The 55,676-nt window shown below is 71.8% G+C and carries 47 protein-coding genes and 1 tRNA gene (1 of these 48 running past the window's edge); 24 read left to right on the top strand and 24 right to left on the bottom strand.

Going from position 1 to position 55,676, the window contains the following annotated elements; genetic code table 11:
* The first annotated feature begins 124 nt into the window (after nt 1–124).
* Together KAK03_RS14805 and KAK03_RS14810 are read left to right on the top strand one after the other, a co-directional pair.
* Entirely contained in the window at nt 125–1,030 is a 906-nt protein-coding gene (locus tag KAK03_RS14805) for a GNAT family N-acetyltransferase (protein WP_210854733.1), read from the top strand.
* A gap of 67 nt (nt 1,031–1,097) precedes the next feature.
* Nucleotides 1,098–2,213, top strand: coding sequence for a DUF4056 domain-containing protein (locus tag KAK03_RS14810; protein ID WP_210854734.1), 1,116 nt, complete (start codon nt 1,098–1,100; stop codon nt 2,211–2,213).
* 72 nt (nt 2,214–2,285) lie between these two features.
* Here the strand turns inward: KAK03_RS14810 and KAK03_RS14815 are convergent, their stop codons facing one another.
* Complete coding sequence (locus KAK03_RS14815) at nt 2,286–3,587, bottom strand: glycerate kinase type-2 family protein (RefSeq protein ID WP_310738614.1); 1,302 nt, start codon at nt 3,585–3,587, stop codon at nt 2,286–2,288.
* Nucleotides 3,584–4,360: a hydroxypyruvate isomerase gene (hyi, locus tag KAK03_RS14820; RefSeq protein WP_210854735.1), complete on the bottom strand. Its 777-nt coding sequence runs from the start codon at nt 4,358–4,360 to the stop codon at nt 3,584–3,586. The genes KAK03_RS14815 and hyi overlap by 4 nt, the downstream gene beginning before the upstream one ends.
* A gap of 53 nt (nt 4,361–4,413) precedes the next feature.
* Between hyi and KAK03_RS14825 the strand changes: the two genes are divergently transcribed.
* From KAK03_RS14825 to kefC, 3 genes are read left to right on the top strand one after another with little or no spacing between them, the layout of a single operon-like run.
* Nucleotides 4,414–5,811 carry an 8-oxoguanine deaminase gene (locus tag KAK03_RS14825; protein ID WP_210854736.1) on the top strand — a complete coding sequence of 466 codons (1,398 nt, stop codon included), beginning with the start codon at nt 4,414–4,416 and terminating at the stop codon, nt 5,809–5,811.
* Nucleotides 5,808–6,434, top strand: coding sequence for a glutathione-regulated potassium-efflux system oxidoreductase KefF (gene kefF, locus KAK03_RS14830; protein WP_210854738.1), 627 nt, complete (start codon nt 5,808–5,810; stop codon nt 6,432–6,434). Before KAK03_RS14825 ends, kefF begins: the two co-directional genes overlap by 4 nt.
* Nucleotides 6,434–8,254, top strand: coding sequence for a glutathione-regulated potassium-efflux system protein KefC (gene kefC, locus KAK03_RS14835; protein WP_210854739.1), 1,821 nt, complete (start codon nt 6,434–6,436; stop codon nt 8,252–8,254). Before kefF ends, kefC begins: the two co-directional genes overlap by 1 nt.
* A 12-nt stretch (nt 8,255–8,266) precedes the next feature.
* Here the strand turns inward: kefC and KAK03_RS14840 are convergent, their stop codons facing one another.
* Nucleotides 8,267–8,632, bottom strand: coding sequence for a putative quinol monooxygenase (locus KAK03_RS14840; protein WP_210854741.1), 366 nt, complete (start codon nt 8,630–8,632; stop codon nt 8,267–8,269).
* A gap of 76 nt (nt 8,633–8,708) precedes the next feature.
* On the bottom strand, nt 8,709–9,389 hold the full coding sequence (locus KAK03_RS14845) for a hypothetical protein (protein ID WP_210854742.1): 681 nt from the start codon (nt 9,387–9,389) through the stop codon (nt 8,709–8,711).
* A gap of 58 nt (nt 9,390–9,447) precedes the next feature.
* Between KAK03_RS14845 and KAK03_RS14850 the strand changes: the two genes are divergently transcribed.
* Nucleotides 9,448–9,906 (top strand): hypothetical protein, encoded by a 459-nt coding sequence (locus KAK03_RS14850; RefSeq protein ID WP_210854744.1) that lies wholly within the window; start codon nt 9,448–9,450, stop codon nt 9,904–9,906.
* On the opposite strand, the gene KAK03_RS14855 is transcribed toward KAK03_RS14850, so the two are convergent.
* The gene (locus KAK03_RS14855) at nt 9,907–11,949 is read right to left on the bottom strand and encodes a sensor histidine kinase (RefSeq protein ID WP_210854745.1); all 2,043 of its coding nucleotides are present in this window, start codon (nt 11,947–11,949) and stop codon (nt 9,907–9,909) included.
* Nucleotides 11,946–12,638, bottom strand: a complete 693-nt coding sequence (locus KAK03_RS14860; RefSeq protein WP_210854747.1) for a response regulator transcription factor — start codon at nt 12,636–12,638, stop codon at nt 11,946–11,948. Before KAK03_RS14860 ends, KAK03_RS14855 begins: the two co-directional genes overlap by 4 nt.
* A 159-nt stretch (nt 12,639–12,797) precedes the next feature.
* Between KAK03_RS14860 and KAK03_RS14865 the strand changes: the two genes are divergently transcribed.
* From KAK03_RS14865 to lepB, 3 genes are all read left to right on the top strand, one after another.
* Nucleotides 12,798–14,081, top strand: a complete 1,284-nt coding sequence (locus tag KAK03_RS14865; protein WP_210854749.1) for an SPFH domain-containing protein — start codon at nt 12,798–12,800, stop codon at nt 14,079–14,081.
* 1 nt (nt 14,082) lies between these two features.
* A complete protein-coding gene (locus KAK03_RS14870; RefSeq protein ID WP_210854750.1) occupies nt 14,083–15,528 on the top strand; it encodes a hypothetical protein in 1,446 nt (481 codons plus the stop codon).
* Nucleotides 15,529–15,613: 85 nt separating this feature from the next.
* Nucleotides 15,614–16,282, top strand: a complete 669-nt coding sequence (lepB, locus tag KAK03_RS14875) for a signal peptidase I (protein ID WP_210854752.1) — start codon at nt 15,614–15,616, stop codon at nt 16,280–16,282.
* Here the strand turns inward: lepB and KAK03_RS14880 are convergent, their stop codons facing one another.
* On the bottom strand, nt 16,283–17,557 hold the full coding sequence (locus KAK03_RS14880) for a cyclic di-GMP phosphodiesterase (RefSeq protein WP_210854754.1): 1,275 nt from the start codon (nt 17,555–17,557) through the stop codon (nt 16,283–16,285).
* Between the two features lie 207 nt (nt 17,558–17,764).
* On the opposite strand from KAK03_RS14880, the gene KAK03_RS14885 reads away from it, so the two are divergent.
* Genes KAK03_RS14885 through KAK03_RS14900 form a run of 4 tightly spaced genes read left to right on the top strand, consistent with a single transcriptional unit; the run spans nt 17,765 to nt 21,433 of the window.
* Nucleotides 17,765–18,619, top strand: coding sequence for an AAA family ATPase (locus KAK03_RS14885; RefSeq protein ID WP_210854756.1), 855 nt, complete (start codon nt 17,765–17,767; stop codon nt 18,617–18,619).
* Nucleotides 18,616–18,834: a hypothetical protein gene (locus KAK03_RS14890; RefSeq protein WP_210854757.1), complete on the top strand. Its 219-nt coding sequence runs from the start codon at nt 18,616–18,618 to the stop codon at nt 18,832–18,834. Before KAK03_RS14885 ends, KAK03_RS14890 begins: the two co-directional genes overlap by 4 nt.
* On the top strand, nt 18,827–19,420 hold the full coding sequence (locus KAK03_RS14895; protein WP_210854758.1) for a GNAT family N-acetyltransferase: 594 nt from the start codon (nt 18,827–18,829) through the stop codon (nt 19,418–19,420). Before KAK03_RS14890 ends, KAK03_RS14895 begins: the two co-directional genes overlap by 8 nt.
* A 15-nt stretch (nt 19,421–19,435) precedes the next feature.
* Nucleotides 19,436–21,433: a S9 family peptidase gene (locus KAK03_RS14900; protein ID WP_210854760.1), complete on the top strand. Its 1,998-nt coding sequence runs from the start codon at nt 19,436–19,438 to the stop codon at nt 21,431–21,433.
* Between the two features lie 165 nt (nt 21,434–21,598).
* Here the strand turns inward: KAK03_RS14900 and KAK03_RS25430 are convergent, their stop codons facing one another.
* Nucleotides 21,599–22,801, bottom strand: a complete 1,203-nt coding sequence (locus KAK03_RS25430; RefSeq protein WP_210854762.1) for a GGDEF domain-containing protein — start codon at nt 22,799–22,801, stop codon at nt 21,599–21,601.
* 129 nt (nt 22,802–22,930) lie between these two features.
* Between KAK03_RS25430 and KAK03_RS14910 the strand changes: the two genes are divergently transcribed.
* From KAK03_RS14910 to KAK03_RS25435, 3 genes are read left to right on the top strand one after another with little or no spacing between them, the layout of a single operon-like run.
* A complete protein-coding gene (locus tag KAK03_RS14910; protein WP_210854763.1) occupies nt 22,931–24,100 on the top strand; it encodes a vWA domain-containing protein in 1,170 nt (389 codons plus the stop codon).
* Complete coding sequence (locus KAK03_RS14915; RefSeq protein ID WP_210854765.1) at nt 24,097–25,959, top strand: autotransporter assembly complex protein TamA; 1,863 nt, start codon at nt 24,097–24,099, stop codon at nt 25,957–25,959. The genes KAK03_RS14910 and KAK03_RS14915 overlap by 4 nt, the downstream gene beginning before the upstream one ends.
* Nucleotides 25,959–30,071, top strand: a complete 4,113-nt coding sequence (locus KAK03_RS25435; RefSeq protein ID WP_210854767.1) for a translocation/assembly module TamB domain-containing protein — start codon at nt 25,959–25,961, stop codon at nt 30,069–30,071. Before KAK03_RS14915 ends, KAK03_RS25435 begins: the two co-directional genes overlap by 1 nt.
* A 39-nt stretch (nt 30,072–30,110) precedes the next feature.
* Here the strand turns inward: KAK03_RS25435 and KAK03_RS14925 are convergent, their stop codons facing one another.
* Nucleotides 30,111–30,617 carry a YciI family protein gene (locus tag KAK03_RS14925; protein WP_210854769.1) on the bottom strand — a complete coding sequence of 169 codons (507 nt, stop codon included), beginning with the start codon at nt 30,615–30,617 and terminating at the stop codon, nt 30,111–30,113.
* Nucleotides 30,618–30,638: 21 nt separating this feature from the next.
* Nucleotides 30,639–30,806, bottom strand: a complete 168-nt coding sequence (locus tag KAK03_RS14930) for a hypothetical protein (RefSeq protein WP_210854771.1) — start codon at nt 30,804–30,806, stop codon at nt 30,639–30,641.
* Nucleotides 30,807–30,901: 95 nt separating this feature from the next.
* Here KAK03_RS14930 and KAK03_RS14935 point away from each other — a divergent pair.
* Nucleotides 30,902–30,976: transfer RNA gene (locus tag KAK03_RS14935), tRNA-Arg, on the top strand.
* A 60-nt stretch (nt 30,977–31,036) separates the two neighbouring features.
* Here KAK03_RS14935 and KAK03_RS14940 read toward each other — a convergent pair.
* Nucleotides 31,037–31,651, bottom strand: a complete 615-nt coding sequence (locus tag KAK03_RS14940; RefSeq protein WP_210854773.1) for a hypothetical protein — start codon at nt 31,649–31,651, stop codon at nt 31,037–31,039.
* 177 nt (nt 31,652–31,828) lie between these two features.
* On the opposite strand from KAK03_RS14940, the gene KAK03_RS14945 reads away from it, so the two are divergent.
* Genes KAK03_RS14945 through KAK03_RS14955 form a run of 3 tightly spaced genes read left to right on the top strand, consistent with a single transcriptional unit; the run spans nt 31,829 to nt 35,183 of the window.
* Entirely contained in the window at nt 31,829–32,779 is a 951-nt protein-coding gene (locus tag KAK03_RS14945) for a chromate resistance protein ChrB domain-containing protein (protein WP_210854775.1), read from the top strand.
* The gene (gene chrA / locus KAK03_RS14950) at nt 32,739–34,139 is read left to right on the top strand and encodes a chromate efflux transporter (protein WP_210854952.1); all 1,401 of its coding nucleotides are present in this window, start codon (nt 32,739–32,741) and stop codon (nt 34,137–34,139) included. Before KAK03_RS14945 ends, chrA begins: the two co-directional genes overlap by 41 nt.
* 15 nt (nt 34,140–34,154) lie before the next feature.
* Nucleotides 34,155–35,183, top strand: coding sequence for a Cj0069 family protein (locus tag KAK03_RS14955; protein WP_210854777.1), 1,029 nt, complete (start codon nt 34,155–34,157; stop codon nt 35,181–35,183).
* 174 nt (nt 35,184–35,357) lie between these two features.
* On the opposite strand, the gene KAK03_RS14960 is transcribed toward KAK03_RS14955, so the two are convergent.
* Nucleotides 35,358–35,966 carry a response regulator transcription factor gene (locus KAK03_RS14960; protein ID WP_210854779.1) on the bottom strand — a complete coding sequence of 203 codons (609 nt, stop codon included), beginning with the start codon at nt 35,964–35,966 and terminating at the stop codon, nt 35,358–35,360.
* A 150-nt stretch (nt 35,967–36,116) separates the two neighbouring features.
* Between KAK03_RS14960 and KAK03_RS14965 the strand changes: the two genes are divergently transcribed.
* The 4 genes from KAK03_RS14965 (at nt 36,117) to KAK03_RS14980 (ending at nt 40,726) form a co-directional block, all read left to right on the top strand.
* Complete coding sequence (locus tag KAK03_RS14965) at nt 36,117–36,911, top strand: hypothetical protein (protein ID WP_210854781.1); 795 nt, start codon at nt 36,117–36,119, stop codon at nt 36,909–36,911.
* A gap of 132 nt (nt 36,912–37,043) precedes the next feature.
* The gene (locus KAK03_RS14970; RefSeq protein ID WP_210854783.1) at nt 37,044–39,395 is read left to right on the top strand and encodes a hybrid sensor histidine kinase/response regulator; all 2,352 of its coding nucleotides are present in this window, start codon (nt 37,044–37,046) and stop codon (nt 39,393–39,395) included.
* 121 nt (nt 39,396–39,516) lie between these two features.
* Nucleotides 39,517–39,996: a VOC family protein gene (locus KAK03_RS14975; protein WP_210854785.1), complete on the top strand. Its 480-nt coding sequence runs from the start codon at nt 39,517–39,519 to the stop codon at nt 39,994–39,996.
* Between the two features lie 91 nt (nt 39,997–40,087).
* Complete coding sequence (locus KAK03_RS14980) at nt 40,088–40,726, top strand: PEP-CTERM sorting domain-containing protein (protein WP_210854787.1); 639 nt, start codon at nt 40,088–40,090, stop codon at nt 40,724–40,726.
* A gap of 42 nt (nt 40,727–40,768) precedes the next feature.
* Here KAK03_RS14980 and KAK03_RS14985 read toward each other — a convergent pair whose 3' ends face one another.
* The 12 genes from KAK03_RS14985 to KAK03_RS15040 all read right to left on the bottom strand — a co-directional run.
* Nucleotides 40,769–42,691, bottom strand: a complete 1,923-nt coding sequence (locus KAK03_RS14985; RefSeq protein ID WP_210854789.1) for a GGDEF domain-containing protein — start codon at nt 42,689–42,691, stop codon at nt 40,769–40,771.
* A gap of 176 nt (nt 42,692–42,867) precedes the next feature.
* Nucleotides 42,868–43,830, bottom strand: coding sequence for a hypothetical protein (locus KAK03_RS14990; protein ID WP_210854791.1), 963 nt, complete (start codon nt 43,828–43,830; stop codon nt 42,868–42,870).
* A gap of 221 nt (nt 43,831–44,051) precedes the next feature.
* Nucleotides 44,052–45,275: a cell division protein FtsZ gene (gene ftsZ, locus KAK03_RS14995; protein ID WP_210854793.1), complete on the bottom strand. Its 1,224-nt coding sequence runs from the start codon at nt 45,273–45,275 to the stop codon at nt 44,052–44,054.
* Between the two features lie 103 nt (nt 45,276–45,378).
* Nucleotides 45,379–46,608: a cell division protein FtsA gene (gene ftsA / locus KAK03_RS15000; protein ID WP_210800742.1), complete on the bottom strand. Its 1,230-nt coding sequence runs from the start codon at nt 46,606–46,608 to the stop codon at nt 45,379–45,381.
* Between the two features lie 8 nt (nt 46,609–46,616).
* Nucleotides 46,617–47,393, bottom strand: a complete 777-nt coding sequence (locus KAK03_RS15005) for a cell division protein FtsQ/DivIB (RefSeq protein ID WP_210854794.1) — start codon at nt 47,391–47,393, stop codon at nt 46,617–46,619.
* 6 nt (nt 47,394–47,399) lie between these two features.
* Nucleotides 47,400–48,377: a D-alanine--D-alanine ligase gene (locus KAK03_RS15010; RefSeq protein ID WP_210854795.1), complete on the bottom strand. Its 978-nt coding sequence runs from the start codon at nt 48,375–48,377 to the stop codon at nt 47,400–47,402.
* A complete protein-coding gene (gene murC / locus KAK03_RS15015; protein ID WP_210854797.1) occupies nt 48,374–49,786 on the bottom strand; it encodes a UDP-N-acetylmuramate--L-alanine ligase in 1,413 nt (470 codons plus the stop codon). Before murC ends, KAK03_RS15010 begins: the two co-directional genes overlap by 4 nt.
* Nucleotides 49,783–50,835: an undecaprenyldiphospho-muramoylpentapeptide beta-N-acetylglucosaminyltransferase gene (murG, locus tag KAK03_RS15020; protein WP_210854954.1), complete on the bottom strand. Its 1,053-nt coding sequence runs from the start codon at nt 50,833–50,835 to the stop codon at nt 49,783–49,785. Before murG ends, murC begins: the two co-directional genes overlap by 4 nt.
* Nucleotides 50,836–50,852: 17 nt before the next feature.
* Entirely contained in the window at nt 50,853–52,130 is a 1,278-nt protein-coding gene (ftsW, locus tag KAK03_RS15025) for a putative lipid II flippase FtsW (RefSeq protein WP_210854798.1), read from the bottom strand.
* Nucleotides 52,127–53,890 (bottom strand): UDP-N-acetylmuramoyl-L-alanine--D-glutamate ligase, encoded by a 1,764-nt coding sequence (murD, locus tag KAK03_RS15030; RefSeq protein WP_375140985.1) that lies wholly within the window; start codon nt 53,888–53,890, stop codon nt 52,127–52,129. Before murD ends, ftsW begins: the two co-directional genes overlap by 4 nt.
* A 2-nt stretch (nt 53,891–53,892) precedes the next feature.
* Entirely contained in the window at nt 53,893–55,074 is a 1,182-nt protein-coding gene (gene mraY / locus KAK03_RS15035) for a phospho-N-acetylmuramoyl-pentapeptide-transferase (RefSeq protein WP_210854800.1), read from the bottom strand.
* Nucleotides 55,065–55,676, bottom strand: partial view of a UDP-N-acetylmuramoyl-tripeptide--D-alanyl-D-alanine ligase gene (locus KAK03_RS15040; protein ID WP_375140986.1) — the 3' portion only. Its footprint extends 771 nt past the window's final position; only the last 612 of its 1,383 coding nucleotides appear in the window; its start codon lies beyond the right edge, outside the window; the stop codon is at nt 55,065–55,067. Before KAK03_RS15040 ends, mraY begins: the two co-directional genes overlap by 10 nt.

Consider the following 55,676-nt stretch of genomic DNA (forward strand, 5'->3'; position numbering starts at 1 on the left):
CTTCATGGACCCTATCGTCTCAGGGCTTCACGTCGGTGCCAAGCAGGGCGTGGGGCGATTTATGCAGACCTTCCTTAAGCCTGCGGTCGCCCCCCAACTCTCGGGAGCGCCGCACAATCGGGCGATGACTGCTGCGTATTCCGTCACGATCCGCCGCCTGGGCCCCGAGGACGCAGCCGCGCACCGCGCGCTGATGCTGGGCGCCTACCAGCGCGAGCCCGAGGCCTTCACCTCCAGCGTGGCCGAGCGCGAACACCTGCCGCTGGACTGGTGGGCGCGCCGGCTGGGGCCAGCCGGCAGCGACGAGCAGGTCTGGGGCGCGTTCATCGGCGAGCGGCTGGTCGGCGCCGCCGGCCTGTCGCGCGAGCCACGCGAGCGCACCGCCCACCGCGGCTTCGTGTTCGGCGTGGCGGTCGAGCCCGACCACCGGCGCCAGGGCATCGCACGCCGCCTGGTGCGCACGCTGATGGCCGATGCCCGGACCTGGCCCGGCTTGCGCCTGCTGGAGCTGACCGTCAGCGATGGCAACGCCAGCGCCAGGCGGGTATACGAGGACTGCGGCTTCATCGCCTGGGGCTGCGAGCCGCGTGCGCTGGCGCTGGACGACGGCCGCGAGATCGGCAAATGGCACATGCAGTGGATGCTGCCCGCGCCAGGACGCCGTTTCGCCTTCGCCGACAGCGAGGTCGCCGCGGTCGAGCCGACCACCGGCGGCTGGCGGCTGCGCTTCTCGGCCGCGCAGGTGGCCGAGCAGCGCGACGGTGTCTGGCAGGCCGGCCACCTGGCCCCGGTCGTGCTGGTGCTGCAGACCGCCGCGCCGCCGCCCGCGCTGCTGGGCCGCCTGGCTGAGGGCCGCCTCATCGACGCCCAGGGCCGGGCCTGGCGCGAACTGCCGCTGCCCCAGGCCCTGGAGGGTGCGCTGCGGCTGGAGCTGCAGCCGGCGCGCGGCGAGGCGGTGGTGATCGACGCCCGATCGCTGCGACTGGGCGCACCGCCGCGGGCACGCTGGCGTGAGTCGCTGGCCTGCTGAAACCTCGAGCCGTGAGACCGCCCCTGCCCCTGCCACTGGAGCGCGCCGTACCCACCAGGCGGCAGCCATGAGGGCCGGCACCCGGCGGTCCGCCGACCGCGCCCGGTGGCGCCGGCTGGTCGTGCTGACAGTGGCCCTGACCGCCGGGCCGGGGTTGGCGCTTCCCCCCGAGCGCGACGACATGCCGTCGCGTCGCTTCGGCCAGCTGCCCACGCCCTACGTCATGCCGCTGCTGCGCAACCGCATCATCGAGCGTGCCGATCTGGGCCGCCACGACTGGCGCAGCCACGCCGACGAGAACGACGGCCTGGTCTACACCTGCGCGGCCGGCTTCCTCGACATCGACCACCTGCGCGACGCCGCCGACTGGACCGGCCACCTGTATCGCCTGCTGCGCCGCGAGATCGACCGCGGCGCTACCGCCCTGGATGCTGCGGGCTCCGACGGCTCGACCCGCCTGTCGCTGCGCTGGCGGCGGCCCGTGGCCACCGAGGCAGGGCTGGACAACGCGCGCGTGGCAAGCATGGCCTCGCAGCTGGTCTGGTGGATGCTCACCTGGCACGAGGTGCTGACCTGGCTGGGGCAGGAGACGCTGCCGCCCGTCTCCGAGCGCGCCTCGGCCTTCAGCTACGAAGACGGTGTCTCGCACCTGGTCGGGCTGCAGGTGGCCCAGCGCGCACTGCGCCGGCCCGAGCCGTGGGACGTGGCGGTGACACGCGAGCTCGACACCACACTGACCGAACTGGGTGCGGTCGATCGCGACAGCACCTTCGCCGCGCTCGAGCGGGTGCGTGACCGCTGGTGGAACAGCCACCGTGCCTGGCCGAGCAACGGCTTCGTGATGCGGCGCCACCTGGACTCCGGGCTCGACGGCCCGATCAGCGGCTGGCAGGTGGACGGACTCCCGGCCTGCGACGGCGCGCCCGCGCGGCCCTGGACGCTGGACGTGCTGGCCACGCCCGGCTGGCAGGTGCAGGCCTGGCTGACCTCGGACTGGGGCCCGCTGCGCGAACGCCTGGCCTGGCCGGCCGGGGCCGGTGCCGACGCCCAGCAGATGCGCATCGAGCTGCCGGCCGGCATGCGCGCGGTGCTCGACACCATCAGCGCCCAGGTGCTGCGCGAACTGGGCCCCAACGCCGACCGCCCCACCGACCCGGCGGCGGCCGGCAGCGCCCCGCGCTGAGTCTGGCTGGGCGGCTCGCCTGCCCTTTCCTGCGCGCCGCGGCGTCCTCATCCAACGGCGCTGCGACCTGCCCTAAGCCACCCAGATCGCCCGGAAGTCGTTGACGTTGGTGTGCGTGGGCCCGGTCACGACCAGGTCGTCCAGCGCCTCGAAGAAGCGGTAGGCGTCGTTGCGCGCCAGGTGGTCGGCCGCAGACAGGCCAGCCGCCACGGCGCGGGCCAGCGTGTCGGGGGTGACGATGGCGCCGGCGTTGGCCTCGACGCCATCGATGCCGTCGGTATCGGCCGCCAGCGCCCACACGCCGGCCTGCCCCTGCAGACCCAGCGCGCAACCGAGCAGGAACTCGGTGGCGCGGCCGCCGCGGCCCCTGGCCTGGCCCGGCGCGCGCGGCCGCACCGTGACGGTGGTTTCACCGCCCGACAGGATCACGCAGGGCCGCGCGAACGGCTGGCCGCGCTGCGCCACCGCGCGCGCCAGCGCGGCGTGCACGCCGCCCACCACCTGCGATTCGCCCTCGATCGCATCGGACAGGATATGCGCCGGCAGGCCCATCGCCCGCGCCGCCGCCGCGGCCGCTTCCAGGCTGGCCTGTGGCGTGGCAATGACCTGGACCTGCTGGCGCGCGAAGCAGGCATCACCCGGCTTGGGCGTCTCGAAGGCACCGCTGCGCAGGCCGGCGCGCGCCGCGGGCGGCAGCGGGATGCCCCAGCGTTCACACACCGCCAGCGCGTCGGCGCAGCGGCTGGGATCGGGCACCGTGGGGCCGCTGGCGATGATGGCCGGGTCGTCGCCCGGCACATCGGAGATCAGCAGCGTCACCACCTGCGCGGGCGCGCAGCGCGCAGCCAACTGGCCGCCCTTGATCGCCGAGCAGTGCTTGCGCACCGTGTTCATCGCCTCGATCGGCGCGCCGCTCTCCAGCAACGCACGGTTCAGCGCCTGCTTGTCGGCCAGCGTCAGGCCGACCTGCGGCATCGTCAGCAGTGCGGAGCCGCCGCCCGAGATCAGGCACAGCACCAGATCGTCCGCGCCCAGACCCTGGGCCAGGGCAGCAATGCGTGCGCTGGCAGCCACGCCGGCCTCGTCGGGTACGGGGTGCGCGGCTTCGACGATCTCGATCCGGCCGGCGCCGGGCTGGTAGGCCGGCGGCGTGTGGCCATAGCGGGTGACGACCAGGCCAGTCATCGGAGCGTCGGCAGGCCACAGCGCCTCGACCGCCAGCGCCATCGCCCCGGCCGCCTTGCCGGCGCCCAGCACCACGGTGCGCCCGCGTGGTGGTGGCGGCAGGCGCCCCGGCAGCACCACCGCCGGCTGGGCGCGGGCCACCGCGGCGTCGAACAGCGCGCGCAGCGCGGTGCGTGGATCGGGGCTCACCGCGGCGCCCCCAGCCAGGCCAGCGTGTCCTCGGTGCACGCCGAGGGGAGGTACTCGGCGCCGACCCAGCCGGCATAGCCCAGCCGGTCCAGTTCGGCGAACAGAAAAGCGAAGTTCAACTCGCCGGTGCCCGGCTCATGGCGGCCCGGGTTGTCGGCGAACTGCACGTGGCCGATGCGCGGCAGCAGCCGGCGCAGCGTGGCCGCCAGGTCGCCCTCCATGCGCTGCATGTGGTACAGGTCGAACTGGATGAAGGCGTTGGCGCAGCCGGCTTCGTCGAGCAGCGCGGCCGCCTGCGCGCTGGTGTTCAGCCAGAAGCCCGGCACATCGCGGGTGTTGATCGGCTCGATCATCAGCATCAGGCCGTGCGCGGCCAGCGCGTCGGCGGCGAAGCGCAGGTTGTCGATGAACAGCGCGCGCGTCTGCGCCTCGGTCTGGCCGGCACCGGCGCGGCCGGCCAGCAGGTTCAGGCGCGGTGCGCCCAGCGCCTGGGCATAGTCGATGGCGCGCGGCACGCCGGCGCGGAACTCGGCCTGGCGCGTGGCGTCGCAGGCCAGGCCGCGGTCGCCCGCCGCCCAGTCGCCGGCCGGCAGGTTGTGCAGCACGGCGGTGACGCCAGCCGCATCCAGGCTGCGCCGCAGCGCCTGCGCCGGCCAGTCGTAGGGGAACTGGAACTCGACCGCCCGGAAGCCCGCCGCCGCGGCGCGCGCGAAGCGCTCCGGGAACGGCACCTCGGTGAACAGCATCGAGCAGTTGGCGGCGAAACGGGGCATGGCGCGTGCAACACTTGGGGACCCCGCCGACGATAGCAGCCCTGCCCGCCCAGATGACCGACCCCACCCTGCTGATCCGCGACGCCGACGTGGTCGCGACGATGGACGACGAGCGCCGCGAGCTGCCGCGCGCCAGTGTGCTGATCCGCGGCCGCGCGATCGAGGCGATCGGCCCCGCCGACACCCTGCCACGCGAGGCCGACGAGGTGATCGACGCCCGCGGCCATGTGGTGATCCCGGGCCTGGTCAACACCCACCACCACATGTACCAGTCGCTCACGCGGGCGATCCCGGCGGCGCAGGACGCCGAGCTGTTCGGCTGGCTGCGAACGCTCTACCCGATCTGGGCCGGCCTGACGCCCGAGATGGCGCGCGTCAGCGCCCAGGTGGCGATGGCCGAGCTGCTGCTCTCGGGCTGCACCACCAGCAGCGACCACCTCTACCTGTACCCCAACGGCGTGCGGCTGGACGACACGATCGAGGCCGCGGCCAGCATCGGCCTGCGCTTCCATCCCACGCGCGGCAGCATGAGCGTGGGCGAGAGCGCCGGCGGCCTGCCGCCCGACCACCTGGTCGAGCGCGAGGACGCGATCCTGCGCGACACCCGCCGCGTCATCGAGGCCTTCCACGACCCCTCGCGTCATTCGATGCTGCGGGTGGGCGTGGCGCCCTGCTCGCCCTTCAGCGTCAGCCCCGGCCTGATGCGCGACGCCGCCGCACTGGCCCGCGCCACCGGCACGCGCCTGCACACCCACCTGGCCGAGAACGACCACGACCTGGCCTACAGCCGCGAGAAGTTCGGCCAGACCCCCACCGAATACGCCGAGAGCCTGGGCTGGCTGGGCCACGATGTCTGGCACGCCCACTGCGTCAAGCTCGATGCCCACGGCATCGCCCGCTTCGCCGCCACCGGCACCGGTGTGGCCCACTGCCCCTGCAGCAACATGCGCCTGGCCTCGGGCATCGCGCCGGTGCAGCGCCTGCGCAGCGCCGGCGTGCCGGTGGGCCTGGGCGTGGACGGCAGCGCCAGCAACGACGCCGCCCACCTGTTGAACGAGGCGCGGCAGGCCATGCTGCTGGGCCGCGTGGGGCGCTCGCTCGACGCTTTCGGATGTGACCACGGGCCCGCGGAATTCACCGCCCGCGACGCGCTGGAGATCGCCACCCGCGGCGGCGCGCGCGTGCTGGGCCGCGACGACATCGGCCACCTGGCGCCGGGCATGTCGGCCGATCTGGCGCTGTTCGACACCCGCACGCTGGGCTTCGCCGGCGGCGCGGTGCACGACCCGGTGGGCGCGCTGCTGCTGTGCGCCTCGGCCAGCACCGCGTTCACCGTGGTCAACGGCCGGGTGGTCGTGCGTGAAGGCCGTCTGGCCACGCTGGAACTGGAGCCGCTGCTGGAGCGGCACAACGCACTGGCGAGGCAACTGGCCGAAGGAGGCCGCCGATGAGCACGCCCTCGATCCTGGTGCTGGTGGCCCATCCGGCGCTGCAGCACTCGCAGGTCAACCGGCCGCTGATGGACGCCGCCCGCGCGGTGCCCGGCGTGCAGGTGCGCGACCTGTACGCGCTCTACCCCGACTACGCGATCGACGTGGCGGCCGAACAGGCCGCGGCGGCGGCGGCCGACCTGATCGTCTGGCAGCACCCGCTGCAGTGGTACTCGATGCCGCCGCTGATGAAGCTGTGGCTGGACGAGGTGTTGGCCTACGGCTGGGCCTACGGCCACGCCGAGGGCCGCAGCACCCGCGCACTGCAGGGCAAGGACCTGTGGCTGGTGCTGAGCACCGGCGGCACCGAGGCCGCCTACCACCCGCAGGGCTACAACCGCTACTTCCTGGATGCCTTCCTGCCGCCCTATGAGCAGACCGCCGCGCTGTGCGGCCTGCGCTTCCTGCCGCCGATGGTGCAGCATGGTGCGCACCAGCTGTCGGCCCAGGCGCTGCAGGCCCATGCGCAGACCTACGCCAGCCGCCTGCGCGACTACCCCGACTGGCCCGAGATCGCCGAGATGAGCGAGTGCCCCGAGTGCCAGGTGCCGCTGCGCGACCGGCCCGCCCAGGAGAACCGCTGATGAACTCGCAGTGGCTGCATGCCGCGCTGATCTACCTGACCGCCGCGGTGCTCTTCGTGCCGCTGGCCAAGCGCTTCGGCCTGGGTTCGATCATCGGCTACCTGGGGGCCGGTGTGGCCATCGGGCCGTTCGGCCTGGGGGTGGTGAAGGACCCCGAATCCATCCTGCACGCCGCCGAGTTCGGCGTGGTGCTGATGATGTTCCTGATCGGCCTGGAGCTGGAGCCGCCGCGGCTGTGGGCGCTGCGCCGGCCGATCTTCGGCTGGGGCACGACCCAGCTGCTGGGCTGCGCGCTGGTGCTGGGCGGTGCCGGCTGGGCGCTGGGCGCGCCGTGGACGATGGCCGTGATCGCCGGCCTGGCGCTGGCGCTGTCGTCCACCGCGGTGTCGCTGCAGATCATGCAGGAGCGCCACCTGCTGCCCACCACGGGCGGCCAGGCCGGCTTCGCGATCCTGCTGCTGCAGGATGTGGCGGCCATCCCCATCCTGGCGCTGATCCCGCTGCTGGGCCAGGGGGCGGCCGGCACCGGCCACCCGGCCTGGGAGGCGCTGAAGGCGGTGGGCGTGATCGCGGCGATCATCCTGGGCGGTCGGCTGCTGCTGCGCCATGCGCTGCGCTGGGTGGCGCGCAGCCGTTCGCCGGAGATCTTCACCGCCGCGGCACTGGGCCTGGTGGTGGGCATTGCCAGCCTGATGGAGGCCGCCGGCCTGTCGATGGCGCTGGGCGCCTTCCTGGGCGGCGTGCTGCTGGCCGAGAGCGAGTACAAGCGCGAGCTGGAGACCGACGTCGAGCCCTTCAAGGGCCTGCTGCTGGGCCTGTTCTTCATGGCCGTGGGCATGTCGATGGACTTTGCCGCGCTGTGGGCCGACCGCTGGCTGGTGCTGGGCCTGCTGCTGGGCTTCCTGGCGCTGAAGGCCGCCGTGATCTGGGCCCTGGCCACGGCCGTGGAGGTGCCGCTGGCCGAGCGCCCGGTGCTGACGCTGCTGCTGGCCCAGGGCGGCGAGTTCGCCTTCGTGGTGTTCCAGCAGGCCGAAGGCGCCGGCGTGATCGGCACGCGCCACGGCGCGCTGCTGGTGGGCACGGTGGCGCTGTCGATGCTGGTGACACCGCTGCTGCTGGTGCTGATCGATCGCCTGGTGCTGCCCCGCTTCGCCCGCGGCACCGGCGATTCACCGCATGCGCTGGCCGAGCCGCAGGACGCACCGGTGATCATCGCCGGCTTCGGCCGCTACGGACAGGTGATCGGCCGCCTGCTGTACGCCAACGGCATCCGCCCCACCGTGCTGGACCACTCTGCCGAGCAGGTCGAGTTCCTGCGCAAGTTCGGCTTCCGGGTGCACTATGGCGATGCCACCCGGCTGGACCTGCTGCGCCTGGCCGGCGCCGAGCAGGCGCGGGTGCTGGTGATCGCGATCGACGATGTCGAGCAGAGCATCGCGCTGGCCGAGGCCGCCCGCCAGCACTTCCCCCAGCTGACGCTGGTGGCCCGGGCACGCAACGTGCAGCACTACTACGCGCTGCGCGACCGGGGTGTGGACATGATCGACCGCGAGACCATGGACTCGGCGCTGTTCAGCGCCCGCCGCGTGCTGGAGCAACTGGGCTGGCTGCCCCACCAGGCCCGCCAGCTGGCCATGCGCTACCGCCAGCACCTGGTGGAGCAGATCGAGCGCACGTACCCCCACCACCGCGACGAGCAGGCGCTGGTGTCGATGGCCAAACAGGGCCGGCAGCAGCTCGAAGAGCTGTTCGCCCAGGAGCGCGAGGCGCTGGCGCAGCGCCAGCGCGCGCCGGGCTGGGACCCGGACGGGCCGCGCTGAGACGCCCGCGCCTCAGGCGCGCCGGATGCCCTCGTCCAGCACGAAGAACTGCGGGTTCAGCGCCGCCATCGGCCCGCGCAGCTTGTCCAGTTCAGCCGCCGGACCATGCACTTCCAGCCGCTGGATGCTGGCGATCTTCAGCGCCTCGCCCAGCAGCTCACCCACGTTGTCCAGGTGGGCCAGCACCGCGGCGGCGTCCACATAGCCTTCACGGCAGTGGGCGGTGTTGCCGCTGTAGGAGAAGGCGTAGTGCAGACAGCCCGGCTCGGTGCGCGTCTTCTCGACGAAGCGCGGCCCGAGGGCCTGGAAGTCGTTGAGCCGCCCCTCCTGGACGGTGAAATACGGGACCAGGGTGCAGCAGGTATCGCGCTGGAACATGGTGTCTCCTGTCGGTGTCCGGGTCGAAGCGCCCAGCGCCGATTCTGCGCCTGCGCCGGCGCTTGCGCGAGCATCGTCAGCGCGGCAGCAGGGCCTTGGCCGCGTCGATGCGCAGCGCCAGCGGCACCGCCGGATCGTTCATCACCTGCAGCAGGAAGGCCCGCGGGTCGGTCGCGGCGGTGACCGCCGTGACCGCCGTGACCGCTGTGGCCGCGGGCTGGGCCACTGGCTGCAGCGGCGCCAGCCGATCGGGCGCCACGCTGCCCAGGCCGGCCAGCAGCGTGGCCTGGCCGTCGTCGCCGGGCGGCACGTCCAGCCAGGGCGTCTGGGCGAACAGCGGCGCCAGGTCAGGCGCCACGAAGGCCGACCAGCGGTCCTCGCCAGGCAGCGCAGCCCCTGGTCGCGGCGCGGCCTGACCGTCGCGCGGCCAGCCGCCCACCCGGGCGGCCTGGGGCGCCGGCAGGAAGCGCTCGCGCAGCGTGGCCAGCAGGGCCTGCGCGGTGGCGGCGTCCACCGGCTCGGCCAGCGAGAACCACAGCTGCAGCGCGTCGCCCGACACCGCGATCGCCGGCGCCGGCCAGCCCAGCGTGTCCTGCACACCGCGCCACAGCGTGCCCATGGCCGCCCAGTCGGCCGGGGCGGGCCAGTCCAGCACCAGCGCGCGGGTGCGGCCGTGGGGGTCGATCAGTGCGCCGGTGGTGTCGGCCGAGAACAGGCGCGTGAACTCGGCATCCCGTCGGGTCATCGGAGCGTTCATGGCGCAAGATTGTCGCAATACCGGGCCACGCAGGCACGCGATTCGCTAAGCTCAGCCCATGACCCTCACCGCCTATGTACTGATCGGCAGCCCGCGCACCCGCAAGTCCACGCTGCTGCGCTGCCTGACCGGCTGCTACAGCCGCAATCTGCGCGACATCGAACTGACCAGCGGCCAGACCGTGCGCCTGTATGCCCGCGTCTCGGCGCTGCAGGACACGCGCACCCCGCCGCAGGACTTCATCGCCGAGGTGCAGCGCCAGCGCTGCACCCACACCGCGTTCATCCTGTCACCGCAGGGCAGCCCGCTGGACCCGCAGGGCCTGCCCGACGCCCAGGCCTACCTGGAGGCCTTCGGCCGCGCCGGCTGGCGCATCGAGAAGATCGCCGTGCTGGGCGCCGACCCCATCAAGCCGCAGGTCCCGACCCGCGGCGCCGTGGCGCGCTTCCCCAATGTGCTGCACCAGCCGGTCAATGCCAGCGCCGCGCTGCTGCGCCAGCATTTCGGCTGGCGCTGATCAGGCCAGCGGCAGGCTCAGCACGAAGCTGACGCCGTCCGCCTCGTTGCGGGCCACGATGGTGCCGCCCATCTTGGCCATCCAGGTGCGGGCGACGAACAGGCCCTGGCCCCGGCTGCCCGAATCGGCCGGCGCATCCGACACGCCGTACTCGAAGATGCGCTCGAGCTGGGCCGGCTCGATCTGCGGTCCCTGGTTGTGCAGGCGCAGTTCCGCCCGCTGCCCGGCACGCTGCAGTTGCATCGTGATCGGTGTGCCCGGCCGGCGGTGGCGCGCGGCATTGCGCAGCACGTGGGTGACCACGTCCTCCAGCGCGTAGTCATCGCCCTGCACCGCCAGCGGACCACCGGGTCCTTCGTAAGCCACCGCGTCGATGCCGGCATGCGGCGCGTTCTCGGCCACCTGGCGCAGAAACTGGTCCAGGTCCAGGGCGCTGAGGCCCAGCGCGGTGGCCTGGAAGGCCTCGGTCGGCGAGGCCTGGCCGTACAGCACGCGCACCGCCTGCTGCATGCGCTGGATGTAGCGGTGGCTGGGATCGGCCGGATCGCCGTGCAGCGCCAGCAGCGACTGCAGCGGCGACAGGATCTCGTGACCGACCGCATGCCACTGGTCCTTTTCCTGCCGGGCGCGGATGTGCTCGCGGTGCACATCCTCGTTGACGCGCTGCATCAAGTCGGCCAGCGTGCCTGCCAGCACCCCCAGCTCGTCGCTGCCGCGCAGCTCGGCCACGTCGAGGCGGATCTCGCCGCCCTCCTTGACGTCGCGACGCACCGCCGCGGCACGCCGGGTCAGCAGCGTGATGCGGCGGATCACCCGCAGCTCGATCGCCGCCCAGGTCAGGCCGATGGCCAGCAGCAGCGCGCCCACGAACCAGGCGGTGCGGGTGGCGACGCGGCCCAGGGCGCGATCCACCCCGCGGCGATCGCCCGTCAGCTGCAATTCATAGCGGCCGGTGGGTGTCGTCACGGTGTCGCTGGCCTGCAGCGGCGCCGGGTTGTCCTGCACCGGCAGGGCGCGAATCAGCCGCTCCAGCAGCGGTGACAGCGGCTGCGCGAGGTCCTCCGGCCCACTGAGCAGCGCCACCTCGGTGGCACGGCCCGGCCCCAGACGCCGCACCCGCAGTGATTCACCCGGCTGCAGCAGCCGCGCCAGCTCGGCCAGCGTGAAGGGCGGTGTGGCGCCGGGCTGGTCGGAATCGAACAGCGGCGCCGCGGCGTCATCGCCCGGGCCGAGCAGGCGCAGGTGCACCTCGATGCGGTCCAGGTCGGCCGGCGGCCAGACCGGTCGGCCGCGCGCGGCCTGCAGGTCCTCGCGGAACAGCTCCACCGGCAGGCGCAGCGAGTAGTAGCTGCGCCGCAGGCAGTCGTCGGCGCTGCCGCCATCGATGCAGCGCGCGTCCTGCCACAGCCAGCCGCGGAAGTCGCGCTGCGGGCGGTCGGCGACGGTGCCGGCCTCGACCGCGAAGCCGGTCAGCTTGCCGCGCCCGGCACCGGCCCCGGCATCGGCCGGCAGCTCGTAGGGCGCCAGCCAGCGCCACTCGCGGCCGCGCATCGCCACCCGCACCTGGGCGCGGTGGGCGTGGCTGAAGTCGGTGTCGCCGGGGGCGCGCGCCGCCAGCGGGCCCAGCGGCAGCTGCCCCACCAGGTACAGGAAGCCGCCGGCCGCCGGGTTGGAGCCCACCGCCGCGCACAGCTGCACCGCATCGGCGTACTGCAGCGCGCAGCCGGCCATCTCCACCGCCTGCTGGGCCTTGGCGCGGTCGTCAAAGTCGATCGCGCCGAAGGGCAGCACCAGCGGCCGCAGCGGCGGCCCGGGCCGTGCCTCGGGGTTCATCAGGGCCAGCTGGCCGGTGGGGTGGCGCAGCCGCGCCCCGATCTGCGCCAGCGTCTGGTCCACGCCGTCGCGCCGGCTGCGCCAGGCCCGCTCCTTTTCCTCGGCCAGCAGCGTCAGCGCCAGTCCCAGCACGGCCAGCGCCAGCAGCGCGAAGGCGGCGCGGAAGAAGAAGCGCAACCGCAGCGGGATGCGCGGGCGCAGGCGGATCATCCCCAGCGGAACCCGCGCATCGGGATATTGGCGATGCCGTCGAAGGCGGGATCGATCTCGCGCAGGGCATCACGGATGGTGCTGACGTGCTTGCGGATGTTGTCGCGGTTGCGACCGCTCTTGACCACCTGGTAGAGCTCGTCGTAGCTGACCACCTCGCCCTTGCGCGCCAGCAGCGCGGCCAGGATGCGCTGGGCCGTCAGCGGCAGGTTGACCTTCTGGCCGCGCCAGATCGCGGCGCCCTGGCGAAGCGGGTCGATCAGCACCGCGTCGGGGTCGGCCGCCGCCGCTGCAGCGGCGGGCGTGCGGTCACGCGTGGCGCGCAGGATGTCCAGGAAGGTCTCGACGAAGTCAGCCTCCTCGAAGGTGGATTTCTGCAGGTAGTCCCAGGCGTCCAGCGCCTTCATGATGCTGCGGTAGATGGCCGCCGGCATGGCCGAGACCACCAGCACCGGCGTGCCCGCGTGGCGCTTGTTGATCGCATTGATCAGCGCGACGCCGGCATTGCGCTCGCGGCCCAGTTCGATGTCGAGCAGCACCAGGTCGTAGCGCTCGCGGGCCAGCGCGGCGTCGGCGCTGTCGCGGTCGAACCAGCAATCGATCTGCGCATCCGGGCGGGCGCCGGCGATCCAGCCGCAGAGCTGGCGGCTGGTGGGGGGATCGTCCTCGATGACGGCGATGCGGACCATGCGGCTGATTATCCCGGTGCCCTGCGGCCGGCGGTGTGAAGCTTTCTTCCGGGCAACGGAGCAAAGACGCCCCGGCGGTGCCTGTTGCCTTCCGGGCGGGCTGCGAAGAATGGCTTCCAGGCCGTCAGGACACGGCCACCCACCCAAGGAAGCCTGCACATGGACACCCCCCGCACCACCCGTTTTCCCCGCCTGAACCGCCTGGCCGGCGCCATCGGCCAGGGCCTGACCCGAGGCTGGCAGCACAGCCTCGCAATGGGCCGGCACGCCACCCAAGGCCTGCTGGGCGGGCGAGCCTGGTGGCTGGGCGGCGCGGTGCTGGCCGGCACGGCCTGGCTGCTGGTGCAGCACCCGCCGCTGCAGCCGATCCCGCGCGGCGAGGTCGGCCTGCGCACGAATGCGCTGACCGGTGGCATCACCGAACTGCGCGAGGGCAGCGCCGTGGTGCTGCCCGGCCTGCACCAGCTGCGTCTGTACCCGCTGCGCGACGCGATCTACCACCCCGGCGGCAGTGCCCGCGCGGACGGTCCGGCGCCCTTCCAGAGCATCGAGGGTCTGTCGCTGGGCGTCGACATCGCGGTGCGCTACGCGCCGGACCCGGCCCAACTGGTCAGCGCCTCCACCCGGTGGCCGGAGGACATCGGCGCCGGCCTGGTCCAGCCGGCGGTGCAGGGCGTGGTCTACAAGAGCTTCTCGCGCTACACGGTGCGCGAGATCTTCTCGACCAAGCGCGCGCAGATCCAGGCCGAGATCGAGGCCGAGCTGAAGCCCCGTCTGGCCGCTGAAGGCATCCTGCTGCGCAGCGTCCAGCTTGGACAGGTGGACCTGCCAGCTGACTACAAGCGCGGCATGGACGCGCTGCTGTCGGCCGAGCTGGCCACCGAGCAGATGCGCTACACGCTGGCGCTGAAGGAAAGGCAGGTCGAGCAGACCGCGCTGGAAGCCCAGGCCGCCAAGGTGCGCCGCGAGAAGGACGCCGAAGCGGCGGCGCGCGAGCAGGTCATCGCGGCCCAGGCCCAGGAGGAGGCCATGCGGCATGTGCTGCCCTTCAAGCAGAAGCAGATCGAGCAGCGTGCGCTGGAGGCCGAGGCCGAGAAGACCGCCCGCATCAAGGGCGCCGAGGCCAGCGCCCAGGCGCGCCGCATCGAGAGCCAGGGCGAGGCCGACTCGCGCCAGAAGCTGGCCGACGCAGAGGCCTACCGCCTGCAGAAGGTGGGCCAGATCAATGCCGAACAGATGGCCCGCGAGGGCGCGCTGCTCAGCCGCCACCCGCTGCTGATCCAGAAGACCATGGCCGACAAGCTCAGCGACAAGGTGCAGGTCATCATCGCGCCGCCGCCCGCCAACGGCGACTTCATCGGCGCCGCGCTGCTGGGCGGCCCGAAGAGCGTGGCCACCGCCGCGGCCGACACGGCGGCCGACAACGCCGACGAGGTGCACTGAGATGCCTGCCACCACCCTGGCGGCCGCCACGCTGGCCGCGCTGGCCCTGGTCGGCCCGGACGGCGCCGCGCTGCGTGCCAGCCCGCACGACAACGCCGCCCTGCATGCACAGCTGACACCCGGCGACACGCTGGAGCTGCGCGGCGAACGCCTGGACCACTGGCAGGTCTGGGACCACCGGCGCGAGCGCGGCGGCTTCGTCAAGCGCAGCCAGCTGCGCGTCATCGGCAGTGGTCCGCAGGACGCACCCGGCCTGCTGGCCGTGCTGCGCTTCCTGCGCGACCAGCCGGGCGCCGAGTCGCTGGCCATCGGCTACGCGGCGGCCTATCTGCAGGCGGTGCCGGCGCGCGAACTGGGCAGCGAGCCGTTCGAGCTGATCGGCACCCTGGCCGAGCGCCTGGCCCGACGGGCCAGCGCGGCCGGCGCCAGCGACCCTCGCCTGGCCGCCCAGCTCGACGCGGTCGCCGCCTATGGCGTGCGCCTGCAGGGGATGGAGCGCGACGGCCGCATGCGCCTGTGCTACGACGGTGCGGCCTGGCGTCAGGTGCTGGCCATGCCGCAAGCCGGCCCGGAAGCACGCGGCCGCGCCGTGCTGGGCCTGAGCCGTCCGGAATGCATCGATCCCGCCCTGCCGGTGGTGGAGCAGGACGCCCAGCTGCGCCAGCACGCCACGCTGCTGGGCAGCCTGCCCGACAGCGCCGTCGCCACCCTGCCCACCGAGCTGCGCCAGCGGCTGCAGATGCGCCGCGCCGCCGTGTGGTCGGCGCTGGCCTTCCAGCAGGCACGCCGGGGCGAGGACATGCGGTCCGCCGGCGAACAGGCGGGCGCCGCGCTGGCCGCGGTGGACAAGGCCCAGTTGCCCGACGAGGACCAGGCCGACTACACCGAAGCCGCCGTGCGGGTTGGCGCCAGCCGCTGGGCCGCCCAGGCACCGATCGCGACGCCGGCCAGCAGCCACGCGCGCTTCATCACCCGACCTGGCCGTCCCGGCGAGACCTGCGTGCTGCTCATCGATGCAGCGCATGCCGAGGCCGATCCCCTGCTGCGCCGCTGCACCTGGGGCGTGGCCTGGGCCGCTTCGGCGGCCAGCCACCCCCGGGGCGAGGCAGCGACCATCGCCGTGCAACCGCTGGCCACCTGGCGCGAGCTGTGGCTGGCCCGGCGCACCGCGCAAGGCTGGACGCTGGAGGTGCTGCCACCGGTGGCCGGCAACCCGCTGGGGGAGGACCTGGGCTATGTCGAAGCCGCCGGCTGGACGGCGGAGCCGACGCCCCGTCTGCTGCTGGCCCGCGAAGCCCGCACCGACGGCCGCTGGCAACGCCGCTTCGAGGTGGTGCAGACCGCCGATCTGAGCGTGGAGCGGCAGGCCTCGACGCCGGACCTGCTGCTGGCCTTCAAGCGCTGGGCCGATCCGGTCTGGCGGCGCGACAGCGTGGCGCTGCGCTGAGCCCCCCAAAGCCAGGTCTGCAAGGTCCGGAACTTCGGCCGGCCCCGGCGGTCGCACTGCTCATCACCCCTCAAGGAGCCGCTGGATGCGCACCTGGCTGAAGAACAACCGTGGCTTTCTCGCCCTGCTGCTGGGCATGGGCCTGCTGCGCACCGCCGTGGCCGACTGGAACCCGGTGCCCTCGGGCTCGATGCGGCCCACCATCCTGGAGGGCGACGTGGTGCTGGTCGACCGCCTGGCCTACGACCTGAAGCTGCCACTGACCCATGTGGTGCTGGCCCGCCTGGGCGAGCCGCAGCGCGGCGACATCGTCACCTTCGATTCACCGCGCGACGGCACGCGCCTGATCAAGCGCCTGGTGGCCCTGCCGGGCGACCAGGTCGAGGTGCGCGCCGGGCGCCTGCTGATCAATGGCACCGAGCAGGCCTACAGCGCGCCGCACGAGGTGGCGGAGCCGGTGGCACCGGGCGTGATCTGGCCGGCGCTGCGCGCGCGCGAAGACCTGGCCGGCCACCAGCACGCGGTGCAGTTCCTGGGTGGCGCGGGTCATGGCCGCGATTTCGGGCCGGTGACGCTGGCCGCCGACCACTACTTCATGATGGGCGACAACCGCGACAACAGCGAGGATTCGCGCTTCATCGGCAGCGTGCCGCGCGAGCTGCTGATCGGCCGCGCCACGCGCACGCTGGTGTCGGCCGACATCCTGGGCCGCTGGTCGCCGCGCTTCGAGCGCTTTGTCGCGCCGCTGGAGTGATCAGCGGCGCGCCGGCAGCGCGTCGCCCGCCCACAGCTCGTCCAGGTGCTTGAAGCCCCAGGTGGCGGGGTTCTCGCGTGCCTCGATGCGGTCGGTCGATGACGACAGGTCCAGCACCTGCGGCGCCATCGGCATCTGCGACTTGGTCGAGAAGAAGACCTTGACGAAGGGCGCCGTCAGCGCGCTGGGGTTCTGCTCGATCACCACCGCCAGCCGGCCCGATTTCAGACGCACCAGCGAGCCCACCGGGTAGATGCCCAGGCTCTTGACGAAGGCGGCGAAGATCGCCGGGTCGAAATGGCCCTTCCACGAGGCCATCTTGGCGATGGATTCGGCCGGGTCCCAGCCGGCCTTGTAGGGCCGGTTGGAGGTGATCGCGTCATAGACATCGCAGACCGCGCCCATGCGGGCCAGGCGGCTGATCTGCTCGGCCGGCAGGCGGTGCGGGTAGCCGGTGCCGTCCATGCGCTCGTGGTGGTGCAGGCACACGTCCAGCGCTCCCTCGCCCACGCTGCCCGATTCGGACAGCATCTCCCAGCCGCGCTCGGGGTGCGACTTCATGATGCCGAACTCCTCGTCGGTCAGCTTGCCGGGCTTGTTCAGCACCTCCAGCGGCATCGCCGCCTTGCCCAGGTCGTGCAGCAGTCCGGCGAAGCCGGCCTCGCGGCACTCGGCCTCGTTCAGGCCCAGCTCGCGGCCCAGGGCCACCATCAGCGCGCACACCGCCACCGAGTGCATGTAGGTGTAGTCATCGGCGGTCTTCAGGCGCGCCAGGCTCACCAGCGCGCCCGGATTGCGGAACACCGAGCTCGAGATCTCCTCGACCAGCGGCAGGCACTGCTCGGCGTCGATCGCCTTGCCCAGCCGGGCCTCGTTGAACATCGAGGTGACCTGGGCCCTGCTCTGGCGGTAGAGCGCGGCGGCCTGGCTGAGCTCTTCGCGCAGGCTGCGCGTGGCTGGCGGCGCTGGCGGCTCGGCGGGCGCCGCACGCGCCGCGGCGCTGGCCGCCGGCATGGGCGAACCGCTCGGCGCAGGGCTCGCCACGGGCGCCGCGCGCCGGGGGACGGGTCGGTCATCGCCCGCCTCGGCCACATCCAGGCCCTTGTCGGGGTCGATCCAGACCTCGGTGATCGCGCTGTTCTGCAGCTTCAGCAGGTCTTCCCGGTCGCGGATGACGAACTTGGTCTTCCAGAACGGGTGGTCGATCCACGCCCCCTCCAGCGCATGCAGGTGCATGCCCAGGCGGACTTGGGAAACGGGGATCTTCTTCAGCATGGCGTGGGTGGGGTGCCCCTTCGGCACGCGAGGCTGCGCGCACCGGTTGGGATCGGTCACCACTGTGCCAGCGCGCCGAGGCCGGAAAGGGGGGAAAACAGGCCCGATTACCCGCGCAATTGCCCGCCCGATTGGTCCGGGCAACCCTGGTGGCGCGTGGCGTGGATGCCACGCATATACTGAACCGTTCACCCCTGTCAGCCGCCCATGAAATTCCAAGGCACCGAGAACTACGTCGCCACCGATGACCTGATGCTGGCGGTCAACGCCGCGATCACGCTCAAGCGCCCGTTGCTGGTCAAGGGCGAGCCCGGCACCGGCAAGACCATGCTGGCCGAGGAGGCCGCCCGCGCGCTGGGCCTGCCGCTGCTGGAGTGGCACATCAAGAGCACCACCAAGGCCCACCAGGGCCTGTACGAGTACGACGCGGTGAGTCGCCTGCGCGACAGCCAACTGTCCGATGCCGAGAGCGCCGAAAAGGTGCGCGACATCCGCAACTACATCGTCAAGGGCACGCTGTGGCAGGCCTTTGAATCGGACACGCCAGTGGCGCTGCTGATCGACGAGATCGACAAGGCCGACATCGAGTTTCCGAACGACCTGCTGCGCGAGATCGACCGCATGGAGTTCCACTGCTACGAGACGCGCCAGACGATCCGCGCCAAGCACCGGCCGCTGGTCTTCATCACCTCGAACAACGAGAAGGAGCTGCCCGACGCCTTCCTGCGCCGCTGCTTCTTCCACTACATCAAGTTCCCCGATGCCGACACGATGAAGAAGATCGTGGCGGTGCACTTCCCCGGCCTGAAGCAGGAGCTGCTGGCCGCGGCGATGAAGAGCTTCTACGACGTGCGCAACCTGCCCGGCCTGAAGAAGAAGCCCAGCACCAGCGAGCTGATCGACTGGCTCAAGCTGCTGGTGGCCGAGGACATCCCGGCCGAGGTGCTGCGCAGCGGCGACGAGAAGGTGGTGCTGCCGCCGCTGGTGGGCGCGCTGCTGAAGAACGAGCAGGACGTGACGCTGTTCGAGAAGCTGGTCTTCATGCAGTCGAGGAACCGTTGAGCCCCTGGGTCGAGGGCGTCTCCGACGCGGTGGGTTTCGTCGGCGGCGCGCTGGCCGGTTTCTGGCTGGGCCGCGGGCTGGGCTGGGACCTGTTCGCCCAGGGCTATGGCGGCGAGAGCATCGGCGCCATCGTGCTGGTCGGCCTGGGTGGCGGCCTGGGCCTGCAGGGCGCGCGCGCCTGGCGCCGCGCCCAGTCGGGAGACCGGGATGAGTGAACTGCTGCAGCCGGTGACCCTGCGCGGCCAGCACGCCAGCCTGGTGCCGCTGGACGCCACCCATGCGCCCGCCTTGGCCGAGGCCGTGCGCGAGGGCGAGCTGTGGCGGCTCTGGTACACCGCCGTGCCGCGCCCCGAGGCCGTGGCCGCCGAGATCGAGCGCCGCCTGGGCCTGCACGCCGCCGGCAGCATGCTGCCCTTCGCGGTGCTGGATGCGCAGGGCGTGCCGGCGGGCATGACCACCTACATGAACATCGACCGCGTGCACCGCCGGGTCGAGATCGGCAGCACCTGGTATGCGCAGCGGGTGCAGCGCACCGCGCTGAACACCGAGTGCAAGCGGATGCTGCTGGCGCACGCCTTTGACACGCTGGACTGCATCGCGGTGGAGTTCCGCACCCACCGGCTGAACACCCAGAGCCGCCGAGCGATCGAGCGCCTGGGCGCCCAGCTCGACGGCATGCTGCGTGCCCACCAACGCACCGCCGACGGCAGCCTGCGCGACACCGCCGTCTACAGCATCACCGCGGCCGAATGGCCGACCATCCGGCAGCACCTGGACCACCAGCTGAGCCGGCCCCGCTGAGGAGACCCACCCATCATGCCGCGCCACAAGCCCTTCACGATCGACGATCTCTGGCGCCTGGCGAGGATCGGTGCGCCCAGCCTGTCCCCCGACGGCGCCCAGGCGGTGGCCGCGGTCACCCGGCCCGACATGGCCGCCAACCGGACGCCGACCGCACTGTGGCTGTTCTCCACGCTGGGCGGTCGCCCGCGCGAGCTGACCCGCTGCGGCGACAAGGACGGCGCGCCGCGCTTCTCGCCGCAGGGCGACCTGGTCGGCTTCGTCGCCCGTCGCGAGCAGGAGGGCGCCAAGGACAGCGAGCCGCAGTTCTACGTGATCCCGCCCGACGGCGGCGAGGCCCGCCGCGTCGGCAGCGTGGCCACCGGCGTCGGCGGCTTCAAGTGGTTCCCCGATGGCCGGCGCATCGCCTTCGTCTCGTGGGTGCGGCCGGGCCTGAAGGGCGCGGCGGCCCAGGCCAAGGCGCACCTGGCCTTCACCGAGCGCAAGGAAACCGGCATCGACAGCGACGCCGAGATCGTGCGCTTCTGGGACCACATGATCCCGATGGACCGCGTGCCGCATCTGCTGGTGCTGGACCTGGACACCGGACGCACCACCGATCTGTTCGAAGGCACGCCCTATGAGCTGACCCGCTTCGAGCCCGACGAGCTGTGTTTCGACATCGCTCCGGACGGCCAGAGCCTGGTCTTCGCCTGGGACCCGGACCCGGCCAAGCGCACCGACAGCCGACCGGCGATCGTCGAGCTGCGCCTGCGCAGCCGGCGCTTCCAGACGCTGGCGCAGGACGCCGAGTGGGGCTTCACCAAGCCCGCCTACGCGCCCGACGGCGAGGCCGTGGCCTTCCTGGCCTGCCATCGCGGCCAGAAGCACACGATGCCGCAGCAGCTGGGCCTGTGGCGCCGCGAGGACGGCGCCTGGGAGGTGCCCAGCGCCACCTGGGACCACGAGGTGCAGGCGCCGCTGCACTGGGAGGACGACGGCCAGGCCCTGCTGTTCACCGCCGAGCAGCGCGGCCGCCAGCACCTGTGGCGCTTCGACCTGCCCGACCGCCGCGCCGAGGTGGTGGTCGAGGGCGGCTGGGTGCTGGCCTTCGACAAGGCCGCCGGCACCCTGGTCACGCTGGCCGACTGCGCCGATCACCCCGCCCGACTGCAGGCCCACCTGCCCGGCGACGAGCCACGCCGCATGGAGCACCTCAACGACCGCGCGCTGGCCGCCTTCGAGCTGGGCCGCACCGAGGAGGTCTGGATCACCGGCGCACTGGGCGATGCGGTGCAGGTGTGGCTGCACTACCCGCCCGGCTTCGACCCGAAGAAGAAGCACCCGGTGCTGCACACCATCCATGGCGGGCCGCACACCGCGCCCGGCGACAACTGGCACTGGCGCTGGAACAACAAGGTCTTCGCGGCGCAGGGCTATGTGGTGGCCAGCGTCAACTACCACGGCTCCAGCAGCTTCGGCCATGCCTTCAAGGACTCGATCTCGCACCGCTGGGGCGAGCTGGAGCTGCAGGACATCGAGGCCGCCACCGACTGGCTGCTGGCCAGGCGCTGGGTGGACAAGCGCCGTGTCTTCGCCAGCGGCGGCAGCTACGGCGGCTACATGGTGGCCTGGATGAACGGCCACTGCGCCCCGGGCCGCTACGCCGCCTACGTGTGCCATGCCGGCTGCTACGACTGGACGGCGATGTTCGCCGACGACTGCTGGCCCTGGACCGGCGACGAGATGGGCGCCTGGTACTGGGAGGACCCGGCCAAGATCGCCTCGCAGAGCCCACATGCCTTTGCCAGCGGCTTCAGCACGCCCACCCTGGTGGTGCACGGCGCGCTGGACTACCGCGTGCCCGATGCCCAGGGCTTTGCCTACTACAACACCCTCAAGGCGCGCGGCGTGCCGGCCCGCATGCTGTGGTTCCCGGACGAGAACCACTGGGTGCTCAAGCCGCGCAACAGCCGGCAGTGGCACCAGGCCTTCTTCGACTGGCTGGCGCGCTACGACCGGGTGAAGGCCTGAGGCGACGCTGAACACGTCGCCGCGGATGGGCGCGCCCTGGTTCGGGATGGGCTGCCAGGCGCACACCACAGCCATAGCCCGGGCTATGGCGAGGATGTGCAACGCCGCAGACCGCCCGAAGCAGGGATGCGCACGCCGCGAGGGACGTGTTCAGCGTTGCCTTAATCAGGCCAGCACCAGGCTGACCGGCCGACGGTCGATCTGCACCCGGTTGCCGCCGCCGGCCTTGGCCGAGCTGAGCGCCTCGTCGGCGCGCAGCTGCAGGGCCGAGAAGGACAGCTGCAGGGCCAGATCGGCCGGCTGCACCGCCACGCCGACGCTGATGGTCAGGGGCACGCGCTCCTCGCCCACGCGCAGGTTCAGACCGGCCACGGCCTGGCGCAGGCGCTCGGCGGCCTCGGTGGCGCCATCGGCGTCGGTGTCGGAGAGCAGCACGCCGAACTGGTCGGCACCCAGGCGGGCCACCACATCGGTGGCGCGGGCGGTCTCTTCCAGGCAGCGGGCCAACTGCTGCAGCAACTCGTCGCCCTGGGCATTGCCGTAGCGCTGGTTGAGGTGGCGAAAGCCGTCGATGTCGATCACCGCCATGGCGGTGGCGCAGGGATGGCGCTGCATGCGCACGCGCTCGGCCTGCAGCGCCAGCATCCAGGCGCGGCGGTTGAGCAGGCGGGTCAGCGGGTCCTGGCTGGCCACCTCGCGCAGACGGCGCACCAGGCGCATGATCACCAGGTACAGCAGCATCAGCTGGGTGGTGCCGAACACCAGCAAGGCGGTCAGCAGCAGGCCGGTGCCGGCCGAGCTGGGCTGCGACAGGTCGAGCATCGGCGACTGCGGCGGCACCACCAGCGCCGCCGCGGCGCGGCCCATCAGCGCCGCCCCCAGCAGCAGCATCGGCAGGCTGATCGTCAGGGCGCCGGCCCAGCTGTGCTCGCGGGTCAGGCCGCGCACCAGTTCGATGCCACCGCGCAGCAGCACCCAGCCAATCGCCGACGACAAGGTCAGCGCCCGCACCCACTGCTCGCCCGGCTCCATGCCGATCAGCAGCATCGCCAGCACCGCCACGGCCAGCAGCAGCGCCTGCTCCAGGTCGGCCGTGTCGCCGCGCAGGAACAGCGCATTGCCACGGCGCAGCAGCATGCAGCCCACCAGCACCAGCAGGTTGCGCGCTGGCAGGCTCAGCGCCAGCGGCACGTCCAGGCCGGGCATGAACAGCACCGAGCCCAGGCCGATGCACAGGCACGGCCCCATCCAGTGCAGCGCGGCCGAGCGCGACAGGCTCAGCGTGGCCGCACCCACCCACCAGCCCGCGCCGCACAGCGCAGCCTGGACGGCCAGGACAGCCAGCAGGGTGTTGTTGACGTTGTTCACGGCCCGGACCTCCCCGGTGTCTCTGCGCGCATTATGGGCACAAGCCGGCAACGCTGTCCCCCTGGTCGCCCCTGGACGGTCCGGATTCGGCACAATCGGCCTCTGACGCCGTCGTGGCGCACCGACACCATGCTGATCGATTTCTTCTACACGCTGCGTTCCGCCAAGCTGCCGGTGTCGGTCAAGGAGTACCTGACGCTGCTCGAGGCGCTCAAGGCCGGCGTGATCGGCCCGTCGGTGAACGACTTCTACTACCTGTCGCGCACCACCCTGGTGAAGGACGAGGCCCACTACGACAAGTTCGACCGCGCCTTCGGGGCCTACTTCAAGGGCGTGGAGCTGCTCACCGACTTCGGCAAGGAGATCCCGCTGGAGTGGCTGCGCAAGGTCCTGGAGAACGAGCTGACGCCCGAGCAGAAGGCCGCCATCGAGAAGATGGGCTGGGACGAGCTGATGGAGACGCTGAAGAAGCGCCTCGAGGAACAGCAGGGCCGCCACGAGGGCGGCAGCAAGTGGATCGGCACCGGCGGCACCAGCCCCTTCGGCCACGGTGGCTACAACCCCCAGGGCGTGCGCATCGGCGGCCCGGGCAAGAACCGCAGCGCGGTCAAGGTGTGGGACCAGCGCGCCTACGCCGACTACGACGACACCAAGGAGCTGGGCACGCGCAACATCAAGGTGGCCCTGCGCCGCCTGCGCCGCTTCGCCCGCGAGGGCTCCGAGCTCGAGCTGGACCTCGACGACACCATCCACAGCACCGCCGCCAACGCCGGTCTGCTGGACATCAAGATGGTGCCCGAGCGGCACAACAAGGTGAAGGTGCTGCTGCTGATGGATGTGGGCGGCACGATGGACGAGCACATCCACCGTGTGGAGGAGCTCTTCTCGGCCGCACGCAGCGAGTTCAAGCACCTCGAGTTCTACTACTTCCACAACTGCGTCTACGACTTCATGTGGAAGAACAACCGCCGGCGCTACACCGAGAAGAGCGCCACCTGGGACATCATCCGCAAGTACAACAAGGACTGGCGCCTGATCTTCGTGGGCGACGCGACGATGAGCCCCTACGAGATCCTGCAGCCCGGCGGCAGCGTCGAGTACAACAACGAGGAGCCCGGCGCCGAATGGCTGCAGCGGCTCACCCACGCCTTCCCCAAGTTCGCCTGGATCAACCCCGAGCCGCAAGGCGTCTGGCAGTACCGGCAGAGCATCGCGATCGTGCAGCAGCTGGTGAGCCAGCGCATGTTCCCGCTGACGCTGCAGGGCCTGGAAGGGGCGATGCGACTGCTCAGCAAATGAGCCGACGCGCGCGGCTGGCCGCAGCGCTGTGGGCGCTGGCGGCGGCACCCTGGGTGGCGCTGGCCCAGCCTGCCGCGCCGGACGCCACGGCCTCGGCCCCTGACGCCACGCAGCCAGCGGCCGATACGGCAGTCAGCGGTGGCAAAGTCCCCCGGCTGCGCATCGAGGCCCCGGGCGCGGTGCGCGAGCTGCTGGAGAAGCACCTGGACCTGGCCCGCGCGATCGCCCAGCCCGACGCCGCCAGCTTCAGCGACCTGGAATGGTCGCGCCTGATCGGCAGCGCCCCCGCACAGGCCCGCCAGCTGGTGCAGCCGCTGGGCCTGTTCCGGGCCCAGGCCGAGGTGCAGCGCGCCGACGACGGCACGCTGACGCTGCGCATCACGCCAGGTGAGGCGGCGCAGGTGAGCCGTCTGACCTTCGAGTGGACGGGCGAGCTGGTCGAGCGCGCCGAGCGGGGCGACAGCGACGCGCGCACGCTGCAGCAGGGCCTGAGCCAGCGCTGGCCGCTGGCGCCGGGCAGCACCTTCACCAACACCGCCTGGAGCGAGGCCAAGAACGCGGTGATCGCCAGCCTGCGGGCCCAGGGCTATGCCGCTGCCAGCTGGGCCGGCACGGCCGCCGAGGTCGACGCCGAGCTGACCGGCGTGCGCCTGTTCCTGGTGGCCGACAGCGGCCCGCTGTTCCGCGCCGGCGTGATCGCGGTCAGCGGCCTGACGCACCAGCAGCCCGAGCGCGCCCGCGCGCTGGCCCCCTTCGACACCGGCGCCGCGCTGACCGAGCAGCGCCTGCTGGACTACCAGACCACGCTGCTGAAGACCGGCCTGTACGAAAGCGTCAATGTGGGCTTCGACCCTGACCCCTCGCAGGCCGGCGCCGCCACCGTCAATGTGCAACTGCACGAGGCGCCGCGTCAGGCCGCCACCGTGGGCGTGGGCTACAGCGCCAACACCGGCCCGCGGATCTCGCTGGAGCATGTGCAGCGCCGGCTGTTCGATCGCGACCTGTCGCTGCGCAACAAGCTGCTGTGGGGCGCGTCGGAACAGAGCTGGGACGGCGAGCTCTCCACCCACCCCGACCGCGACTATCGCCGCTGGGTGCTGGGCGGCACGCTGGACCGCACCGTGGGCGACACCGACACCGTGCTGCTGCAGCGCCTGCGCGTGGGCCGCTCCACCGACCGCGGTGGCATCGAGCGTTTCGTCCATGTCGATGCCGACCGCAGCCGCGAGTGCGCCAGCGGCCTGGCCGCCGGCACCTGCCAGACGCTGTCGGCGCTGTCGCTGCAGGCCGACTGGACGATGCGCCGCGTCGACAACGCCCTGCTGCCCACCCGCGGCTACACCGTGCAGCTGGGCCTGGGTCTCGGCGCGGCCGATGGCAGCGACAGCGCCCGCGGCAGCTTCGGCCGCGTGCAGGCCCGCGCCACCGGCTACTGGCCGATCGGCCAGAGCTGGTACAGCCAGCTGCGCCTGGAGGCCGGCCAGGTGCTGATGCGAGACGACGTGCAGGTGCCCGATGCGCTGCGCTTTCGCGCCGGTGGCGACGAATCCGTGCGCGGCTACGCCTGGCGCAGCCTGGCGCCCACGCGCGCCGACGGCAGCCTGACCGGCGGCCGCGTGCTGGCCACCGCCAGCGCCGAGATCGCGCGGCCGGTGTCGGCCGCGCTGCCCTCGGTGTGGTGGGCCGCGTTCGTTGATGCCGGTCGGGCCAGCGACAGCTGGCGCGGCTTCTCACCGGCGCTGGGCTATGGCCTGGGCGTGCGCTGGCGCAGCCCCGTGGGGCCGCTGAAGCTGGACCTGGCCTATGGCCAGGAGGTGCGCAGCGCGCGCCTGCACCTGAGCGTGGGCATCGCCTTCTGATGGACGCGCCCGCCGCCCCCGCCCCGCCCGGTCGGCGCTGGCCCGCCGCGCTGCTGGCGCTGGGGCTGGTGGCGGCCGCCACCGTCGGCGCCGGCGGCTGGCTGCTGCGCACCGAGGCCGGCGCCGCCTGGGCGCTGGGCCAGGTGCCCGGGCTGCGCGTCGACGGGCTGCAGGGCACGCTGAGCGGACCGGACCTGAGCGCCCGCGCGCTGCACTGGCAAGGCAGCGCCGGTCAGCTGGACCTGGGCGCCTGGCAGCTGCGGGGCCTGCGCTGGCAGTGGCGCCCCACGGATGGCGCCTGGCTGGGCCTGCAGGCCGAGGCACTGCAGGCCGACAGCGTCCAGTGGCGCAGCGCGCCGTCGTCCGGCCCCACGCCCGTGCCGGACAGCCTGGTGCTGCCGCTGGTGCTGGACCTGGCGCGCTGGCAGATCGGCCGACTGCAGATCGACCAGGCCGAAGCCCTGCAGGCCCTGGCCGGCAGCGGGCACGCCGGCCCCACCGAACACCGGCTGACGCTCACCCAGGCCCAGACCCGCCAGGCCGGCTTCAGCGGCACGCTGCAGCTGGGCGCCCACGCGCCGCTGCCGCTGCAGGCCCAGCTGCAGGCACGCAGTCTGGACGGCGCCGCCACCCCCTGGCAGGCCACACTGCAGGCCGAGGGCCCGCTGGCCGAACTGCGGGCGCGCGCCACGCTGCGCGGCGAGGCCCCGGCGGGCCAGAACGCACCGTCGCTGGATGCCGAGGCCCGGCTCCAACCCTTCAGCGCCTGGCCGCTGGGCGCGCTGCAACTGCGCAGCCAGGCGCTGGACCTGTCCGCCCTGCAGGCCGGCTGGCCGCGCACCGCGCTGGACGCCAGCGTCTCGCTGGCCGCCCGCCAGACCGGTCAACCCACGGCCTGGGAAGGCCGCATCGACAACGCCGCTGCCGGCCCCTGGGATAGCGCCCGCCTGCCGCTGGCCCGCCTGCAGTGGCAGGCCCGCTGGCACTGGGCCGATGCCGGCGCGATGCTGCCGCGCGGCCTGACGCTCGAGCGCCTGCAGGCCACGCTGCCCGATGGCGGCCAGGCCGACGCCACACTCGACTGGCAGGCCGACACCCTGACGCTGGACGCCCGGCTGCGCGCCCTGCACCCCGAGGCACTGGACCGTCGCCTGCGCGCCAGCACCTGGAGCGGTCCGCTGACAGGGCGGCTCAGCGGTCTGCCGTCCCTGGACGATTGGCTGGCCGGCCGTGCGGCGCTGCAGCCCGATGCGCTGCGCGGCCAGTTGACGGCGGATTGGCAGGGCCGGCTCGCCGGCGCGCCGACGGCGCAGGACCTGGGACTGGCGCTGGACCTGCGGGCCGATGCCCGCCAGCTGCAGCTGGCGCGCGCCGAGCTGAAGGCCGGCGAGGCCCGCGCCACGCTGAGCGGCCAGGCCGTCCCGGAAGGCAGCGGCCGCTGGCAGCTGCAGCTGCAAGGCGGCCTGCAGCAACTGGACCCCACGCTGTGGTGGCCGTTGGCCGCCGACAGCCCCTGGCGCCGCGGCCCGCACCGGCTGCAGGGTCAGTGGCAGGCGCAAGGCCGGCTGGACACCGCCCGCCTGGCCGGGTCGGCGGTGAGCGCCTGGCCCCAGGCCTGGCTGGGGCGGCTCAGCGCCGAGCTGCAGCCCAGCCTGCTGGCCGGCGTGCCGCTGCAGGGCCAGCTGACCTGGGAGCGTCAGGCCCGCAGCGAGGGCAGCGCCCAGCTGGAGCTGGCCGGCAACCGCCTGCAGGCCCGCTGGCAGGGCGACACCGACGCGTTGGGGGGCGAGCTGCGCCTGGACGCCCCCGCGCTGGCCGCGGCCGCGCCGCTGCTGCGCCTGATCGAACCTGCGTGGGCACCCACCGGCGGCCGGCTGCAGGCCACCGCCAGCCGCGCGCCTGGCCAGCGCGCCTGGCAGGCCGAGGGGCAGGCCGACGCCGTGCAACTGCCCGGCCTGCAACTCACCCAGGGCCAGGCCCGCCTGGTCTGGCCGGGCGGGTCCGACGGCCCGCTGCTGCTGGACGCCCAACTGCGCGGTCTGGTGGCCGGCGCCCTGCAGCTGGACCAGGCCCAGGCCCGCGTGGAGGGCCGCCTGGCCGAGCACCGCCTGAGCCTGACTGCCAGCGGCCCGGCCCGGCCCGGCGAGCTGCTCGCGCAGGCACTGGGCACGCCGGGCGGCAACGGCACCGAGCTGCGGCTGGCCGGCCAGGGCCGCTGGCAGACCGACGGCGACCGCTGGGCCGGCCACTGGCACGCCACTCTGGCGGAACTGCGCTTGCGTGCCCGGGGCACCGGCAACGCCGCCGGCAGCGACTGGTTGTCCGGCAGCGGCCTGCAGGCCGAACTGCAGCTGGATGCCCAGGCCCACCCGCTGCGCGCCACGCTGCAGCCCGGCGAGCTGGTGCTGCCCGAAACCCGCCTGCGCTGGCGCCAGGCCGAGGCCCGCTGGCGCCCCGGCGTGGCCGCGCCCGCACTGGCGCTGGACGCGCAGATCGAGCCCTTCGCGCTGGCCCCGCTGCTGGCCCGCGCCCAGCCCGAGCTGGGCTGGCGCGGCGACCTGCGCCTGGGCGGCTCGGTGCAGATCCGGCGTGAGGACCGCTTTGACGCCGAACTGGTCTTCGAGCGCCTGGGCGGCGACCTGGCCATGGTGGACGACGCGCGCGACCCGCGCAGCCGCGTGCAGCCACTGGCCCTGAGTGACCTGCGCCTGGCGCTGTCGGCGCACGACGGCACCTGGCACTTCACCCAGGCCCTGGCTGGGCGTGCGCTGGGCGAGATGGCCGGCGTGGCCACGCTGCAGACCCGCCCCGAGCTGGCCTGGCCCCACGCCGATGCGCCGCTCAACGGCGTGCTGCAGCTGCGCGTGGCCAACCTGGGCGCCTGGGGCGCCTGGGTGCCGCCGGGCTGGCGCCTGGGCGGCGCGCTGGCGGTGACCGCCGGCTTCGGTGGCCGCTTCGGCGCTCCCGAGGTCACCGGCCGCCTCAGCGGCGAACGCCTGGAGGCACGCCATGCGCTGATGGGCGTGCAGCTGAGCGACGGCCAGGTCGACATGCGCCTGGACGGCGAGCGCGCCCACATCGAGCAGTTCAGCTTCCGCGGCGGCGAGGGCCGCGTCACGCTGCAGGGCGAGGCCCGCCTGGGCGCTCGCCCCGAGCTGCGCCTGCAAGCCCTGGCCGAGCGCTTCCAGGTGCTGGGCCGCATCGACCGCCGCCTGGTCACCAGCGGCCAGGCCACGCTGAACCTGAGCCCCGAGCGCTGGCTGCTGGACGGCGCCCTGACGGTGGACGAAGGCCTGGTCGATGTGAGCCAGGGCGACGCCCCCGGCCTGGACAGCGACGTCGTCTTCGCCAGCGCCCGCCCGGCCAGCACCGACACCGCCAGCAACGGCCGCAGCCTGCGGCCCATGCAGCTCAAGGCCAGGCTCGACCTGGGCGAGCGCCTGCGCATCAAGGGCCGCGGCATCGACGGCACGCTGCGCGGCGAGCTGCTGGCCAGCGTGGCCAACCAGAAGCTGTCGATCAACGGCAGCGTGCGGCTGGACGACGGCCACTACGTGGCCTACGGCCAGAACCTGGACATCGAACGTGGCGTGCTCAGCTTCAACGGCCCGGTGGAAGACCCGCGGCTGGACATCTTCGCGGTGCGCCCCAACCTGGACGTGAAGGTGGGCGTGCAGGTCACCGGCAGCGCGCTCAACCCGCGCGTGCGCCTGGCCAGCGAGCCCGAGATGAGCGACGCCTACAAGCTGAGCTGGCTGGTGCTGGGCCGCGAGCCCGACGGCCTGGGCGAAGCCGACACCGCGCTGCTGCAGCGCGCCGCCGTGGCCTTGCTGGCCGGCGAAGGCGAGGCGCCCACCGACGCGGTGATGAAGGCCCTGGGCCTGACCGATTTCTCGCTGCGCCAATCCACCGACGCCAACGACGTGCGGCAGATGGTGGTGAGCGTGGGCAAGCAACTCAGCCGGCGCTGGTATGTGGGCTACGAGCGCGGTGTCAACGCCACCACCGGCACCTGGCAGCTGGTCTACCGCATCGCCCAGCGCTTCACGCTGCGTGCGCAGTCGGGCGAGGACAACGCGGTGGACCTGATCTGGAGCTGGCGCTGGCCCTGAACGCCTGAGCCACCAGGGTTCAGGCCCGGCGCCCGGGTGTCAGAACGACTTCTTCGCCAGTCTGGCGTGCAGTTCGTTGACCATCACCAGCGCCGCCGAGCCGAAGTAGCGGTGGTACTCGGCCACCATCTCCCCCGAGGCCAGCACCGGGTCGGTCGAGGCCAGCTTCTTCGCCTCGTCGATGTCCTTGACCGCCAGGATGAACAGGCCGCGCCAGCCATCCACGCCATCGAAGGGCCCGGCCAGCACCAGGTGACCCGCATCGGCCAGGCGCTTCATGTTGGCAAAGTGGCCGCGGAACATCTCGTCGCGCGCCGGCCCATCGGGCATGCGGTTCGGCCCGGTGCGCAGCAGCACGAACACATAGCGCTTCATGCCGTACTCATCGGCGCCGGTGCGGGCGGCCAGGGCCTCATCAAAGGCGGCCGGCGGGGAGGAGGCCGCGGGGGCCGGCGGCGCCGGCGGCGATGTCTGTGCCACCGCGCCCTGCATCGCACAGGCCATCCCCAGCGCCATCGTCAGCGCGCCCAGCACCCGTGTACCCATCCTGCGAGCGGTCCCCATGGCTCAGCGCCCGTCCGCCGACAGGAAGGCCTTGACCCCGCGGACCACGTCCACGCCCAAGGCCACCAGACCCGCCAGCAGCACCCAGCCCGCCCACGGCCCCGCCTCACCCAGCTGCGCCGCCATGCCGATCACGGCCAGCAGCACGCCCACCTTGCCCACCATCGTCATGGCACATCCTTCGTGTTTCCAGGTGCCGCAGCGTAACCCGCCCAGCCTGCATGCGAGAATTCGCGCTTTCGCGCAGTGCCCCGCACCGCGCGGGCCTCTCCGTAGTTCAATGGATAGAACGGGCGCCTCCTAAGCGCCAGATACAGGTTCGATTCCTGTCGGAGGGACCAGGGATGGCCGGGACGGTCAGGCCTTGGAACACCCCACTGGCCGCCGAAGTTGCCCGGGCTTCAGATGCGCCGCGCCGTGCAGGGAGTCCTCGTCGCCCATGGCTGTTCACGCCCGACGGCGGGCAACGTTGCAGGCCGCGCTGCTGCCTGGCCGGTCGCTCCATGCCGGTGCGCGTGGTGAAGATCGGGCACCTGCGCGTGATCGTGCGTCACCCCGTCATGTAGATGCACGTGGCCGTGCGCGCCCTGCGGCACGATCTCGTGTCCATGGTCATGGTGGCCGCCGTCGTGGGTGTGCTCGTGCCCGCGTGACTCCGCCAAACGGACCCTCACGCCCGACCGCATCGGCGTACTTCCCGGCAGCATCCACAGGCTGAAGTCGCGATCACCCAACGCGACGGCCACCGCGGCGCCGATGAACGGCGCAAAGGCGAAGCCCGCACCGGTGCCCGCGGCACCAGACGCCCGGCGGGCCAGCAGGTCAAGGCACAGGCTCAGGCCATGGCCCGTTGCCCCCAGGCTGTCGACGTACAACCCGTGCAGCGCCACGGAGCCGGTGCGCAGCCGGTGTTCGCGCTTGAGTTCGTTGTCCTGAACGGGCCGGCAGGTCCTCGCTGGACTGCGCCTCGGCCAGGTGCTGCTGGAGGGCGGCCAGCGCCTCGACCGATCCACCATGATGGCTCTTCCCGTGCGTGCGGCTCAGGCGCTCGGACAGGCCGCTCCAATGGGCCGGGTCGAAGGACGAGGACGCGAAGTCGGTCCGGCGCTGGAAGGCGGTCATGGCCACGCTGGTCGGATGGCGCCCGGCATACCGGCTTTGCAGCATTTGTTTCATCATGCGATGATTGCTTCATGACCTCCTGGTTGATCCTGACCGCGACCCTGCCGACCTCGCCCAGCGGGCTTCGGGTGAAGGTCTGGCGGGCGCTCAGGGCGACCGGTGCCGGCGCGTTGCGAGAAGGCGTCTATGTGCTGCCCGAGCACGCACCCAGCGCCAGCGCACTCTCGGCGCTGGAGCGCACCATCGTCGATGCGGGGGCCGTAGCGCACCTGCTCGTGGTGCAGGCGCGTGACGATGCGCAGGAGCAGGCGTTCAGGTCGCTCTTTGACCGGGCGGAGCTCTACGCGGAATTCCTGCAGACCGCCAAGGAGGCGCGCACCCGGCTCAGGTCAGCCACCGAGGCCACACTGCGCAAAACCCTGCGAGGCCTGCAGACGCAGCTCCACGCCATCCAGGCCATTGACTTCTTCCCGGGCAGGGCCAGCGACAAGGCTGTCGACGCCATGGTCGCGTTGCGCCGCGAGATCGAACTGCATCTCGCGCCAGATGAGCCGTCGGCCACCGCTGCGGCCATCGCGCGGTGCGAGGTGGCTGATTTTCAGGGACGCACCTGGGCCACACGCCAGCGCCCGTGGGTAGACCGCCTGGCCACGGCCTGGTTGATCCAGCGTTTCATCGACAAAAGCCCCACCTTCATCTGGCTGGCCGACGCGCGCAAGTGCCCGAAGTCGGCGCTGGGCTATGACTTCGACGGTGCCACCTTCACGCATGTGGGCGAGCGGGTCACGTTCGAGGTGGTGGCCGAAACCTTTGGTCTGCTGGGCGACCCGGCGCTGCAGCGGCTGGCTGCGCTGGTCCATTGCATCGATATCGGCGGCATGCCCGTTGACGAGGCGCCGGGGCTGGAGATGCTGATCCGAGGCTTGCAAGCCCGGCATGCCGACGATCACGCCCTGTTGGCAGCAGCGCTGTCCGTGTTTGATGCTTGCTACGCCGCATTGGAGACCCCGAGTGACCCCTGAACAACACACCGCAGACGCCGAAGCCCCGCCGCCATCCATCTCTCGCGCGGAAGCCTTCCGCTACTGGCTCAAGCTGGGCTGCATCAGCTTTGGCGGGCCGGCGGGGCAGATTGCCATCATGCATGAGGAGCTCGTGGAGCGGCGCCGCTGGATATCGGAGAACCGCTTCCTGCACGCCCTGAACTACTGCATGGTGCTGCCCGGGCCCGAAGCGCAGCAGTTGGCCACCTACATTGGCTGGCTGATGCACCGCACCTGGGGCGGTGTCGTCGCCGGCGGGCTGTTCGTGCTGCCGTCGCTGTTCCTGCTGATCGCGTTGTCGTGGGTCTACATGGCCTTCGGCACAGTGCCGGCTATCGCGGGGCTGTTCTATGGCATCAAACCAGCGGTGACGGCGCTGGTCGTGCATGCAGCGTGGCGCGTGGGCTCGCGGGCTCTGAAGAACGCCTGGCTGTGGTCGATCGCAGCCGGGTCGTTCCTGGCGATCTTCGCGCTGGATCTGCCGTTTCCACTCATCGTGCTGATCGCGGGCCTGACGGGCTATGTGGGCGGCAAGCTGGTACCCGACAAGTTCAAGGCCGGTGGTGGCCATGGCGCCTCCAGGAAGGACTTCGGTCCGGCGCTGATCGATGACAACACACCCACACCAGCGCACGCACGGTTCACCTGGACGCGCTTCCGGGTGGTGATGGTGGCTGGCCTGACACTCTGGGCCGTGGCGCTGGGCAGCCTGATGGCCTTGCACGGCTGGAATGGCGTGCTGACCCAGATGGGTTGGTTCTTCACCAAGGCGGCGCTGCTGACCTTCGGCGGCGCCTACGCGGTGCTGCCCTACGTCTACCAGGGGGCGGTGGACCATTTCCAATGGCTCACGGCGCCGCAGATGATCGACGGCCTGGCACTCGGCGAGACCACGCCCGGGCCGCTGATCATGGTGGTGGCGTTTGTGGGCTTCGTCGGCGGCTGGACCACCCAGATCTTTGGCAGCGACTCGCTGTTCCTGGCCGGTACGGCGGCCGCCGTGGTGGTGACCTTCTTCACCTTCCTGCCCTCGTTCTTCTTCATCCTGATGGGCGGGCCGTTCATCGAATCCACGCATGGCAACCTGACGTTCACCGCACCGCTGACGGGCATCACCGCCGCCGTGGTGGGCGTGATCGTGAACCTGGCCGTGTTCTTCGCGTACCACGTCTTGTGGCCGCAAGGTTTCGGTGGGCGCTTCGAATGGGCCAGCGCGATCATTGGCGCCGCAGCGGCGCTGGCCTTGTTCCGCTTCAAGCTGGGCGTGATCCCGGTGGTGCTGGGTGCGGGTGTCGCCGGCCTGGCGTTCCAGCTGGGCCGGTCGGCACTGGGCTTCTGATCGGAGCGGGTGTTCATGAGCGCCGCAGCGACATCAGGGCAGCCACGCGTCGCACTGCTGTACCCGGGCAGCCGTGAGGATCGAGACAGGGCCGACCCCTCGGCCAGCCGGTTCGCGGCGCTCTTCGACGCCTTCCAGGCCGCAGGCGTGGCCGCAGAGCCCGCCATCTGGCATGAGGACTTCGCCGATGAAGTGGCGCAGCAACTGCGCCAGGTGGCACTGGTTCTGGTGTGGTGCAACCCCATCGAGGGCGGACGCCGGCGACATCGGCTGGACGCCGTGCTGCAAGAGGCCGCACAGCAGGGTGTCATCGTCAGCGCCCACCCCGAGGCCGTGCAGCGTCTGGGCACCAAGGACGTGCTCTTCGCAACGCGCCAACTGCCCTTCGGCAGCGATGTCCACCGGGTGGACAGTCTGGCGCAACTGGCGGTCGAGCTGCCTGTGCGACTGCAGGCCGGGCCACGGGTGCTCAAGCAGCACCGCGGCCACAGCGGCATCGGCATCTGGCGTGTTGAAGCCACGGGTCGCGAGGAGGTGCTGGTGCGCCATGCTCAGCGGGGTAGCGACCCCCTGAACATGGCCCTGGCCGACTTCATCGCCTTGCTCGCGCCGTATTTCGAGCCCGAAGCCGGCGGCCACATGATCGATCAGGCCTGGCAACCTCGCCTGGCTGACGGCATGGTTCGCGCCTACCTGGTGGGTGACCGCGTGGCCGGGTTCGGCCACCAGGCGATCAACGCGCTGCATCCCGACCACGCCCAGCCAGGCCCCCGTCTGTATCACGGGCCGGACCTGGCGTCTTGCCAAAGCCTGAGGCAGCGACTGGAGTCGGGCTGGATCACCCAGCTGCGCGAATGTGTGGGCTTGTCTGCGGAGCATCTGCCGCTGCTGTGGGACTGCGACTTCATGTTCGGCAACGCCCGGGCAGGCGGGCCGGAGCGCTATGTACTCTGCGAGATCAACGTCAGCAGCGTGTCGCCTTTTCCGCCGTCGTGCATCGACCCCATCGTGGCGGCTGTTCTGCGCCGATCGGGTGCGCGTTGAGCGAACTCCCAGGCCTGTGAAGCGTCGCGTTGCACGCACCGGGACGTCCACGCCCGGACGTCTCCTGGCGTGCCTGCACCGGTCCATCGGCTGCCAGGGCCTGATGACGGCAGCCGCTGCAAGGCGGTCAGCCCCATCCGCCAGCCAGGCATCGCCACCGGCGCGTCAGCCCCCTCACCCCTCCCCCTCAAAATCAATCAAGCCCAGCGACGTCGCCTGTGCAATCGCCTCCGCCCGCCGGTTGGTGCCCAGGCGGATGAAGACCACGCTGAGGTGTTCCTTCACCGTGCGCTCGCTGATGCCCAGGTGGGCGGCGATCTCGCGGTTGGAGCGGCCGCGGCCCACTTCGCGCAGCACCTGGCGCTGGCGTTCGGTCAGCGGGGCGGCGGCGACGGTGGGTTGTTCGGGGTACCAGCGGTCGCCGCGCAGCACGCGGCGCAGCGCGGCCACCAGCGCTTCAGGGGGCAGTGACTTGGGGATGAAGCCGTCCAGGCCCAGCTGGCGCGCCTGGTGGGCCAGGCCGGGCTCTTCGGCACCGGTCAACAGCACGCAGCGATCGGCCCAGGCGCGGGCCTCCTGGGCCAGGCGCAGGCCCAGGCCGTCGGGCAGGCGCTGGTCGATCAGCGCCAGCGCGTAGCGCACGCCGGGGCGCCACAGCGCGCGGGCCTGCGCGGCGCTGCCCACGGCCACGCAGTCGGCGGCCAGGCCGGCGGCCTGCACAGTGGATGCCAGCGCGCTGCGAAACAGCGGGTGGTCTTCGACGATCAGGACGGGCAGGTTCATCGCGGTGTGTCGGCTGGGTGTCGATCATCCATGAACTGGGGGGCGCCGACCCGTCCAACTGGACGGGTGTGCGTCGCTGAGCGGGCCAGACACTGGCCTGGCGCCGGTTCACACGGCCACCTGTCTGTCCCCCACTGAAGAGGATCCACCATGCACAAGACCCTGGCTCTGCTCGCCCTGACCCTGGGCACCAGTCTGGCTGCGGCCCAGAACAACACGCCGCGCCCCGACATCGTCACCGATTTCAGCGGCCCCGCCCAGCTGCAGCGCGGCAAGGGCGCGTTCTGGACGCTGAGTCTGCGCAACGATGGCGTGGCGGCTGCCGGCCAGACGCGCGGCTACATCAACCTGCCCAGCAGCGTGTCGCCCGACCTGCAGCGCGGCAGCAATGGCAGCTGGGTGCTGAACCTGCCGCCGGGCTGCAGCTGGAACAGCAACACCCGCGTGCTGGCCTGCGTCTGGCCCGGCATTGCGGTGGGCGAGACCAAGACCGTGCACCTGCCGCTGCGCGTGTCCAACACCAGCCAGACGCTGACCCTGACCGGGCGCGCGCAGGTGCTGCAGGGCGTGGCCGAGTCCAGCACGCAGAACAACAACGACCCGGCCGTGACCCAGGTGGCCAACTACACGCCCAGCATCAGCTTCCCGGCCGCCGCCAGCCTGTACCTGTGCATGGGGCGCGACGACCTGCTGGAATGCGGCACCACCTACGGCCTGCCGGTGGCGCCCGAGCCGCTGCCGCTGGACGCCGGCGGCCAGATGGTCTTCCCCGACGGCACGCTGGTGGCACTGCCGCAAGGGCCGGGCGCGCTGCGCGTGGAGCTGTACTCGGGCGGCGCGCTGGTGTCCACCTGGAACCTGGGCGCCTATGACAGCCGCTGCTACCAGGGGCCGGCCAGCTACCCCGGGCTGGGCGCCACCTACGAGGCGCGGATCTGCTACTGAGCAGCCCCATGGCCCCGCCGCGCCCAGGCCACCCCGCACCGGCGATCAGCACACTCGGGGCCGCCCGGCGTGGCCTGCTGGGCGGCACTGTCGCGGCCTATCATCAGGCGTCCGCCCCGGCCTGCCCCCCGCATGACTGATGCCGCCCCGCTGTCCGCGCTGATCGACCTGGCCTGGCAGGCGCATGCGCAGGACCGCTGCGCGCCCAACCCGGCGGTGGCGGCGCTGCGCGCCCACGCACCCGATGACGCGCTGGCCCAGGGCCTGGCCGCCACATTCGAGGGCCGGCGCCAGCTCTGGCTGGGCGACACCGCAGCGTACGAGGACGCGCTGGCCGACGCCCGCCGCCACCTGGCTGGCCTGTCCCCGGCCCACCCGGGCCGGCAGGCGCTGGCCATGGCCTGCGACGACCTGGCCACGCAGTGGCTGCACCGGCACAACCGCGCCGACGAGGTGGTGGCGCTGCTGACGCCCTGGCTGGCCCACCTGGCGCCGCCCACGCACCCGCTGCAGACCTTCACGCTGCTCCATCGCCTGGCCGTGGCACACGAGCGGCTCAGGCAGCCCGAGATGGCGCTGCGCCACCACTTCGAGGCGATCCAGACCGCCCGCGCGACGAATGCTCCGGTGCTGCTGGCCATCGCCCTGGGCAGCCTGGGCGGTTACCAGGCCAGCCTGCTCGACCACCAGGGCGCGATCGAACACTGCCGCGAGGCCTGGTCGCTGTGCGCCGACACCGACCAGTGGCCGGCCATCCATGTGGCCGGCATCAACCTGATGATGGCGCTCAGCGGCACCGACCAGCACGCCCAGGCCGCGGCGCTGGCCGACCGGCTGTCGGCGTGGGAGCCGCACTTCAACGCCTACCAGCGCTGGGTCCGCAGTGCGTTCTATGGCTCGGTCTACCAGCGCGCCGGCCGGCTGGAGCTGGCCCAGCACTGGCTGGATGTGTCGCTGCCGCTGTGCGCCGACCCGGCGCACCCGCCGGTCGAGTGGGTCTGGGGGCAGGCGGCGGTCTGGACCGACCAGGGCCGAGCGCGCGAGGCCTGGGGCCTGCTGGAGCGGCTGCGCCAGCACGACCCCGAGGGCTTCGAAGGCGCCACCTTCCCGGCCGATGCCTGCCGCCTGCACGACGAGGCTGCCCGCGCCTGCGAAGCCCTGGGCGACCTGGCCGGCGCGCTGCGCCACCAGCGCCGCGCGGCCACGCTGGGCGAACAGGCCCACCGGCGCGCGGCCGAGGCCCAGCGCCTGGCCCTGTCGATCCGGCTGGAGCTGGCCCGCCTGGCCGACCAGCGCGACCGCGCGCTGCAGGAAGGCCGCCGCCTGGCCGAGCTGAACACCGCGCTGGCGCAGGCCGACGCCGCCAAGACCCGCTTCCTGGCCGCCGCCAGCCACGACCTGCGCCAGCCGCTGCATGCGCTGACGCTGCGGGCGGCGATGTTCGAGCCCCTGCTGAACGACCCGGCGCAGCACGCGATGCTGTCCGAGATGAACGCCTGCGTGCAGGCCTTGCGCGGCATGCTCGACAGCCTGCTGGACCTCTCGCGCGCCGAGGCCGGCGAAGCCCGCGCCCGGCCGGCCCCGCTGGACCTGCGCGACCTGCTGCTGCGCCTGGCCAGCGAACACCAGCCCCAGGCCGAGTCACGCGGGCTGCAGCTGAGCCTGCGGGTCAGCAATGCCTTGCCGCCGGCCGCGCTGAGCGACGCGCTGCTGCTGGAGTCCCTGCTGCGCAACCTGCTGGGCAACGCCCTGAAGTACACGCCCGAGGGCACCGTGCTGCTGTGCGCCCGAGCCGCCCGCGACGGCACCGGCCAGCCGTTCTGGCGCCTGCAGGTGCGCGACAGCGGCATCGGCATCGCATCCGAGCACCAGCAGGCGATCTTCGAGCCCTTTGTGCAGTTGGACAACCCGGGGCGCCAGCGTGCGCTGGGACAGGGCCTGGGGCTGGCCATCGTGCAGCGCCTGGCCCGCGCACTGGATCACCCGCTGAGCCTGCGCTCGGCGCCCGGCCGGGGCAGCTGTTTCGAGCTGCGGGTGCCCGGCCATGCGGGCCTGCCTGCTTCGGCGGCGGTGGTAGCGGCAACGCTGCCACCGCTGCCGCGCCCCCTGCACCTGGCGGTGATCGAGGACGACGAGGGCAGCCGCCGTGCGCTGGCCGGCTGGCTGCGCAGCCAGGGCTGCCGGGTGACCGAGGGCGAAGACGCCCGGTCCATCGAAGCCGTGCTGGACACGCTGCCGGCGCTGGATGGCGTGATCACCGATCTGCAACTGGCTGCCGACGCCGGCGGCGACGGTGTGGCGCAGATCGAGCGCCTGCGCCGGCGCTGCGCTCACCCGCTGGCAGCCCTGATCGTCAGTGGTGACACGCGGCCCGATACCGCCGGGCGTCTGCAGGCCCTGGACCTGCCGTGCCTGCGCAAGCCGGTGGACCTGGCCGCGCTGCGCCAGTGGCTGGGCCGCATCACGCCGCAGCACCCTGGCTGAGCCCCACGTTGGGCGGGGTTCAGCGCGGTGGAACGCCGCCGTCGCCGCCGGCCGTCGGCCCGGACGATGCGCCGCTCCGCGTAGGATGGGCGCACGCTGAGCACCACCGCGGGAGAGCAACATGGACATCCGACACCGCATCTGCCTCTGGTACGACGGCACGGCGCTGGACGCCGCGCAGTTCTACGCGGCCACGTTTGCCGACAGCGCCGTCGGCGCGGTCTACCGGGCGCCGGCCGATTACCCCTCGGGCCGCGCGGGCGACGTGCTGACGGTCGAGTTCACCGTCCTGGGCATCGCCTGCCTGGGCCTGAACGGCGGCCCGGCCTTCCGCCACTCCGAGGCCTTTTCGTTCCAGGTGGTGACCGAGGACCAGGCCGAGACCGACCGGCTCTGGCACGCGATCATCGACCACGGCGGCCAGCCCAGCGCCTGCGGCTGGTGCAAGGACCGCTGGGGCCTGTCCTGGCAGATCACGCCGCGCGCCTTGTCCGAGGCGATTGCCGACCCGGACCCCGCCGCCGCGAAGCGTGCCTTCGAGGCGATGATGACCATGACGGAGATCGACATCGCCGCGGTCGAGGCGGCGCGGCGTGGGTAGCACCTGGCAAGGTGACCGGCCTTAGGGAGTGCCGCCGGGGCCCTGAGCGGCTATGTTGCAGCGTGTGTTCCCGTTCATTCGAGCCGTACCGATGACACGCACCCTGTTTGCCCTCGCCCTGGCCGCTGCCAGCCTCAGCGCCCAGGCCGCCGCCACCAAGATCACCGTCTTCAAGACCAGCTTCGACAACGGCATCCCGGCGCAGATCGCGCCCGGCACGGCCGCCACCGAGGGCGTGCAAGGCTATGCCGGCCTGGCCTATGGCAAACGGGTCTTCGGCGGCCAGATGCTGCGCAGTGCCACCGGCAATGTGGTGACGCTCACGCTGACCGACCTGCCGGCCCACAGGCACCTGGGCATCGACTTCCTGTTCGCCGCGATCGATTCGCTCGATGGCACCGGCACCTTCCCGTCCGGCGACTTCCTCAACGTCGAGGTCGACGGCGTCTCGGTCTTCCGCGAATCCTTCGCCAACGCCACCGAGTCGCAGGTGCAGAGTTACCAGCCCAGCAAGCCCGGCTTCGTGCTGGCGCGCCGCGTGGACCTGGGCTTCAGCCAGGGCACCTACTACCTGGACAGCGCCTACTGGCTGGGCGGCGAGCCGCGCCTCAAGCGCATCGCCCACACCGCGTCGAGCGCCGTGATCACCTTCCGCATCGAAGGCGAGGGCATCCAGGACCTGAATGACGAGAGCTGGGGCATGGACGCACTCAAGGTCGTCGTCTGGTAGTGGGGCCTCAGGGCGGGGCCCGGATCGGACTGGCCGCGCCCTTCAGCCAGCGTAGGCCTGAAGGCCGCCCGAGGAGCCGGCAACTTCCGCGTCGGTGACGATGTCCTCGTGGCACAGCCGGTCTCGGCCGGCTGACTTGGCCCGGTAGAGTCGCTCGTCGCACACAGCAATCAGTGCGTCCAGGTGGGGCAGGTCCGGTCCCAGTTCGGCGCCGCCCATCGAGAAGGTGACGCCGTGCGGCCCGTCGATGCCCTGCGCTGGCGTGTCGGCGAACTTCTCTCGCAGGCGCGCAAACACCTGCGGCAACTCAGTGATCCTCAGGCCCGGGAGCACCAGCAGCCACTCCTCGCCACCCCAGCGACCGAGCACGTCCTGGGAGCGCATCACGGCCGTTCCAGCGATGGCCAGGGCGCGCAACACGGCGTCGCCCCCGGCGTGACCCCGCACATCGTTCACGCGCTTGAAGTGGTCGATGTCGATCAGTGCCAGGGTCAGTGGGGTGCCCTTCTCGCGAGCCAGAAGGAACTGCTCGGTCGCATGGCGCGTGACCGCACGGCGGTTGGGCTGGCCGGTCAGGTCGTCGCGCATCGCCAGGTCGGCCAGGGCGCGGCGCCGCGCGATCGCGGACCACGCCCAGCCCGCCGCCGCCATCAACAGCGCACCCAGGGTCGCCACCGTGGCCCACAAGGCGCGTCGCGTGGCGTCCTGGGCGGACAGCTCCGCCTGGGCCAGTTCGCCGCGGTGGCGCAGTTCGGCATTCTCGGCGTCGCGCTGCGCGGCGGCATACCGCGCCTGCAGACGCAGGTTCTGGACCTCCGCGGCGCTGCGTCGACGCTCATCGACCAGCGCCTGGGCGCGTTCGGTCTCGGCATAGGCCTCCTTGAAGCGGCCCTGCGACGCGTAGGCGGCGGCCAGCACCCGCGCCAGGCCTGCACGATCAGCGCCGGGAACGGCCTCGGTATCGTAGCGGCGCGCCTGCACCATGGCGGCCGGCAGTTCCGCACTGCGCAGCTGCGTGTGAGCCCTCACCAGTTGCAGCACCACGCCGAACATGCGAAAGGCGCTGTCACCAGGCTCCAGGAGCGTGCGCGCCTCACGCAGCAAGGGCAGCGCCTGGGTCGGTTCATGCCGGTCCAGGTAAATGGTGGCAAGTCCGATGTTGCCGGCGGCGACGGCGGCCTCATCGCCCACCTCCCTGCCCAACGCGATCGAATCCCGGTAGTAGGTGGAGGCAGCGTCGACGCGGCCGACCAGGCGCAGCGCCTCGGCACGTTGGTACAGCAGCGCATTGCGCAGCGTGCGCGCCTTGAGGTCGCCCAGCACCTGGAAGGCGCGCGCATAGTGCTCATCGGGGTCGGCCTGGGTGCGGCCCTGACCTCTGCCAGCGATCGTGCCGAAGGTTGCGATGGCCCAGACCTGCTTGATGGGCTCACCCAGTGTTCGCGCACAGCGCTCCCAGTCCTCGGCGGCCAGCCAGGCCTCGTCAAGACTGCCCGAGTCGACCAGGACGGACACCTCGCTCTCCTTGAGGTCGCAGGCGAGGTAGGCGTCGTCGCTGCCGCTCAGCCGGCGCCTTAGTTCATCCAGCCGGGTCAGCGACTGCTGGGGCGTCTCGACGCGCCAGCTGCCCAGCAGGCGGCTGCTCGCCAACCACAGGCGATGCCGCTCGGTCGCGCCGGCCCAACGTGAGAGCACCTGTTCCGCCTGATCGAGCGCCTGCGCGGTTGACTCCTCAAGCTCGAGCAGGTCCAGGGCCCGCGCGCCAGCGAGCAACGCCCAGAAGCGGGTCTCGTCATCCGTGGCGGCATGGGCCTCGGCGCGGGCCATGGCCGCGACGCGATGGGGGTCGTCCCAGGCCAGGGCTTCCAGCTCGCGGAGCCTCTGCGCGCTGGCGTTGGCAGACGATGCGATCCAGCTTGCCAGCGCCATCGCCAACACGACACGACGTGAAAACAGGAACCACATGGCCACAGCTTGATTATTGGCCGGGTGACAGTGCCTGCGCACGGCGCCATGGCGCCAGGTGTGACGCATTCTGCGGTCACGTGGCCCCTGCAACTGTGGGCGCCCGAGACCGCGGCTGCGCGACAACGGCCCGGCGGCCGGGGGCCTGACGCGGCAGGCGTCGCCACGGCCCTGTGCTAGGGCTTCGGGCTGTCCTGGGGATCGGCGTCCGGCTGGCGTGAGCGCCGGCGCTCCGCCTGCCGGGCGCTGCGCCGCGCCTCGCGGCGAGCGGCCCGCCGGTCCGCCTGGGCATCGCTCGGGGCCTTGGCGGCGGCGGGGGTTGCGGCAGCGGTGACCGACGCCGGGGCGGGCTTCGCGGCCACCGGCGCCAGAGGCGGCACCTGGGTCCTCAGCGGCATCGGCGCGCTGGCGGCGCGCGGCCGGGTGGTGCGCGGGGTCTCCACCGGCCCGTCGCCGGCCTCGTGCTCGTAGAGCTGGTCGAAGCTGCGCATGAACTCGGCCTCGTCCTCGGTCAGGCTGGCGATCAGCGCGCGCGCTTCCTCGTAGCCCGGCTGCTCGCGCAGGGCGTCCCGGTAGCCCGAGGGGCTGACATTGGCCGACACGTCGGCCAGGTCCAGGTCCAGACCGGTGCGGCGGCTGGCCGCCGCGACGAAGGCGGGCAGATGCTCGTGCTTGCCGATCAGCACCGGAAAAGGCGCCAGCAGACGCGCATGGAAGGGCCGCTGGGTGGTGCGCAGGAAGCGCAGCTGTCCCTGCGGCACCACGCGGCGGAAGGCCGGGAGTTCCAGCGCCTCGCGCAGGGTGCGTGCCTGCAGTTCGGCATGCAGGATATGCGACCGCTCGCGCCGGATGTAGGTGTAGAGCGACTCGATGCGTGCCACCGGCTCACGCAGCACCGCCATCAGCAGCGGCCGGCGCTCACGCAGCCCCAGCGGCAGCTTCCAGGCGGGGAAATGCCCGCCCACCAGGCGCACACCCATCCAGGATTCGGGCCGCTCCAGCAAGGACAGGTCGGTGATGAGTCGGGGGTGGCCCGCCTCGGCGGGCTGGCGCGACTCAGGGTTGCGGAACCACAGCAGCTCATCGCCCAGGGCCTGGTGGAAGACGGTGCGCAGGGTGGAGCCGGCGCTCTTGGGCACGTGAAGAAAAATGCTCGGGACCCGAGCCTGCGATGGGTACTGCGACATACAGCGCCCAGCGTACTGCACCGGCACGTCGCCGGCCAAGGGCTTATGTCACGCGCGGTCCGGCGCGATCAGACAAGAAAAAAGGGGGCGCCCGGCGCGGGCACCCCCTTGAATTCAGACGACGGCAGCACGCCGGGCCGGCCAGGCCAGGACGTACAGGCGCTGGCGCGACCTCAGTCGGCCTGCTTGCGCAGGAAGGCCGGGATCTCGATCTCGTCCATGCCGTTGCTGCTCAGCGCTTCGACCTTGGCGGCGGCCTGCGTGCGGCCAGTACGCCAGACGCTGGGCGTGGCCATGCCGGCGTAGTCGGTGGCGCCCATCACCGGGGCGGCGGTGGCACCGATCGGGCTGCTCAGCACCGGCAGGTTGTCGGTGCCGGTGCGCAGCACGGTCTGCGGCTGGCTCTGGGTCTGCACCACCGTCAGCGGCGCAGCCGCACGGCGGGCCGAGGACAGGCCGGTGGCGATCACGGTGACGCGCAGCTGGTCGCCCAGGCTGTCGTCGTAGGCGGTGCCGTAGATCACGTGCGCATCTTCCGCCGCGTAGCGACGGATGGTGTTCATCGCGTTCTTGCTTTCGCTCAGCTTGAAGGTGCTGCGCGCCGCAGCGATCAGCACCAGCACGCCACGCGCGCCGGACAGGTCGATGCCTTCGAGCAGCGGGCAGGCCACCGCCGCTTCAGCGGCCTTGGTGGCGCGGTCCGGGCCGCCGGCCATGGCCGTGCCCATCATCGCCTTGCCCGGCTCGCTCATCACGGTCTTGACGTCCTCGAAGTCGACGTTGACCAGGCCGGGGATGTGGATGATGTCCGAGATGCCGCCCACGGCGTTCTTCAGCACGTCATTGGCGTGGGCGAAGGCCTCTTCCTGGGTGACGTCGTCGCCCATGACCTCCAGCAGCTTCTCGTTGAGCACCACGATCAGGCTGTCGACATTGGCCTCCAGCTCGGTCACGCCGGCATCGGCCTGCTTGGAGCGGCGGCCGCCTTCGAATTCAAACGGCTTGGTGACCACGCCCACGGTCAGGATGCCCATGTCCTTGGCGATGCGGGCGATCACCGGCGCCGCGCCGGTGCCGGTGCCGCCACCCATGCCGGCGGTGATGAACAGCATGTGCGCGCCGGCGATGGCCTCGCGGATGCGGCCCTCGGCCTCCTGGGCGGCGCTGCTGCCGACCTCGGGCTTGGAGCCGGCGCCCAGGCCGGTGGTGCCCAGTTGCACCAGCTGGCCGGCGCCGCTGCGGTTGAGCGCCTGCGCGTCGGTGTTGGCGACGATGAACTCCACCCCCTGGACGCCCTGGGCGATCATGTGCTCGACCGCGTTGCCGCCGCCGCCGCCCACGCCGATCACCTTGATCTGCGTGCCCTGGTCGAAGTCTTCGATCATCTCGATGGCCATGTGGAACCTCCGTCGTGCTGTGTGCAGTTGCCTGAATGAAAAAACGCTGACTACCTGTGCGGATCGTTGAGTCGTCCGTCTTCGTGAATGCCGGCCCCGCCGGTCAGAAATTACCCAAGAACCAGTCCTTCGCCCGGCCGAACAAGGTCTTCACCGAGCCGGCCTGCTGTTGTGCCTTGTGACCGCGTGCATGGGCCAGTCGGGCTTCTTCCAGCAGGCCCATCACGGTGGCCGAGCGCGGGTTGGCCACCATGTCGAACAGCGGCCCCGAATAGGTGGGCAGACCCTTGCGCACGGGCTTGAGGAAGATGTCCTCGCCCAGCTCGACCATGCCCGGCATCACCGCCGTGCCGCCGGTGATCACGATGCCCGAGGACAGCAGCTCCTCGTAGCCCGAATCGCGGATCACCTGGTGCACCAGCGAGTAGATCTCTTCCACCCGCGGCTCGATCACGCCGGCCAGCGCCTGGCGGCTGAGCATGCGCGGCACGCGGTCGCCCAGGCCCGGCACCTCGACCTGCTCGTTCGGGTCGGCCAGCATCTGCTTGGCCACGCCGTACTCGACCTTGATTTCCTCGGCGTCCTTGGTGGGCGTGCGCAGCGCCATGGCGATGTCGCTGGTGATCAGGTCGCCGGCGATGGGGATGACCGCGGTGTGGCGGATCGAGCCACCGGTGAAGATGCTCACATCGGTGGTGCCGGCGCCGATGTCCACCACCGCCACGCCCAGGTCCTTCTCGTCGTCGGTCAGCACCGCGGCGGCGGCGGCGGTGGGCGACAGGCACAGCTGCTCGACCTCCAGGCCGCAGCGGCGCACGCACTTGACGATGTTCTCCGCCGCGCTCTGCGCGCCGGTGGCGATGTGCACCTTGACCTCGAGCCGGCTGCCGCTCATGCCGATCGGCTCCTTGACCTCGTGGCCGTCGATCACGAACTCCTGCGACTCCACCAGCAGCAGGCGCTGGTCGTTGGGGATGTTGATCGCCTTGGCGGTCTCGATGACGCGCGCCACATCGGTGGGCGTGACCTCGCGGTTGTCGCGCACGATCACCATGCCGGTGCTGTTCTGGCCGCGGATGTGGCTGCCGGTGATGCCGGTGTAGACGCGCTCGATCTTGCAGGCGGCCATCATCTCGGCCTCTTTGAGCGCCTGCTGGATGCTCTGCACCGTGGCGTCGATGTTGACCACCACGCCGCGCTTCAGGCCATGCGAGCTGGCCACCCCCAGGCCGGCAACGCGCAGCTCACCACCCACGACCTCGGCCACCACCGCCATCACCTTGGCGGTGCCGATGTCCAGGCCGACAACGAGATCCTTGTATTCCTTGGCCATGGCCTTCCTCAGTGGGCTCCGTTGGGCGTGGCGGCAGCCCCGGGACCGCCCTTGAAGCGCACCGCGTAACCGTCGGCGTGCCGCAGGTCGGCGTAATCGATGGATCGGCGGCTGGCGCCTCCGACCTGGGTGATGGTGCGCACGAAGCGCGCGGTGCGTTCCAGCACCTCGGTCTCGCTGCCGCGGCCCAGCTCGACGGCGACACCGTCGTCCAGCTCGACCCGCCAGGACCCGCGACCCGACAGCGACAGGCTCACCGGCTCGCGGCCCAGCGGCTCGAAGACCGGGCGCAGTTGTCGGTACATGGCCAGGATCTGCGGCGCTTCGGCCAGCGGGCCGGCGAAATCGGGCAGCTGGGCCTCGTCGACGTCGCCCAGGTTGGCCTCGAAGACCTCGCCGTGGCTGTTGACCAGGCGGTCATCGCCCTCCTCGCCCTTCCACACCGCCACCGGATGGTGTTCCTCGAGCTGCACCACCAGCCGGTTCGGCCAGACCTTGCGCACCACCGCGTGGCGCACCCAGGGCACGGCCTCGAAGGCCTCGCGAGCGGCCTGCAGGTTCAGGGTGAAGAAGTTGCCGGCCAGGCGCGGCATCACATGGGCGCGCACGGTGGCCGCGTTGTTACGCGCGGTTTCACCTTCCAGACGGATCTGGCGCAGCGCGAACGCCGGCTGGCGCGCCACCCAGGCCGCCGCGCCCAGCGCTAGCGTGCCCAGCGCGAGCAGGCCCACGAGCGCCGCGGTGGCGTTCATCAGGCGGATGTCGGCGGGCAGGGTGGCGGCCATGGTGGGTCAGGCGTCCTTGTGGGCCACGCTGTCGAGCGTGGCGCCGGCCAGCAGGTGCAGGCACAGCTGCTCATAACTGATGCCGGCGTGCGCCGCCGACTTGGGCACCAGCGAATGGCTGGTCATGCCCGGCGAGGTGTTCATCTCCAGCAGGAAGGGCTGGCGGTCGCTGGCGCGGATCATCAGGTCGGCACGGCCCCAGCCGCGGCAGCCCAGCAGGCGATAGGCCTGCACCACCAGGCGCTGGATCGCGCGCTCCTCGGCCTCGGACAGGCCGCTCGGGCACAGGTAGGTGGTGTCGTTGGAGACGTACTTGTGTTCGAAGTCGTAGTTGCCGTCGGGGGCCACGATGCGCACCACCGGCAGTGCGACGGCGGCGTCACCCTCTCCCAGCACCGGGCAGGTGACTTCGTCGCCATCGATGAATTCTTCGCAAAGCACGTCGGAGTCGTATTGTGCCGCGAGAGTGACCGCTTCCATCACATTTGAGTAGCCTTCGACCTTGGTGACACCAAAGGACGAACCCTCGCGCGCCGGCTTGACGATCATCGGCAGGCCCAGCACGTCGGGCACGGCGCGCGTGTCTTCCCGCGTGTGATGGCCTTTTCCGAGGAGACGCCAGGCGGGTGTGGGCAGGCCCTCGGCCATCCAGACCCGCTTGGTCATGACCTTGTCCATGGCGATCGCCGAGGCCATCACGCCCGAGCCGGTGTAGGGAATGCCCAACAGCTCGAGCGCGCCCTGCACCGTGCCGTCCTCGCCGCCGCGACCATGCAGCGCGATGAAGCAGCGCTGGAAGCCCTCGCGCTTGAGTTCACCCAGCTCGCGCTCGGCCGGGTCGAAGGGGTGCGCGTCCACGCCCTGCGAGCGCAGCGCAGCCAGCACGCCGGGGCCGGACATCGTGGCCGAGACCTCGCGCTCGGCCGAGTGGCCGCCCATCAGCACCGCCACCTTGCCCAGTGTCTTGACGTCGATCGCCTTCATGCCGCGCTGCTCCCTGCGAGTTCCACCACCTTGGCCGGCACGCCGCCGATCGATCCGGCGCCCATCAGGATCACCACGTCGCCGTCGCGCGTGAAGTCGAGCAGCTGCTGCGGCAACTCGGCCACGTCGTCGACGAAGACCGGATCCACCTTGCCCGCCACGCGCAGCGCGCGCGCCAGCGAGCGGCCATCGGCCGCCACGATCGGTGCCTCGCCGGCGGCGTAGACCTCGGTCAGCAGCACCGCATCGGCCTGGCCCATCACCTTGACGAAGTCCTCGAAGCAGTCGCGGGTGCGGGTGTAGCGGTGCGGCTGGAAGGCCAGCACCAGGCGCTGGCCCGGGAAGGCGCCGCGCGCCGCCGACAGCACCGCGGCCATCTCCACCGGGTGGTGGCCGTAGTCGTCGATCAGCGTGACCGCGCCGCCCTGGGTGGGCCGCACCTCGCCCCAGCGCTGGAAGCGCCGGCCGACGCCGCTGAACTTGGCCAGCGCCGCGACGATCGGCGCGTCGGGCAGTTCCAGCTCGGTGGCGATGGCGATCGCCGCCAGCGCGTTGCGCACGTTGTGCTCGCCGGGCAGGTTCAGCGTGATCTGCAGGTCGGGCATCACCACGCCGTTGCGGCGCTGGCAGGTGAAGCGCATCTGGCCGCCGGGCAGGGCCTGCACGTCGATCGCCCGCACCTGCACGTCCTCGCCCAGGCCGTAGGTGACCACCGGTCGCGAGATCATCGGCACGATGCTCTTCACGCCAGGGTCGTCGCCGCAGACGATGGCGGCACCGTAGAAGGGCATGCGGTGCAGGAAGTCGACGAAGGCGGCCTTCAGCCGCGCGAAGTCGTGGCCGTAGGTGTCCATGTGGTCGGCGTCGATGTTGGTGACGACCGACAGGATGGGCATCAGGTTCAGGAACGAAGCATCGGATTCATCGGCCTCGACGACGATGAAGTCGCCCGAGCCCAGCGCCGAGTTGGCACCGGCCGAGTTGAGCTTGCCGCCGATCACGAAGGTCGGGTCCAGCCCGGCCTCGGCCAGCACGCTGGTGACCAGCGAGGTGGTGGTGGTCTTGCCGTGGGTGCCGGCGATCGCGATGCCCTTCTTCAGGCGCATCAGCTCGGCCAGCATCACCGCGCGCGGCACCACCGGCACGCGCCGGGCGCGGGCGGCGATGACCTCGGGGTTGTCGCCCTTGACCGCGGTGGAGGTGACCAGCGCCTCGGCGCCGGCGATGTGGGCGGCGTCGTGGCCGGTGTGGATGCGGATGCCCAGCTCAGCCAGGCGGCGCGTGACCGCGCTGTCGGACTGGTCCGAGCCGGACACGGTGTAGCCCAGGTTGTGCAGGATTTCGGCGATGCCGCTCATGCCGGCACCGCCGACGCCCACGAAGTGGATGTGCTTGACGGCGTGCTTCATGCCACCAGTCCCTCGATCTCGTCAGCCACCTTCGCGGCGGCATGGGGGCGGGCCAGGCCGCGCGCGGCCTCGGCCATCGCCAGCAGCTTGTCGCGCGACAGGCCCTGCAGCAGGTCGGCCAGCGACTGCGGGGTCATCTCGGTCTGCGGCAGGTGGATCGCGGCGCCACGCTCGGCCATCCAGGCCGCGTTGTCGCGCTGGTGCGAGGTGGTCGAGACGATCAGCGGCACCAGCACGCTGGCCACACCGCCGGCACACAGCTCACTCACCGTGATCGCGCCGGCGCGGCACAGCACCACATCGCAGTCGGCCAGGCGACGGTCCATGTCATCGATGAAGGGCAGGATCTCGGCCTCGACGCCCAGCGTGGCGTAGCGCCCGCGCACATCGTCCAGGTGGGCCATGCCGGTCTGGTGCGTGACCTGCGGGCGGGCATCGGCCGGCAGGTGTGCCAGTGCGGCGGGCAGGGTCTCGTTGAGCACCTTGGCACCCAGGCTGCCGCCCACCAGCAGCAGGCGCAGCGGACCCTCGCGGCCGGCGAAGCGCGCGGCGGGCTGCGGCATCTGCTCGATCTCCTGGCGCACCGGGTTGCCGGTGACCTTGCCATGGCGCACGCGTGCGGCGTCGGGGCCGTCGAAACCGAAGGCCACCGCGTCGGCCACCGGCAGCAGCGCCTTGTTGCTCATCAGCAGCGCCGCGTCGGCGTTCACCAGCATCAGCGGCTTGCCCAGCAGCGAGGCCATCAGCCCGCCCGGGAAGCAGACATAGCCGCCCATGCCCAGCACCGCGTCGGCGCGGCGCTGGCGCAGGATGCGCAGCGCGTCCCAGAAGGCCTTGAGCAGGCGCACACCGCCGGTCAGCGTGTGCAGCCAACCCTTGCCGCGCAGGCCGGTGAAGGACAGCCGGTCCATGCTGATGCCGCTGGGCGGCACCAGCCGGTTCTCCATGCCACCCTCGGTGCCCAGCCAGCTGACGGTCCAGCCGCGCGAGAGCATCTCGCGCGCCACCGCCAGGCCGGGAATCACGTGGCCGCCCGTGCCGGCTGCCATGACCACGAGGTGACGGCTCACGCGCGCCCTCCCCGCATCAATTGGCGATTCTCTTGGTCGACGCGCAAGACGATGGCAAGCGCGATCAGGTTCATCAGGATGCCCGAGCCGCCATAGCTCAGCAGCGGCAGCGTCAGGCCCTTGGTGGGCAGCACGCCCAGGTTGACGCCCATGTTGATGAAGCTCTGGCCGCCGAACCAGACACCGATGCCCTGCACCATCAGGCCGGCGAAGACGCGGTCCAGCGCGATCGCCTGGCGTCCGATGACGAAGATGCGGCGGGTCAGCCAGAAGAAGGCCAGCACCACCGACAGCACGGCGACGAAGCCGAGCTCCTCGCCGATCACCGCCAGCAGGAAGTCGGTGTGCGCCTCGGGCAGGTAGTGCAGCTTCTCGATCGACGAGCCCAGGCCCTGACCGAACAGCTCGCCGCGGCCGAAGGCGATCAGCGAGTGCGTCAGCTGGTAGGCCTTGCCCTGGGCGTAGTCGGGGTTCCAGGGGTCGAGGTAGGCGAAGATGCGCTGGCGGCGGAATTCGCTGAAGACGATCATCAGCACGAAGGCGCCGACCAGCACCGCCACGCTGAGCAGGAACATCCGGCCGTTGACGCCGCCCAGGAACAGGATGGCCAGCGCCACTGCGGCGATCACCATGAAGGCGCCCATGTCAGGCTCGGCCAGCAGCAGCACGCCGATCACGCCCAGCGACACCGCCATCGGCCAGACCGCCTTGAAGAAGTTCTCCTTGACGTCCATCTTGCGGACCATGTAGCTGGCCGCGTACATCGCGATCGACAGCTTGGCCAGCTCGCTGGGCTGGAAGTTCATCACGCCCAGCGGCAGCCAGCGCCGCGCGCCGTTGACGCCCTTGCCCACGTGCGGGATCAACACCACGATCAGCATCGCCAGCGAGATCGCGAACAGCCACGGCGCCCACTTCTCCCACACCGCGATCGGGATCTGCAGCGTGACCAGCGCAGCGACGAAGGACACGGCAATGAACATCGCCTGGCGGCCCAGGAAATAGGTGGGCGTGTACTTGGCGAATTTGGGGTTGTCGGGCAGCGCCACCGAGGCCGAATAGACCATCACCAGGCCCAGCGCCAGCAGCGCCACCGTCACCCAGATCAGCGCCAGGTCGATGCCGGCGATGGCGGCCGGGCGGCCTTCGCTGCCACCCACCCAGTCGCGGATCGGCGGCAGCGGCTCGCTGCCCTCGCCCCGGCGGCCGAACAGGCCCGCCAGGCGGGCACGCCAGCCGGCCACATCGGGCTTGAGCGCGGCAGCGAAGTTCATGACAGCAGCTCCCCGCGCTCATGCGCCAGCTGCTGCACCGCGTCGGCAAAGACCTGGGCGCGGTGGGCGTAGTTGCGGAACATGTCCAGGCTGGCGCAGGCCGGGCTGAGCAACACGGCGTCGCCTTCCTGAGCCTGCGCGAAGCACCAGGGCACGGCGGCCTCCAGCGTGTCGTGGCGCTGCATCGGCACCCCCGTGCCGGCCAGCGCGGCGGCGATGGCCTCGGCGTCGCGGCCGATCAGGGCCACCGCACGCACATGACGCTGCACCGGGGCGGCCAGCGGCGCGAAGTCCTGGCCCTTGCCGTCGCCGCCCAGGATCACCACCAGCTTGCTGCTGACGCGGTCCTCGCCCAGGCCCTTGATCGCCGCCACGGTGGCGCCGACATTGGTGCCCTTGCTGTCGTCCACCGCCTCGATGCCGCCGACGATGCCGATCGGCTCGACGCGGTGCGGCTCGCCGCGGTACTCGCGCAGTCCGTGCAGCATCGGCGCCAGCGGGCAGCCGATCGCCGTGGCCAGCGCCAGCGCGGCCAGCGCATTGCTGGCGTTGTGGCGGCCGCGGATGCGCAGCGCATCGGCGGGCATCAGGCGCTGGATGATCAGCTCTTCCGCTTCACCCTTCTTGCGCTTGATGGTCTCGTCGGCGGGCATGGCGCGCACCAGCCAGGCCATGCCGCCCTCGGTGACCAGACCGAAGTCGCCCGGGCGCTGCGGTGCGTCCAGACCGAAGCGCAGCACCGCGCGGCCCACCGCCTTGGCGGGCTTGCCGCGGCCGCCCTTGACGAGTTGCGGCGCGGGCACCATGGCCTCGACCAGCGGCTCGTCACGGTTGATGACCATCAGCCCCTGCTCGCCGAAGATGCGCGCCTTGGCCGCGGCGTAGGCGGCCATGTCGCCGTGCCAGTCCAGGTGGTCCTGGCTGATGTTGAGCACGGTGGCGGCGCTGGGCTCGAAGCCGCGCACGCCGTCGAGCTGGAAGCTGCTGAGCTCGAGCACCCAGACGGGGGGCAGGTGGGCGAACACCGGATCCTTGGGAGGGGGAGGTGCCAGCACGAGCGGCGCCCCCTCCTCCCCAGGTTCAGATCCGTCCGCGGTATCGTCCGCGGGCTCCCCATGCACCCCTGGCGCGTCGATCGCCGCCCCGTCCGTGTCTCCGGCGGGTTCGGCGTACTGCCCAACGACGTCCTCAGGTGTCTCGTGCTCGGCCTCAGTCTGTTCGGCAGCGGCGGCCTCGGGCGCCGGCTCCAGCGCCAGCGCAGCGGCCAGCGTGTCCAGCATCGTCGGGCCGATGTTGCCCGCCAGGCCCACGCGCAGCCCGGCGCGCTCGACCAGCATCGCCGTCAGCGAGGTGGTCGTGGTCTTGCCATTGGTGCCGGTGATCGCCAGCACCTTGGGCGCATAGCCGCGCGCAGCCTTCAGGTCGGCCAGCGCGTGGGCGAACAGGTCCAGCTCGCCCATCACCGCCAGCCCTTGGGCGCGCGCGGCGTCCAGCAGCGGCGCGATGCGCGCATCGGTGGGCGCCAGGCCGGGGCTCTTCAGCACCAGCCTGGCGTCACCCAGTTGCCCGGCCCCCAAGGCACCGCTGAACAGCGTGGCCGCGGGCACGTCGGTCGCCAGCGCGGCGGCCTGCGGCGGCGCCTCGCGCGAATCCCAGACCCGGATCGTCGCCGCGCCCTGGCGGGCGCACCAGCGCGCCATCGCCAGGCCGGAGTCACCCAGGCCCAGGATCAGCACGGAGAGGTCGTGGAGGAAATGCACGGTCAGCGAAGCTTCAGTGATGCCAGGCCGACCAGGCACAGCAGCATGGTGATGATCCAGAAACGAATGACGACCTGCGTCTCGTTCCAGCCCGATTTCTCGAAGTGGTGGTGCAGCGGCGCCATCAGCAGGATGCGCCGGCCCTCGCCGTACTTGCGCTTGGTGTACTTGAACCAGCCCACCTGCAGCGCCACCGACGCCGCCTCGACGACGAACACGCCGCCCATGATCCCGAGCAGGATCTCCTGGCGCGTGATCACCGCCACCGTGCCCAGCGCGCCACCCAGCGCCAGTGCGCCGACGTCGCCCATGAAGACCTGCGCCGGGTAGGCGTTGAACCACAGGAAGGCCAGGCCGGCCCCGCTGATCGCGGCACAGAAGATCATCAGCTCGCCCGCGCCGGGGATGTGCGGGAACAGCAGGTACTTCGAGTACACCGCGTTGCCCACGACGTAGCTGAAGATCGCCAGCGCCGCCGCCACCAGCACCACCGGCATGATCGCCAGGCCATCCAGGCCATCGGTCAGGTTGACCGCGTTGCTCATGCCGACGATGACGAACCAGGCGAAGAACATGAAGCCGAACACGCCCAGCGGATAGCTGACCGTCTTGAAGAAGGGCAGCATCAGGTCGGCCTTGGGCGGCAGGTCGTTCGAGAAGCCGCTCTGGATCCAGCGGAAGAACAGCTCGATCACGCGCAGGTTGCTGGTCTCGGACACGCTGAAGGCCAGGTAGATCGCCGCCAGCACGCCGATCAGCGTCTGCCACATGAACTTCTCGCGCGAGGCCATGCCCTCGGGGTTCTTGTCGACCACCTTGCGCCAGTCATCAACCCAGCCGATCGCGCCGAAGCCGAAGGTGACGATCATCACGATCCAGACGAAGCGGTTGCTCCAGTCGCTCCACAGCAGCGTGGCGACGAAGATGCCGATCAGGATCAGCGCGCCGCCCATCGTGGGCGTGCCGCTCTTGACCAGGTGCGTCTCCATCGCATAGCCGCGCACCGGCTGGCCGATCTTCAGCTCGGTCAGGCGGCGGATCAGCCAGGGGCCGAAGGCCAGGCCGATCAGCAGCGCGGTCATCGCCGCCAGCACCGCACGGAAGGTGATGTACTGGAAGACGCGCAGGAAGCCCAGGCTCTCCGGGTACAGGGATTGCAGCCATTGGGCCAGACTCAGCAGCATGCGCCCTCCTGCGCCGGATCGGCGGCCTGCAAGGCCGCCACCACCCGCTCCATCTGCATGAAGCGCGATCCCTTGACCAGCACCGATGCGAACGCGGGCGCCTCGTTCAGCGCCGCCAGCAGCTGGGGCACGTCGGCAAAGTGACGACCGCCGGCCGCACGCGCGGCGTCGGCCGCCAGCGTGCCGGCGCACCACACGGATTCGATGCCGCGTTCGCGCGCATAGGCGCCCACCTCGGCGTGGAAGGCCGGGCCCTGGTCGCCCACCTCGCCCATGTCGCCCAGCAGCAGCCAGCGCGGCGCCGGCAGTGCGGCCAGCACGTCGATGGCAGCACGCACCGAGTCGGGGTTGGCGTTGTAGGTGTCGTCGATCAGCGTCAGCGCGCGGCCGCCGCGCGCCAGCGGCTTGACCTGCGAGCGGCCCTTGACCGGCTCGAAGGCCGCCAGGCCGTCGCGCACCGCCGACAGCGGGATGCCGGCGGCCAGCGCCGAGGCCGCCGCGGCCAGCGCGTTCTTGACGTTGTGCTGCCCGGCGATGCGCAGCGCCAGACCGGCCTCGCCCTGCGGCGTGCGCAGACGCAGCGCCCAGTGGTCGATGTCCCA

This window comes from Ideonella alba (genome assembly GCF_018069845.1).
Lineage (GTDB): Bacteria > Pseudomonadota > Gammaproteobacteria > Burkholderiales > Burkholderiaceae_C > Ideonella > Ideonella alba.

What these genes read in the sequence shown, in the direction of transcription:
- KAK03_RS14805 (WP_210854733.1), top strand. Translation starts at nt 125, where the DNA reads ATGACTGCTGCGTATTCCGTCACGATCCGCCGCCTGGGCCCCGAGGAC.
- KAK03_RS14810 (WP_210854734.1), top strand. Translation starts at nt 1,098, where the DNA reads ATGAGGGCCGGCACCCGGCGGTCCGCCGACCGCGCCCGGTGGCGCCGG.
- hyi (WP_210854735.1), bottom strand. Translation starts at nt 4,360, where the DNA reads ATGCCCCGTTTCGCCGCCAACTGCTCGATGCTGTTCACCGAGGTGCCG.
- KAK03_RS14825 (WP_210854736.1), top strand. Translation starts at nt 4,414, where the DNA reads ATGACCGACCCCACCCTGCTGATCCGCGACGCCGACGTGGTCGCGACG.
- kefF (WP_210854738.1), top strand. Translation starts at nt 5,808, where the DNA reads ATGAGCACGCCCTCGATCCTGGTGCTGGTGGCCCATCCGGCGCTGCAG.
- kefC (WP_210854739.1), top strand. Translation starts at nt 6,434, where the DNA reads ATGAACTCGCAGTGGCTGCATGCCGCGCTGATCTACCTGACCGCCGCG.
- KAK03_RS14840 (WP_210854741.1), bottom strand. Translation starts at nt 8,632, where the DNA reads ATGTTCCAGCGCGATACCTGCTGCACCCTGGTCCCGTATTTCACCGTC.
- KAK03_RS14845 (WP_210854742.1), bottom strand. Translation starts at nt 9,389, where the DNA reads ATGAACGCTCCGATGACCCGACGGGATGCCGAGTTCACGCGCCTGTTC.
- KAK03_RS14850 (WP_210854744.1), top strand. Translation starts at nt 9,448, where the DNA reads ATGACCCTCACCGCCTATGTACTGATCGGCAGCCCGCGCACCCGCAAG.
- KAK03_RS14855 (WP_210854745.1), bottom strand. Translation starts at nt 11,949, where the DNA reads ATGATCCGCCTGCGCCCGCGCATCCCGCTGCGGTTGCGCTTCTTCTTC.
- KAK03_RS14860 (WP_210854747.1), bottom strand. Translation starts at nt 12,638, where the DNA reads ATGGTCCGCATCGCCGTCATCGAGGACGATCCCCCCACCAGCCGCCAG.
- KAK03_RS14865 (WP_210854749.1), top strand. Translation starts at nt 12,798, where the DNA reads ATGGACACCCCCCGCACCACCCGTTTTCCCCGCCTGAACCGCCTGGCC.
- KAK03_RS14870 (WP_210854750.1), top strand. Translation starts at nt 14,083, where the DNA reads ATGCCTGCCACCACCCTGGCGGCCGCCACGCTGGCCGCGCTGGCCCTG.
- lepB (WP_210854752.1), top strand. Translation starts at nt 15,614, where the DNA reads ATGCGCACCTGGCTGAAGAACAACCGTGGCTTTCTCGCCCTGCTGCTG.
- KAK03_RS14880 (WP_210854754.1), bottom strand. Translation starts at nt 17,557, where the DNA reads ATGCTGAAGAAGATCCCCGTTTCCCAAGTCCGCCTGGGCATGCACCTG.
- KAK03_RS14885 (WP_210854756.1), top strand. Translation starts at nt 17,765, where the DNA reads ATGAAATTCCAAGGCACCGAGAACTACGTCGCCACCGATGACCTGATG.
- KAK03_RS14895 (WP_210854758.1), top strand. Translation starts at nt 18,827, where the DNA reads ATGAGTGAACTGCTGCAGCCGGTGACCCTGCGCGGCCAGCACGCCAGC.
- KAK03_RS14900 (WP_210854760.1), top strand. Translation starts at nt 19,436, where the DNA reads ATGCCGCGCCACAAGCCCTTCACGATCGACGATCTCTGGCGCCTGGCG.
- KAK03_RS14910 (WP_210854763.1), top strand. Translation starts at nt 22,931, where the DNA reads ATGCTGATCGATTTCTTCTACACGCTGCGTTCCGCCAAGCTGCCGGTG.
- KAK03_RS14915 (WP_210854765.1), top strand. Translation starts at nt 24,097, where the DNA reads ATGAGCCGACGCGCGCGGCTGGCCGCAGCGCTGTGGGCGCTGGCGGCG.
- KAK03_RS25435 (WP_210854767.1), top strand. Translation starts at nt 25,959, where the DNA reads ATGGACGCGCCCGCCGCCCCCGCCCCGCCCGGTCGGCGCTGGCCCGCC.
- KAK03_RS14925 (WP_210854769.1), bottom strand. Translation starts at nt 30,617, where the DNA reads ATGGGTACACGGGTGCTGGGCGCGCTGACGATGGCGCTGGGGATGGCC.
- KAK03_RS14930 (WP_210854771.1), bottom strand. Translation starts at nt 30,806, where the DNA reads ATGACGATGGTGGGCAAGGTGGGCGTGCTGCTGGCCGTGATCGGCATG.
- KAK03_RS14940 (WP_210854773.1), bottom strand. Translation starts at nt 31,651, where the DNA reads ATGGTGGATCGGTCGAGGCGCTGGCCGCCCTCCAGCAGCACCTGGCCG.
- KAK03_RS14945 (WP_210854775.1), top strand. Translation starts at nt 31,829, where the DNA reads ATGACCTCCTGGTTGATCCTGACCGCGACCCTGCCGACCTCGCCCAGC.
- chrA (WP_210854952.1), top strand. Translation starts at nt 32,739, where the DNA reads ATGCTTGCTACGCCGCATTGGAGACCCCGAGTGACCCCTGAACAACAC.
- KAK03_RS14955 (WP_210854777.1), top strand. Translation starts at nt 34,155, where the DNA reads ATGAGCGCCGCAGCGACATCAGGGCAGCCACGCGTCGCACTGCTGTAC.
- KAK03_RS14960 (WP_210854779.1), bottom strand. Translation starts at nt 35,966, where the DNA reads ATGAACCTGCCCGTCCTGATCGTCGAAGACCACCCGCTGTTTCGCAGC.
- KAK03_RS14965 (WP_210854781.1), top strand. Translation starts at nt 36,117, where the DNA reads ATGCACAAGACCCTGGCTCTGCTCGCCCTGACCCTGGGCACCAGTCTG.
- KAK03_RS14970 (WP_210854783.1), top strand. Translation starts at nt 37,044, where the DNA reads ATGACTGATGCCGCCCCGCTGTCCGCGCTGATCGACCTGGCCTGGCAG.
- KAK03_RS14975 (WP_210854785.1), top strand. Translation starts at nt 39,517, where the DNA reads ATGGACATCCGACACCGCATCTGCCTCTGGTACGACGGCACGGCGCTG.
- KAK03_RS14980 (WP_210854787.1), top strand. Translation starts at nt 40,088, where the DNA reads ATGACACGCACCCTGTTTGCCCTCGCCCTGGCCGCTGCCAGCCTCAGC.
- KAK03_RS14985 (WP_210854789.1), bottom strand. Translation starts at nt 42,691, where the DNA reads ATGTGGTTCCTGTTTTCACGTCGTGTCGTGTTGGCGATGGCGCTGGCA.
- ftsZ (WP_210854793.1), bottom strand. Translation starts at nt 45,275, where the DNA reads ATGGCCATCGAGATGATCGAAGACTTCGACCAGGGCACGCAGATCAAG.
- ftsA (WP_210800742.1), bottom strand. Translation starts at nt 46,608, where the DNA reads ATGGCCAAGGAATACAAGGATCTCGTTGTCGGCCTGGACATCGGCACC.
- KAK03_RS15005 (WP_210854794.1), bottom strand. Translation starts at nt 47,393, where the DNA reads ATGGCCGCCACCCTGCCCGCCGACATCCGCCTGATGAACGCCACCGCG.
- KAK03_RS15010 (WP_210854795.1), bottom strand. Translation starts at nt 48,377, where the DNA reads ATGAAGGCGATCGACGTCAAGACACTGGGCAAGGTGGCGGTGCTGATG.
- murC (WP_210854797.1), bottom strand. Translation starts at nt 49,786, where the DNA reads ATGAAGCACGCCGTCAAGCACATCCACTTCGTGGGCGTCGGCGGTGCC.
- murG (WP_210854954.1), bottom strand. Translation starts at nt 50,835, where the DNA reads ATGGCAGCCGGCACGGGCGGCCACGTGATTCCCGGCCTGGCGGTGGCG.
- ftsW (WP_210854798.1), bottom strand. Translation starts at nt 52,130, where the DNA reads ATGAACTTCGCTGCCGCGCTCAAGCCCGATGTGGCCGGCTGGCGTGCC.
- mraY (WP_210854800.1), bottom strand. Translation starts at nt 55,074, where the DNA reads ATGCTGCTGAGTCTGGCCCAATGGCTGCAATCCCTGTACCCGGAGAGC.